General features: G+C 48.8%; 51 protein-coding genes (2 of these 51 cut by a window edge). 40 read left to right on the forward strand and 11 right to left on the reverse strand.

Features of this window, described 5'->3' with window-relative positions:
• The 20 genes from HU147_RS09610 to HU147_RS09705 all read left to right on the forward strand — a co-directional run.
• Positions 1-875 carry the 3' portion of an LLM class flavin-dependent oxidoreductase gene (locus tag HU147_RS09610; RefSeq protein ID WP_224076032.1) on the forward strand. The gene continues 106 nt to the left of window position 1, outside the view, so only the last 875 of its 981 coding nucleotides appear in the window; its start codon lies beyond the left edge, outside the window; it ends in the stop codon at positions 873-875.
• Between the two features lie 25 nt (positions 876-900).
• A complete protein-coding gene (locus HU147_RS09615) occupies positions 901-1,236 on the forward strand; it encodes a hypothetical protein (RefSeq protein ID WP_224076033.1) in 336 nt (111 codons plus the stop codon).
• 111 nt (positions 1,237-1,347) lie between these two features.
• A complete protein-coding gene (locus HU147_RS09620) occupies positions 1,348-2,817 on the forward strand; it encodes an aldehyde dehydrogenase family protein (RefSeq protein WP_224076239.1) in 1,470 nt (489 codons plus the stop codon).
• A gap of 136 nt (positions 2,818-2,953) precedes the next feature.
• Positions 2,954-3,691: an SDR family oxidoreductase gene (locus HU147_RS09625; protein WP_224076034.1), complete on the forward strand. Its 738-nt coding sequence runs from the start codon at positions 2,954-2,956 to the stop codon at positions 3,689-3,691.
• Positions 3,692-3,847: 156 nt separating this feature from the next.
• Positions 3,848-4,990: a M20 family metallopeptidase gene (locus HU147_RS09630; protein WP_317985510.1), complete on the forward strand. Its 1,143-nt coding sequence runs from the start codon at positions 3,848-3,850 to the stop codon at positions 4,988-4,990.
• A gap of 86 nt (positions 4,991-5,076) precedes the next feature.
• Complete coding sequence (locus HU147_RS09635; protein ID WP_224076035.1) at positions 5,077-5,925, forward strand: MurR/RpiR family transcriptional regulator; 849 nt, start codon at positions 5,077-5,079, stop codon at positions 5,923-5,925.
• 556 nt (positions 5,926-6,481) lie between these two features.
• On the forward strand, positions 6,482-7,366 hold the full coding sequence (murQ, locus tag HU147_RS09640) for an N-acetylmuramic acid 6-phosphate etherase (protein ID WP_224076036.1): 885 nt from the start codon (positions 6,482-6,484) through the stop codon (positions 7,364-7,366).
• Positions 7,367-7,391: 25 nt separating this feature from the next.
• Entirely contained in the window at positions 7,392-8,771 is a 1,380-nt protein-coding gene (locus HU147_RS09645) for a PTS transporter subunit EIIC (RefSeq protein WP_224076037.1), read from the forward strand.
• Positions 8,772-8,946: 175 nt separating this feature from the next.
• Positions 8,947-9,108, forward strand: coding sequence for a hypothetical protein (locus HU147_RS09650; protein ID WP_224076038.1), 162 nt, complete (start codon positions 8,947-8,949; stop codon positions 9,106-9,108).
• 218 nt (positions 9,109-9,326) lie between these two features.
• Positions 9,327-10,394 carry a DUF871 domain-containing protein gene (locus HU147_RS09655; protein WP_224076039.1) on the forward strand — a complete coding sequence of 356 codons (1,068 nt, stop codon included), beginning with the start codon at positions 9,327-9,329 and terminating at the stop codon, positions 10,392-10,394.
• A gap of 204 nt (positions 10,395-10,598) precedes the next feature.
• Positions 10,599-12,236: a serine hydrolase domain-containing protein gene (locus HU147_RS09660; protein WP_224076040.1), complete on the forward strand. Its 1,638-nt coding sequence runs from the start codon at positions 10,599-10,601 to the stop codon at positions 12,234-12,236.
• An 18-nt stretch (positions 12,237-12,254) separates the two neighbouring features.
• Entirely contained in the window at positions 12,255-14,357 is a 2,103-nt protein-coding gene (locus tag HU147_RS09665) for a glycoside hydrolase family 3 protein (protein WP_224076041.1), read from the forward strand.
• A 19-nt stretch (positions 14,358-14,376) separates the two neighbouring features.
• Entirely contained in the window at positions 14,377-15,636 is a 1,260-nt protein-coding gene (locus HU147_RS09670; protein ID WP_224076241.1) for an exo-beta-N-acetylmuramidase NamZ family protein, read from the forward strand.
• Between the two features lie 544 nt (positions 15,637-16,180).
• Positions 16,181-18,088: an N-acetylglucosamine-specific PTS transporter subunit IIBC gene (gene nagE / locus HU147_RS09675; protein ID WP_224076042.1), complete on the forward strand. Its 1,908-nt coding sequence runs from the start codon at positions 16,181-16,183 to the stop codon at positions 18,086-18,088.
• A gap of 122 nt (positions 18,089-18,210) precedes the next feature.
• Positions 18,211-19,380 (forward strand): N-acetylglucosamine-6-phosphate deacetylase, encoded by a 1,170-nt coding sequence (gene nagA / locus HU147_RS09680; protein ID WP_224076043.1) that lies wholly within the window; start codon positions 18,211-18,213, stop codon positions 19,378-19,380.
• Complete coding sequence (nagB, locus tag HU147_RS09685; RefSeq protein WP_224076044.1) at positions 19,377-20,117, forward strand: glucosamine-6-phosphate deaminase; 741 nt, start codon at positions 19,377-19,379, stop codon at positions 20,115-20,117. Before nagA ends, nagB begins: the two co-directional genes overlap by 4 nt.
• A gap of 5 nt (positions 20,118-20,122) precedes the next feature.
• Positions 20,123-20,842, forward strand: a complete 720-nt coding sequence (locus HU147_RS09690) for a GntR family transcriptional regulator (protein ID WP_224076045.1) — start codon at positions 20,123-20,125, stop codon at positions 20,840-20,842.
• 28 nt (positions 20,843-20,870) lie between these two features.
• Positions 20,871-21,137: a phosphocarrier protein HPr gene (locus tag HU147_RS09695; protein ID WP_263427806.1), complete on the forward strand. Its 267-nt coding sequence runs from the start codon at positions 20,871-20,873 to the stop codon at positions 21,135-21,137.
• 30 nt (positions 21,138-21,167) lie between these two features.
• On the forward strand, positions 21,168-21,902 hold the full coding sequence (locus HU147_RS09700; protein WP_224076046.1) for an SIS domain-containing protein: 735 nt from the start codon (positions 21,168-21,170) through the stop codon (positions 21,900-21,902).
• A 161-nt stretch (positions 21,903-22,063) separates the two neighbouring features.
• On the forward strand, positions 22,064-22,627 hold the full coding sequence (locus HU147_RS09705; RefSeq protein ID WP_224076047.1) for a GNAT family N-acetyltransferase: 564 nt from the start codon (positions 22,064-22,066) through the stop codon (positions 22,625-22,627).
• Positions 22,628-22,642: 15 nt separating this feature from the next.
• Here HU147_RS09705 and HU147_RS09710 read toward each other — a convergent pair whose 3' ends face one another.
• Positions 22,643-22,822: a CsbD family protein gene (locus tag HU147_RS09710; protein WP_036802238.1), complete on the reverse strand. Its 180-nt coding sequence runs from the start codon at positions 22,820-22,822 to the stop codon at positions 22,643-22,645.
• Positions 22,823-22,931: 109 nt separating this feature from the next.
• Between HU147_RS09710 and HU147_RS09715 the strand changes: the two genes are divergently transcribed.
• The 4 genes from HU147_RS09715 to HU147_RS09730 all read left to right on the forward strand — a co-directional run bounded on the left by HU147_RS09715 (position 22,932) and on the right by HU147_RS09730 (position 26,240).
• Positions 22,932-23,546: a 3'-5' exonuclease gene (locus tag HU147_RS09715; RefSeq protein WP_036802240.1), complete on the forward strand. Its 615-nt coding sequence runs from the start codon at positions 22,932-22,934 to the stop codon at positions 23,544-23,546.
• Positions 23,547-23,661: 115 nt separating this feature from the next.
• Positions 23,662-24,387, forward strand: a complete 726-nt coding sequence (locus tag HU147_RS09720; protein WP_224076048.1) for an ABC transporter ATP-binding protein — start codon at positions 23,662-23,664, stop codon at positions 24,385-24,387.
• Positions 24,384-25,406: an ABC transporter permease gene (locus HU147_RS09725; RefSeq protein ID WP_224076049.1), complete on the forward strand. Its 1,023-nt coding sequence runs from the start codon at positions 24,384-24,386 to the stop codon at positions 25,404-25,406. Before HU147_RS09720 ends, HU147_RS09725 begins: the two co-directional genes overlap by 4 nt.
• Positions 25,407-25,487: 81 nt before the next feature.
• A complete protein-coding gene (locus tag HU147_RS09730) occupies positions 25,488-26,240 on the forward strand; it encodes a class I SAM-dependent methyltransferase (protein WP_224076050.1) in 753 nt (250 codons plus the stop codon).
• Positions 26,241-26,337: 97 nt separating this feature from the next.
• Here HU147_RS09730 and HU147_RS09735 read toward each other — a convergent pair whose 3' ends face one another.
• Together HU147_RS09735 and HU147_RS09740 are read right to left on the reverse strand one after the other, a co-directional pair.
• Positions 26,338-26,694, reverse strand: a complete 357-nt coding sequence (locus HU147_RS09735; RefSeq protein WP_036802247.1) for a DUF1801 domain-containing protein — start codon at positions 26,692-26,694, stop codon at positions 26,338-26,340.
• 12 nt (positions 26,695-26,706) lie between these two features.
• Positions 26,707-27,228, reverse strand: a complete 522-nt coding sequence (locus HU147_RS09740) for a helix-turn-helix domain-containing protein (protein ID WP_224076051.1) — start codon at positions 27,226-27,228, stop codon at positions 26,707-26,709.
• A gap of 201 nt (positions 27,229-27,429) precedes the next feature.
• Between HU147_RS09740 and HU147_RS09745 the strand changes: the two genes are divergently transcribed.
• The 4 genes from HU147_RS09745 (at position 27,430) to HU147_RS09760 (ending at position 34,885) form a co-directional block, all read left to right on the forward strand.
• Entirely contained in the window at positions 27,430-28,734 is a 1,305-nt protein-coding gene (locus HU147_RS09745; RefSeq protein ID WP_224076052.1) for an MFS transporter, read from the forward strand.
• A 26-nt stretch (positions 28,735-28,760) separates the two neighbouring features.
• The gene (locus tag HU147_RS09750; RefSeq protein WP_224076053.1) at positions 28,761-29,744 is read left to right on the forward strand and encodes an ornithine cyclodeaminase family protein; all 984 of its coding nucleotides are present in this window, start codon (positions 28,761-28,763) and stop codon (positions 29,742-29,744) included.
• A gap of 708 nt (positions 29,745-30,452) precedes the next feature.
• Positions 30,453-33,230, forward strand: coding sequence for a sensor domain-containing phosphodiesterase (locus HU147_RS09755; RefSeq protein WP_224076054.1), 2,778 nt, complete (start codon positions 30,453-30,455; stop codon positions 33,228-33,230).
• Positions 33,231-33,247: 17 nt separating this feature from the next.
• On the forward strand, positions 33,248-34,885 hold the full coding sequence (locus HU147_RS09760) for a thiamine pyrophosphate-binding protein (protein WP_224076055.1): 1,638 nt from the start codon (positions 33,248-33,250) through the stop codon (positions 34,883-34,885).
• 90 nt (positions 34,886-34,975) lie between these two features.
• Here HU147_RS09760 and HU147_RS09765 read toward each other — a convergent pair whose 3' ends face one another.
• Positions 34,976-35,629, reverse strand: a complete 654-nt coding sequence (locus HU147_RS09765; protein WP_053166149.1) for a hypothetical protein — start codon at positions 35,627-35,629, stop codon at positions 34,976-34,978.
• A gap of 274 nt (positions 35,630-35,903) precedes the next feature.
• Here HU147_RS09765 and HU147_RS09770 point away from each other — a divergent pair, with 274 nt between their 5' ends.
• Positions 35,904-38,441, forward strand: coding sequence for a sensor domain-containing protein (locus tag HU147_RS09770; protein ID WP_224076056.1), 2,538 nt, complete (start codon positions 35,904-35,906; stop codon positions 38,439-38,441).
• Positions 38,442-38,488: 47 nt separating this feature from the next.
• On the opposite strand, the gene HU147_RS09775 is transcribed toward HU147_RS09770, so the two are convergent.
• Positions 38,489-39,643, reverse strand: a complete 1,155-nt coding sequence (locus HU147_RS09775; protein WP_053166147.1) for an endo-1,4-beta-xylanase — start codon at positions 39,641-39,643, stop codon at positions 38,489-38,491.
• 375 nt (positions 39,644-40,018) lie between these two features.
• On the opposite strand from HU147_RS09775, the gene HU147_RS09780 reads away from it, so the two are divergent.
• From HU147_RS09780 to HU147_RS09790, 3 genes are all read left to right on the forward strand, one after another.
• A complete protein-coding gene (locus HU147_RS09780; RefSeq protein ID WP_036802264.1) occupies positions 40,019-40,465 on the forward strand; it encodes a DUF4385 domain-containing protein in 447 nt (148 codons plus the stop codon).
• 144 nt (positions 40,466-40,609) lie between these two features.
• Positions 40,610-41,497: a TIGR01777 family oxidoreductase gene (locus HU147_RS09785; protein ID WP_224076057.1), complete on the forward strand. Its 888-nt coding sequence runs from the start codon at positions 40,610-40,612 to the stop codon at positions 41,495-41,497.
• A gap of 13 nt (positions 41,498-41,510) precedes the next feature.
• A complete protein-coding gene (locus HU147_RS09790) occupies positions 41,511-41,912 on the forward strand; it encodes a hypothetical protein (protein WP_220629217.1) in 402 nt (133 codons plus the stop codon).
• Between the two features lie 60 nt (positions 41,913-41,972).
• On the opposite strand, the gene HU147_RS09795 is transcribed toward HU147_RS09790, so the two are convergent.
• Positions 41,973-42,437 carry a GNAT family N-acetyltransferase gene (locus HU147_RS09795; protein WP_224076058.1) on the reverse strand — a complete coding sequence of 155 codons (465 nt, stop codon included), beginning with the start codon at positions 42,435-42,437 and terminating at the stop codon, positions 41,973-41,975.
• Between the two features lie 84 nt (positions 42,438-42,521).
• Positions 42,522-43,301 (reverse strand): DUF817 domain-containing protein, encoded by a 780-nt coding sequence (locus HU147_RS09800; protein WP_224076059.1) that lies wholly within the window; start codon positions 43,299-43,301, stop codon positions 42,522-42,524.
• 166 nt (positions 43,302-43,467) lie between these two features.
• Between HU147_RS09800 and HU147_RS09805 the strand changes: the two genes are divergently transcribed.
• Both HU147_RS09805 and HU147_RS09810 read left to right on the forward strand, forming a co-directional pair.
• On the forward strand, positions 43,468-44,244 hold the full coding sequence (locus HU147_RS09805) for an alpha/beta fold hydrolase (RefSeq protein WP_224076060.1): 777 nt from the start codon (positions 43,468-43,470) through the stop codon (positions 44,242-44,244).
• A gap of 221 nt (positions 44,245-44,465) precedes the next feature.
• Complete coding sequence (locus HU147_RS09810; RefSeq protein ID WP_224076061.1) at positions 44,466-46,832, forward strand: M14 family zinc carboxypeptidase; 2,367 nt, start codon at positions 44,466-44,468, stop codon at positions 46,830-46,832.
• A 479-nt stretch (positions 46,833-47,311) separates the two neighbouring features.
• On the opposite strand, the gene HU147_RS09815 is transcribed toward HU147_RS09810, so the two are convergent.
• Positions 47,312-49,243, reverse strand: coding sequence for a S9 family peptidase (locus HU147_RS09815; RefSeq protein ID WP_224076062.1), 1,932 nt, complete (start codon positions 49,241-49,243; stop codon positions 47,312-47,314).
• 174 nt (positions 49,244-49,417) lie between these two features.
• On the opposite strand from HU147_RS09815, the gene HU147_RS09820 reads away from it, so the two are divergent.
• A complete protein-coding gene (locus HU147_RS09820) occupies positions 49,418-50,602 on the forward strand; it encodes a CDP-glycerol glycerophosphotransferase family protein (protein ID WP_224076063.1) in 1,185 nt (394 codons plus the stop codon).
• 66 nt (positions 50,603-50,668) lie between these two features.
• On the opposite strand, the gene HU147_RS09825 is transcribed toward HU147_RS09820, so the two are convergent.
• On the reverse strand, positions 50,669-51,451 hold the full coding sequence (locus HU147_RS09825; RefSeq protein ID WP_224076064.1) for a PAS domain S-box protein: 783 nt from the start codon (positions 51,449-51,451) through the stop codon (positions 50,669-50,671).
• Between the two features lie 135 nt (positions 51,452-51,586).
• Positions 51,587-52,345, reverse strand: coding sequence for an SDR family oxidoreductase (locus tag HU147_RS09830; protein ID WP_224076065.1), 759 nt, complete (start codon positions 52,343-52,345; stop codon positions 51,587-51,589).
• A 141-nt stretch (positions 52,346-52,486) separates the two neighbouring features.
• Between HU147_RS09830 and HU147_RS09835 the strand changes: the two genes are divergently transcribed.
• Positions 52,487-53,059 carry a TetR/AcrR family transcriptional regulator gene (locus tag HU147_RS09835; RefSeq protein ID WP_224076066.1) on the forward strand — a complete coding sequence of 191 codons (573 nt, stop codon included), beginning with the start codon at positions 52,487-52,489 and terminating at the stop codon, positions 53,057-53,059.
• Positions 53,060-53,315: 256 nt separating this feature from the next.
• A complete protein-coding gene (locus tag HU147_RS09840) occupies positions 53,316-54,101 on the forward strand; it encodes a TerC family protein (RefSeq protein ID WP_036802286.1) in 786 nt (261 codons plus the stop codon).
• Between the two features lie 119 nt (positions 54,102-54,220).
• Here HU147_RS09840 and HU147_RS09845 read toward each other — a convergent pair whose 3' ends face one another.
• Positions 54,221-54,445, reverse strand: a complete 225-nt coding sequence (locus HU147_RS09845) for a hypothetical protein (RefSeq protein ID WP_036802289.1) — start codon at positions 54,443-54,445, stop codon at positions 54,221-54,223.
• Between the two features lie 342 nt (positions 54,446-54,787).
• Between HU147_RS09845 and HU147_RS09850 the strand changes: the two genes are divergently transcribed.
• The 3 genes from HU147_RS09850 to HU147_RS09860 all read left to right on the forward strand — a co-directional run.
• On the forward strand, positions 54,788-55,495 hold the full coding sequence (locus HU147_RS09850; protein ID WP_176294555.1) for a Na-translocating system protein MpsC family protein: 708 nt from the start codon (positions 54,788-54,790) through the stop codon (positions 55,493-55,495).
• A 151-nt stretch (positions 55,496-55,646) separates the two neighbouring features.
• Positions 55,647-56,669: a potassium channel family protein gene (locus tag HU147_RS09855; RefSeq protein WP_053166134.1), complete on the forward strand. Its 1,023-nt coding sequence runs from the start codon at positions 55,647-55,649 to the stop codon at positions 56,667-56,669.
• A 142-nt stretch (positions 56,670-56,811) separates the two neighbouring features.
• A protein-coding gene (locus tag HU147_RS09860) for a protein adenylyltransferase SelO (RefSeq protein WP_224076067.1) crosses the window boundary here: on the forward strand, positions 56,812-57,671 show its 5' portion. 616 nt of this gene lie beyond the right edge of the window; the window shows 860 of its 1,476 coding nt (coding positions 1-860); the start codon lies at positions 56,812-56,814; its stop codon lies beyond the right edge, outside the window.

Genomic DNA, 57,671 nt, shown 5'->3' on the forward strand with positions numbered 1-57,671 from the left:
GCTATAAACGCTTTTGGGTAGCGGAACACCATAAAGTCATGTCGGTTGCGGGAAGCACGCCGGAAATGCTGATGATGCATTTGGCGGCTTCGACTTCGTCGATCCGGATCGGCTCGGGCGGCGTGATGCTGCCGCATTACAGCGCCTACAAAGTGGCTGAAAATTTCCGGATGCTTGAAGCGATCCATCCGGACCGCATCGATCTTGGAATCGGGCGTTCGCGCAGCTATCTGAAAGTCAATCAGGCGCTGAATGGCAATAAACAAATTTCCTATGATCAGCAAATAGACGATCTACAGCACTATCTGACCGACTCGGGCGAACTGGTTGCCACGCCGGTTATTGAGACGGCACCGGAACTTTGGCTGCTCGGGACAGGCGGAGGCAGTGCAGAACTGGCGGCTGAGAAAGGCACCGCTTACGCATATGCCCATTTTGCCCGGCCTGCTGCATCCGGTGTAGAAGTGGTGAAAACGTACCGTGACAGCTTCCAGCCGTCGAAGCTTTTGGACAAGCCGAAAGTCATCCTCGCGGTGTTTGCCGTTGTCGCAGAAACCGCCGAGGAAGCGGAAGAAATCGCGAAAGCTTTTGATTTGTGGCTGCTGTTCGTGGAGTCGGACATGCCGCCTCCGTATTACCCGTCCATCGAAACGGCAAAAGCGCGCGGCTTTAGTGCGCGTGAACAGGAAAAAGTCGACAAGAACCGCCAGCGTATGATCATCGGCGATGCAGAAACTGTGAAGGCTGAAATCGAGCGTATTGCCGAACAGTTTAAGGCCGACGAAGTGACGATCATCCCGAATATTTCCGGTGCAAAAAACCGGATGAACGGCATCCGCCTGCTCGCTGAAGCTTTCGGTCTTTCCAAAAAATGAAACCTTTTCTGCCGGTTAGCGTAGTATGAATAAATTCAGTATAAGGGGAGACGGCGGATGGAGAAAAAGAGGCGGAGAAAAGACAAAAAAGATCGCTGGCGGATTTGGGATGTGGTTGAATTCTTTCTCGAGCTGCTGGATCTTATTTTGTACATTCCAAGGCTCATCATTCGGGTTGTGCGGGAGTTTTAAAAACTTCATAGAGTTGAAAAGCATTCAAAAACGGCTAGCTGTTTTTGAATGCCTTTTTATTTTTATAAATAGCGCGAGTAAACCGGCTAAAAGAAAAACGCTACTCATCCCACAATCCGCTTATAGAAAAGAACAGCAGCTTCATGCTAGAAGTTCTCCGGCGTTTTAAATTTCGGGCTTAACGGGTAGAGATAGAGACGGAATAAATGAGCAAGCAGCTTGTCTGGCAAAAACTTTGTGCTGAAAGCTGTTAAACCAAAAAGGAGTGTTAGTTAAGATGATGACAACCGACTTTTCACGGCTTTATTTTGAAGGGAAATGGCAGAACGGATCGAGCGAAAATATGATGAAAAACACGAACCCCTATTCAGGAGAAGAACTAGTGACAATTCAGGCGGCCGATAAAGATGATTTGGACCGCGCCTATAAAGCGGCGGCGGAAGCGCAAGTCGAGTGGGCGAAGGAATTGCCGCAGAACAAGCGCAAAGTCCTGGAAAAAGTGGAAGAGGTCATGATGGAAAATAAGGAATTCATTATCGACTGGCTGATCAAAGAAGCCGGCAGTACCTATATGAAAGCCGCGACGGAATTCGGGGCAGCCTTGAACGTCGTAAAAGAAGTATCGGCATTTCCATTCAAGATGGAAGGCAAGATTTTGCCTTCCCAGACGGCTGGTAAGGAAAATCGGATTTACCGCAACCCAATCGGGGTCATTGGGGTCATCAGCCCTTGGAACTTCCCGTTCCATTTGGCGATGCGTTCGATTGCGCCTGCGTTGGCAACCAGCAACGGCGTCGTGGTGAAACCGGCGACGGATACACCAGTGACCGGCGGGCTGCTCTTTGCGAGCATTTTTGAAGCGGCCGGATTGCCGAAAGGGCTATTGAATGTCATCGTCGGACGCGGTTCGGAAATCGGCGACGATATCGTCAAGCATCCGATTCCCCGCTTTATTTCGTTTACGGGGTCGACGCCGGTAGGGAAGCGCATCGGAGAATTGGCAGGCGGCAACCTGAAAAAGACGGCGCTTGAACTTGGCGGCAACAATGCGTTTATCGTACTTGATGACGCCGATATCGATTACGCGGTCAATTCAGCGCTGTTCGGCAAGTTTTACCACCAAGGCCAGATTTGTATGGCAACTAACCGGATTTTTGTTCATGAAGACCGCTACGAAGAATTCGCTGAGCTGTTTGTGGAGCGGGCGAAGAAGCTGAAATACGGCAATCCGGCGGAAAAAGATACGCACGTCGGACCGCTGATCAACCGGGATCAGGCCGACCGCATTTTGCTGGATATTAAAGAAAGCGTGGAACGCGGAGCGGAATTGCTGCTTGGCGGTGAATGCGACGGTAACGTTATGCAGCCGACGGTACTCGGTGCAGGCACGAACGATATGCCGATTGCAGAAAACGAGATCTTTGGACCGGTTGCCGTGCTGATTCCATTTAGCAGCGACGACGAAGCAGTCGAAATGGTCAATGCATTCCCTTACGGTTTGAGCGGCGCCGTCCATTCTTCCAATATCGAACGCGGCACGCAATTTGCCCATAAAATCAACACCGGCATGATCCATGTGAACGACCAATCGGTCAACGACGAGGCACATGTGCCGTTCGGCGGCGAAAAAGAATCCGGCCTGGGCCGTTTCAACGGCGACTGGATCCTGGAAGAATTCACAACGATGAAGTGGATTTCCGTTCAGCATACGCCGCGCGATTACGGACCGTTTATTGAAGAATTGAAGTAAAGCTGAAACGAATAAATGCTAAACGCAAATTTAGAGCCATCGCAAATTTCTCAAATGAGCATTTACAGTAATCTTTAACAAGTTTAAAGTGAAAAAGAAAACGAATGAGTTATATGGAAATGGAGCTGAGGTACCAATGGCAACAAGCAAAACGGCAATTATAACAGGTGCAAGCAGCGGCATCGGACAAGCGGCTGCAAAAGAGCTGGCAAGCAGAGGGTTTGCCGTCATGCTGGCAGCGCGCCGGGAAGATCGCCTCGAAGAACTGAAAAAAGAAATCGAAGAAGCGGGCGGACAGGCAGCATATAAAGTGACGGACGTTACTTCATCCGAAGAGATGAAAGCTCTGGCGGAAGCAGCCATTGAACAATTCGGCCAGATTGACGTGCTGGTCAACAACGCTGGCTTGATGCCTTTGTCTTATATGAACAAACTGAAGATCGAAGAATGGGACAAAATGGTCGATGTGAATATCAAAGGTGTGCTGTATGGCATCGCTGCCGTTCTTCCGCATATGGAAGAACGCCGGGAAGGGCATATCGTCAATATTTCGTCGGTTGCCGGACATGACATTACGCCGGGCAGCGCAGTTTACAGCGGAACGAAGTTTGCCGTCCGTGCCATTACGGAAGGCCTTCGCCAGGAACTGAGCCCAGATATGAACATCCGGGCGACGATTGTATCCCCAGGGGCCGTCGCTACGGAATTGACGGATACCATTACCGATCAGGACATCCTGGACGGTTTTGCGAGCGGCAATCCGATGAAGTTCCTGGAAGCGGAAGATATCGCCCGCGCCATCGGCTATGCAGTCGAACAGCCGGATTACGTCGACGTCAATGAAATCCTGATCCGTCCGCGGCAGCAGAAATAAAACTTTGTACATTTGAATAATCCAGCTACAAGGCCGTTCTGAAAAGTCAGGACGGCCTTTTTGCCTTTTCTGGAAATTCACTTTTGCCATTGGACAGAGCAAATGGCCTTCATGGATGATTGAAGTTTCTCTTTATGGGATAATTGGAAAAAAGGGGTGTGGAAATTGAAGGAATGGATCAATCAGCAAGAACCCAGTATGCTTGAATTAATTGAAACACTCGTCAATATTGACAGCGGCTCTTACATAAAACAAGGCATCGACAAGGTCGGAAACATATTGCGTGAAGAATATGCAAAAATCGGCTTTGAGACGGAAGTCCACGAACAGCAAAAGCTCGGCAATAACCTGCTTATCCGCCATCCGGAAGCGGTGAATCCGGAAATTTTACTGATTGCCCATATGGATACGGTATTTGGAGAAGGCACGGTGGCAGGGCGGCCGTTTTCGCGAAAAGGCGATTATGCTTACGGACCGGGCGTCATCGACATGAAAGCGAGCCATGCCACGACTTTGTATGCGTTGAAAGCATTGATGGAAAGCGGCAGCGAAGCCTTTAAAAACGTCGAATTGATTTTGAATACGGACGAGGAAATCGGTTCGATCGCTTCCCGGGAACTGATCGAACGAGTGGCAAAAACGAAGAAATACGCTTTGATTTTGGAACCTGCCCAAAATGGCCATTTGGTCAGCGAGCGAAAAGGCGGCGGCAAGTATTTTCTGAAAGTGCATGGCAAATCGGCACATGCCGGCATCGAGCCGGAAAACGGCATCAGCGCAATTGAAGAGCTGGCACGAAAAATCCTGAAACTGCATGCGTTGACCGATTGGGAAAAAGGCATCAATGTCAATGTCGGTTTGATCAGCGGCGGCACCTCCGTCAATACGATTGCACCGTTTGCGGAAGCGGCAATTGATGTGCGAATTGAAACATGGGAAGACGGCGACGCAGTGGATTCGGCAATCAAGGAAATCTGCAGCTATTCGGAAATTCCCGGAACCCGGCTGGAACTGACCGGCAATATCACGCGCCCAGCATGGAATTTAACAGCAGAAGCGGAAGCGCTGATTGCCATTATCACAGAAGAAGGACAGAAAATCGGGCTCGAGCTGTCGCATGAAAAGAGCGGCGGCGGATCGGATGCCAATCTGACCAGTTTCGCCGGGATTCCGTCAATCGACGGGCTTGGCCCAGTCGGAGCGGATGCCCACCAGGAATCGGAGTACTTGTATATTCCTTCGCTGACAGAACGGACACTGCTCCTCGCCAATGTCATCGAAAGGCTGAGCAGTAAATAAGTTCTTGATTGCGGGAAAAAACATTCTCCTATAATATTCAATAAAAGCGGCAGACATTTTAACAACAAGTAGTTGGGAGATATGCAATGAAATCGTTACTTACAAAAATTGAACTCGACCTGGAGCAATTGTCGGCAGCGGAACGGCGCATCGGCGAATACATCATCCAGCAGCCGGATGCCATTCCGCATATGACCACGAAAGAACTGTCGGAAAAAGCGGGTGTCAGCGAAGCGACCATCATCCGCTTCTGCAAATCGATCGGCATGGGAAGCTTCAAATCCTTCAAATTGGCGCTTATGAAAGACCTGACCCTGACAGATACAAATCTGACGGACTTTTCGGTGCTTCAGCAGAAAGATTCCCCTTATGATTTATTCCATAAAGTAATCCACGTCAACAAGTCGGCCATTGAATCCTGCGCAGATTCGATGGACCGGAAAGAATTGGTGAAAGCAGTCGAAGCGATAAAAGATGCAAAAAAAATCGTCTTTTTCGGCGTCGGCGGTTCTTCGACGGCGGCTGTGGATGCCCAGTACAAATTCATGCGGCTAGGCTACCAGTCCATCACTTCGCTGGATTTCCATTACATGCTGTCATTGATTCCGCATCTGACGGAAAACGATGTATTTGTCGCAATCAGCATGTCGGGGCGGACAAAGGATGTGCTGGAGTTGTCGCGTTTTGCGAAAAAAAGAGGCGCACAAGTGATTGCTATAACAAACTTGAACAAATCGCCGCTTTATAAAGAAGCGGACATCCGGCTGTGCACCCCAAACGTCGAACAGGATTTCCGGAGCGGCAGCATCGCTTCCCGGATGACCCAGCTCACCGTAATCGACACCCTTTATATGAGCGTTTTCCACCACCTAGGCGAAAAAGTGCTGCAGCAGTACTACGACGCCCGCAGTGAGATGGAGAGTTTGAGAAGGTAAAGAGAGCTGAATTAACAGACAAAAGGACATCCCGGATCCTCCGTTTCAGCCGGACGCGTTCCGCGGGCTCGCACCGAACTAACTCGGAACTGACGTCCCGAGTGGATTTCGGCACTTCGCTATCCCGCAGGAGTCGCCGGCTTTCACTCCGGATCCCTAACATGATGGCTTTTAAGAGGTGTCGCTTTTCCTCATAAAGATGTTTGTTTAAACTAAAAATTGGATTCAATTCACATTCACTCATGAATCAAAGAGAAGCTCCAACCGGTTCGGCCACGAAGACTCCTGTGGGACAGCGAAAGCTGAAGACCCCGCAGGTGCGAAGCGGCGAGGAGGCTGAAGCTGAGCCCACGGAAAGCGAAGTGGCCGGTCCGGTTGGTTCTATGCATCGCTATGCATCTCATCTAGGCTTTGTCTATAGTTTGAGAGCTGAGAAATCAGCTCTTTTTTATTTTTCTTCATGAAATTAAAATTCATAATTTAGATAATTTATATTGACATGAAATTTCTTAAGGGTACAATAAAGTCAAGAAATAACCAAATAAAGGATGAGCCGATGTTAGAGAATTTGTCTACAGAGAAAAGAAATGACGATACGATGAAGCTGGATGAAATGTCGACGCTGGAAATCCTTGAAACGATGAACCGGGAAGACCAGACGGTTCCAGGTGCGATTGCCAAGGAAATGGACCGCATTGAACAAGCGGTGCAAGCAGTGATCAAATCGTTCCAGGCTGGCGGCCGGCTGATTTATGTAGGGGCAGGCACAAGCGGGCGTCTTGGTATTTTGGATGCAGTGGAGTGTGTACCGACTTTTGGCGTCTCACCGGATGTGGTACAAGGTTTCTTGGCTGGTGGAATGGAAGCGTTCACAATGGCTCAAGAAGGTGTGGAAGACAACCCGGCTCTTGCCAAAGAAGAATTGAAGAAAATTTCCTTAACAGAAAAAGACACGGTGATCGGCATTGCAGCAAGCGGCAGAACGCCTTATGTAATAGGGGCGCTCGAGTATGCAAGTGAAGTGGGCGCGAAAACGGTAGCCATTTCCTGCAATACGGAATCGGAAATCAGCCGGTATGCGCAAATTGCGATTGAAATCGAGACAGGTCCGGAAGTCTTGACCGGTTCTACACGTTTAAAAGCGGGAACGGCCCAAAAGCTCGTATTGAACATGATTTCAACGGCTTCGATGATCGGCGTCGGCAAAGCTTACGGAAATTTGATGGTGGATGTGCAGGCGACCAACAAAAAACTGATTGAGCGTTCGAAGCGTATTATCATGGACGCTACGCAAGTGGATTATGAAACAGCGGAGCGTTTTTACGAAAAAGCCGATCGCCATGTCAAAGCGGCCATCGTCATGATTTTATTGGATTGTTCAAAAGAAGAAGCAGCGAAAAAGCTGGAAACAGCCGGCGGTTTTGTAAGAAAAGCTTTATAACACACTGGGAGAGCGGGGGGACAGTATGAAAAAAGAACAAAAAATGGCACAGGATATTCTCGGAAATGTCGGGGGAAAAGAGAATATCCAGCGGGTCGCACACTGCATGACGCGGTTGCGCTTGTCGCTGAAAGATGACAGCAAAGCAAATATCAATGACTTGAAACGAATTGACGGCGTGATGGGCGTCGTTGAAGACGATACACTTCAAATTGTGGTAGGTCCGGGAACGGTCAATAAAGTAGCTGCTGAAATGAGCAATGAAACAGGGCTTGCAATTGGGGAAGAAGCAGCTGTCAACGAAGGGGATATGGATTTCAGCGAAAAAGCACAGCTGGACCGTGAAAAGATGAAGCAAAAAAACAAAACACCGTTCAAGATGTTTTTGCGCAGAGTCGGCAATATCTTCATTCCGCTGATTCCTGGTTTGATTGCTTCGGGAATCATCAACGGCGCAGCGAACTTTGCTAAAAACGCCGGAGTGGATGAAACGGCAACGTATATGCAGATTTTATTGCTGCTGGGAAGCACAGTCTTTACATACTTGGCTATTTTAGTCGGTTGGAACACAGCGAAAGAATTTGGCGGAACGCCGGTGCTCGGTGCGATTGCCGGGGGTATTTTGTTCAATCCGTTATTGGCGGATATCACGATTTACGGGGAGCCGCTCGTTGTCGGGCGCGGCGGATTGTTTGGAGTCATATTGGCTGCTTGGCTGATGACGTTTGTTGAAAAGAAAGTGCGTTCTGTCATGCACAGTTCGATTGATATTCTTTTTACACCATTAATTACGGTTCTTGTAGTTGGATTTATTTCTTTATATGCAATTGTTCCAGTTGCCGGTGTATTGAGCGACATCATCACATCCGGTTTGATTTCAGCGCTTGATGTCGGCGGAGTGGTTGCCGGCGGCGTATTGGCCGCATTCTTCCTGCCGCTTGTTATGCTTGGGCTTCACCACGGATTGACGCCGATCCACGTGGAATTGATGAACACATTCGGCAGCACCGCGTTATTGCCGATTTTGGCAATGGCAGGTGCTGGACAAGTCGGTGGTACAATTGCCATTTACGTGAAAACGAAAAACCAGCGTTTGCGCAATATCATTAAAGGCGCATTGCCGGTTGGGATTCTTGGAATCGGAGAGCCTTTATTGTACGGTGTAACTTTGCCGCTTGGCCGTCCGTTTATCACGGCTTGTATGGGAGCAGCATTCGGCGGCGCCTTCCAGGCCGTCATGCACACTGCGGCACAAGGCATCGGCGTATCCGGCATCTCCTTGATTCCGTTGATCGCTGACAGCAAATACATCTGGTACTTCGTAGGGCTCGTTGTATCGTACGTCTTTGGATTTATCTTCACTTATTTGTTCGGATTTAAAGAGAGAATGGCAGAAGGAATCTAGAAAAGCGGAAAGAGCCGTTCAGCTTCGACTGGCATAAGACCGATTGGTGAAGCGGCATGTTTTCAGCCGCACAGCCAAGTGGGCTTATGACCCGAGAAGCTGGCTCTTGCAGCTGGACACTAGAAAAGCGCAGGCGGCCATTTAGCCCCGACAAGCGCTGGAGGGTTTGGCAGGAATGGCGTACTTGGCCATTCAGGACAAAACCGAAGCGACCTCGAGGGGCTGGCCGCCGGAGCTGGACATTAGAAAAGCGGAACCGCCTGTATCAGCTCCGACAGGCATAAGACTGATTGGTGAAGCGGCATGTTTTCAGCCGCATAGCCAAGCGGGCTTATGACCCCGAGGAGCTAGGCGGTGCAGCTGGACACTAGAAAAGCGCAGGCGGCCCTTCATAAAACACACCAAGAAAAGCATAAGAGCAGCTCTTTGCTGCTTTCACAAAGCGTAAGGGAATACTTTTGCTCCTCATCGCTTCGCTAGCTTCGTCGCAAAGGAGTCGCCCCAAATTGCTTTTGGGGCGACTCCTTTTTTAATTTATCCAAAAGGAGAGATCACATGCGCGGAATATCAGTTTATTTAGGAGAAGGCTCGCCGAAAGACCTTGAGCCTTATATTCAAAACATTCGAAAGCTTGGTTTCAACTCGATTTTCACTTCGCTGCACATTCCGGAAGAAGATCCATCGGTTTACGAAGAACGGCTGCGGGAGTTAGGAGCACTGGCGCTGGCCTACGAAATGGAATTAATGGCGGACATTTCGCCGAAATCGCTGGGCCACCTCGGGTTCACTTGGGACAATGCAGAGGGCTTAGTGGAGTGGGGCGTCACGGGGCTTCGGATCGACTATGGCGTTAATGAGGAAACTATTGCCGAGCTGTCGGGAAAAATGAAAATCGCATTGAATGCCAGTACGTTAACACAAGAAGGATTAGCCCGGTTAAAAGCAGCGGGTCTTCGGACAGAAGCGGTTGAAGCCTGGCACAATTTCTATCCGCGGCCGGAAACCGGTTTGGACACGCAAGATTTTTATGAAGTGAACGAGTGGCTGAAAAGCAAAGGCTTGACGGTCATGGCCTTTATCCCGGGAGACGGCAAGCGCCGGGGACCTTTATTCGATGGCTTGCCCACTTTGGAAGAGCATCGCAGCATTTCACCATTTGCAGCATACATGGCATTTGAGAAGAGCGGGCTGGTAGATAAAATATTGGTGGGAGACATCACTTTAAGCGAGGAAAGCTTGATGCAATTCGCCGCTTACGATCAAGGCGTAATCCAGCTGCACGCGGAGAGCCTGACAGAAAATCAGGACTTGATGGAAACGGCCGGTACCGTTCAGACCAACCGCCTGGATGCTGCAAGAGACTGCGTGCGTTCAATGGAGTCCCGGGAATACGGCTTGTTCGGCACACGGCGGCTGGCACCGGAACATACCGCTGAAAGGCCAACCGGCAGCATTACAATCGACAACGAACGCTACGGCCGCTACCAGGGCGAAATGCAAATCACGAAAAGAGCGTTGCCGGCAGATGAACGGGTCAATGTCATCGGCAGAGTTCTGCCAAAAGATTTGCCGTTGATCGAGCACATTAAATCTGGAGTGAAATTTCAGTTAATATGGGTATAAAGAAGAATTTTAATTTCGAAATTTGTTCCTCCAAAAGGCGTACTTCTGTCCGTGAACCTAAGCAAATGTAAACGGAACGAAAAATGGAAAGCGAAAAATCCATTTAAAGACAGAGCTATTGGGGCATGGGCAATAAATGAATTGTCAGATAATATTGGACAATAGAGGTAAATAAATACAAAAAAGAATAATAGGAGGAAAGAAATGAAAAAAAGAACGAAGTTCAAAGTGCTGTCGTCTGCCTTAGTCTGTTCGCTTGCTTTCACATCTGTTCTCGCTTCACCGGCAATGGCGGCTCCTGCGAATCAATGGAACCAGCCAGGGGCAATGTCGCCTGTACTCCACCCAGGTTCAGTGAAAGGGGCGGGGATGATACAGGAACCGCTGGATCGTTTTGATGCTGAAATTGAAAGCGCTTTAACAGCGAGGACGACGCCAGGGGCAGTCGCTTTTGTCGCCAGAAGCGGACATATCGTGAAGCACGATGCGTATGGCTATGCATCTCTGTACGCCGACGACCAGTTTACACCGGTGGCTAATCCGATTGAAATGAAAGAAGACACGATTTTCGACTTGGCTTCCATCAGCAAAATCTTTACGACGACTGCGGCGATGAAGCTGTACGAAGAAGGTTATTTCAAGCTGGACGACCCGGTAGCTCTGCATCTTCCGCAATTTGCGGAGAATGGCAAAGAAGCGGTCACCATTCGCCAGCTCATGACGCATACTTCCGGGTTTATCGCCTGGGTGCCGCTTTATCAGCAAGGGGAGACGCGCGAAGACCGCATCGAGTACGCGCTGCGTTATCCGCTTGCCAATCAGCCGGGCACCAATTACACATACAGCGATTTGAACTTGATCACGCTCGGGGCATTGATTGAGAAATACTCCGGCAAACGGCTTGATCAGTTTGTAAAAGAGGAAATCACGGACCCGATCGGCATGAAAGACACCATGTACAATCCGCCTGCGTCTTTGAAAAACCGCATCGCGGCGACAGAATACCAGCCGGCGCTTGGGCGCGGCATGGTGTGGGGCGAAGTCCACGATGAAAACGCCTGGTCTTTGGACGGCGTTGCCGGACATGCCGGTGTTTTCTCTACTGCATCGGATCTGGCAAAATTTGCCCATATGTTTTTGAACAATGGCAAATACGGCGGCAAACGGATTTTGGAACCGGAAACGGTCCGCTTGCTTGAAACCAACCAGATTCCGGAATTTCCGGGAGATGACCACGGGCTTGGCTGGGAACTGAATCAGGGCTGGTACATGGACGCGTTAGCAGATCCGGCGGCATTCGGTCACACCGGCTACACGGGAACAAGCATCGTCATCAACCGGAAAAACAAAACGATTGCCATCTTGTTGACGAACCGCGTGCACCCATCGAGAAGTACGATTTCCACAAACGGCATCCGCCGGGCCTTTGCCAGATCAGTCGCGGACGCCATTTCAGCTCCGGTGCCAAAACACCAGAAGGCTTGGTTCTCGGGCTACGGCGATAAATTAAACAACGAAATGCAGTTCGCTGTGCCGGTGGGGGCCAATTCCGTCTCCTTTGATACATGGCATCGCCTGGAAGCCAATTCGGATTTCGGTTTTATTGAAACGTCTTCGGACGGAGTGAACTGGACGGAAGCCACAGCTCCTCTTACGGGAGAAAGCGGTGAATGGGGACGGACTTCGATCGAATTGCCGGAAGGCACGAAGCACCTTCGCTTCCGTTACCAGACAGATAGCTCTGTTAATGGTCGCGGCTGGTATGTCGGAAATATTGAGATAGACGGCAAACGAGTCCAGCCAAAAGCGGAAAACAACAACTGGACTGTACGCAGCAATTAAGTTAGAGGGGGATGGAATATGACGAAATTTCATAAACTGCTTGTTTTGCCGCTGGTGATCGCCGCTTTGGTGGTTTCTTCACTGGCAACCGGCGCAGGAGCAGCAAAAGCACAAAACTCCGCGGCCGATTTGGTGATCCTGCAAAACGTGCCTGAAGTCGAAGTCGGCAGTGCCGAGGAACTTACATTAAAAGCCGTACATTTGTATGAAGATGGCCACTTTTTAGGGGCTTCGGAAGGATTGAAATGGAGCTCGACGAATAAAACCGTTGCTTCTGTAGACGCGGAAGGTACGGTAACGGTTCTTGGAAAACCAGGGAAAACGTTTATCACAGTAACCGACGGCAGCTACACGGATCGAATCGCCGTGCAGGTGAAGCCGGATGGGTCCGCTAAAACCGGCAAAGGCAAACCGCCGGTAAAGGTGTCGGTAATTAAAAGCGGCGGAGAGCGCTACAACTTGATCGAAAAAGCAGTAGCCGGCATGACGATGGAAGAAAAAGTCGGCCAGATGCTGATGCCGGATTTCAGAAACTGGAAAGGGCAAAACGTCACACAGCTGCTTCCGGAAATCGAACAGCTCGTGAAGCAATACCATCTGGGCGGTGTCATCTTGTTCCGTGAAAACGTCGTGACAACCGAACAAACGACAAAACTGGTCGCGGACTATCAGGAAGCGGCAGAAAAATACGGCCTCTTGATGACGATTGACCAAGAAGGCGGCATCGTGACGCGTCTGCAGTCCGGAACCGATATGCCGGGCAGCATGGCGCTGGGAGCGACGCGCTCTGCAGAAATTACGGAGAATGTGGGGAACGCAATTGGCGAAGAGCTTTCCGCTCTTGGCATTAACATGAACTTTGCCCCGTCATTTGATATCAACAACAATCCGGACAACCCGGTCATCGGCGTCCGTTCATTCGGCGAAAATCCGGAACTGGTCGCGGAACTGGGTGTAGCTTATACGAAAGGGCTGCAAGCTTCCGGAACTGCTGCAACTGCGAAGCATTTCCCGGGACACGGTGACACAGCGACCGATTCCCATATCGGCTTGCCGGAAGTGCCATATGATTTGGAACGATTGAAAGCAGTTGAATTGTACCCGTTCCAAAAAGCGATGGAAGCGGGCATTGATGCCATCATGACCGCGCACGTGACGTTCCCGAAAGTGGACGGCACGAAAGTCATTTCGAAAAAAGACGGCAGTGAAATCACGTTGCCGGCTACGCTTTCACACAAAGTACTAACAGAATTGATGCGGGATGAAATGGGCTATGAAGGTGTCATTTTCACCGATGCCTTGAATATGCAGGCGATCGCTGACCATTTCGGACCGGTTGAAGCCGTGATCCGTGCGGTCAATGCCGGAAGCGATATCGTCCTTATGCCGGTCGGGCTTGAAAGTGTCGCAAATGGCTTGTACGAAGCAGTCCGTTCAGGAGAAATTTCCGAAGACCGCATCGGGGCTTCAGCCAAGCGCATCCTGGCATTGAAATTAAAGCGCGGTATTGTGAAAGAAGAAAAACCGAAGCCGATTGAAGAAAAAGTGGCCAATGCGCTGCAGGTGGTCGGCTCGGAAGAACATCAGCAAGTGGAACGTGAAGCATCGGAAAAATCGATCACGCTTGTGAAAAATGAAGGCGTCTTGCCGCTGGCACCAAATCCGGAAGATTTGGTGGTGGTTGTCGGAAATGCCTATTCTGATGAGTTGTACGCAGGATTGAAAGCACTTCATGGCAACACCATCTGGATTCAAAAAGATAATTTATTGACCGAGCAGGAACTGGCCCAAGTCCAAGCGGCAAAAGCAGTGGTAGTCGGAACGCGTACATCCACCGTATCGCAGCGTTCGCCGAACAGCGGTCAAATGAAAATGGCCAACCAGATCATTGCCTCTACCGATGCACCGGTCATTGCAGTCGGCATCCAAAATCCATACGACATTATGGCTTATCCGGAAGTGGACGCGTATTTGACGCAATACAGCTTCCGAACAGCAAGCTACGAAGCGATGGCTTCAACGATTCTAGGGCAATTGTCGCCAACCGGAAAATTGCCGGTAACCATTCCGGATCTCGCAGGCGGCACATTGTATGAATACGGACACGGACTGACATACTAAACGATAGGGAGAGATGACTTTGAAAAAATGGATCGTAATGCTGCTCACCGCCATGCTCGTGTTATCTACACTTTCGATCGCATTCGCCAATCATGACAACGGCAACGGCAAATCGAAAGACCGCGGCAAAGGCAAGAAAGACCAATTTGCCATTGGAATCGAAGTGCTGCTGAAAGACCAGAAACAGTTGATCGAAGGGAAAAACGTCGGGCTGATCACCAACCCGACAGGCGTGGATAAAGACTTGAACAGCATCGTGGACCTTTTACACAATGATCCCGATGTGAACTTAACGGCGCTGTACGGGCCGGAACACGGCGTGCGCGGGGATGCGCAGGCTGGGCAATACGTGGAATTCTACAACGATGAAGTGACCGGCCTTCCGGTTTACAGCCTATACGGCTCTACCAGAAAACCGACACAGGAAATGCTTGAAGGCGTTGATGTGCTGCTGTTTGATATCCAGGACGTCGGCACTCGTTTCTATACGTACATCTATACCATGGCTCTGGCGATGGAAGCGGCCAAAGAAAAAGGCATTCCGTTTATCGTGCTTGACCGTCCAAATCCACAAGGCGGCGTTAAAGTGGAAGGGCCGGTGCTTGACCCGGAATTCGCTTCATTTGTCGGCCAATACGCGATTCCGCTTCGCCACGGCATGACGGTCGGTGAACTGGCTGGACTGTTCAATGAAGAATTCGGCATCGGTGCCGATTTGACCGTCGTCAAAATGAAGGGCTGGAAGCGAAATATGTTCTACGATGAAACCGGTCTGGAATTTGTCGCACCTTCACCGAATATGCCGACACTTGAAACGGCACTTGCTTATCCAGGCACTGCTTTAATTGAAGGTACGAACTTATCGGAAGGCAGAGGCACGACCAAGCCGTTCGAATACATCGGAGCGCCGTTCATCAACAGTACTGAACTGGCGAAAGAATTGAACGCCTTGGACTTGCGAGGCGTCACTTTCCGCGCAGCATCATTCACACCGGCATTCTCGAAACACTCCGGCAAACTGTCGCACGGGATCCAAGTCCATATCACGGACCGGGACGCCTACTTGCCGGTTGAAACAGGACTCCATATCGTCAAAACGATCTATGATCTGTATCCGGGCGAAGCTTCATTGACTGCATTCTTCAACAACTTGATCGGCAACGACTGGATTGCCCAAGGCATCAAAGACGGCATGACCGTTGAAGAAATGAAAAAACAATGGAAGCCGGAACTGAAAGAGTTCGAGAAAGTCAGAAAGAATTATTTGCTGTATAAATAGGAAGAAAAGAGCTGTAGACTTTAGGGCCTGCAGCTCTTTACTTTTTAGAAGAGCTATTCTTAAGGAGATATTACAATGAGTCTCTATAGACGTTGAGCTTAGGATTTATATATGCCGATATTCCGCAAAACAGCTGCGAAGCTATCGACGAAGCATATGAGACCAATAGCTTTGTGACGAGCTTGCGCAGTAGCAGCAGGCTTTTCTCCGCTGTTTTGCTCCATATCTTAGATAGCACAGTAGAAATGGATGGAGTTTCTTGTTCTCGAAGAGCTTACCTAGCGCCGGCGCGTCCAGGGGCTAAGCGAAGCGAGAAGACGAGTGTTCTTCTCGGCTTATCGCGGGAGCTATGCCCAAAGCGACCGAAGCGGTGTATTAAAAAATATTTACTGGTTTTGTGTGGAAAGATGTTAATTCGATTTTTTAAATAAGAACTAAAAGAAAACGCATACATTTTTTACTCAAATCGCTAAATTGGTATAGACATCTATACATATTAACTCTATAGTAAAAATTAAGACTAAGAAAAAAGAGGTGGATTCACTTGTTCAGTTTTCTGCAGAAAATAGGGAAATCATTGATGTTCCCGATTGCAACATTGCCGGCAGCGGCTTTGCTTTTGCGGTTTGGCCAGGATGACTTGCTCGGCATTCCGTTCTTATCGGCTGCCGGTGCGGGAATCATCGACAACCTTGCCATCATTTTTGCCATCGGCATCGCTTTCGGGCTTGCCCATGACAGCAACGGCGGGGCGGCGCTTGCGGGTGCCATTGCTTATCTCGTATTGACTTCAGCGATTGTCACAATCAATGAATCGATCAATATGGGCGTATTTGCGGGAATCCTTTCCGGGATTGTCGGCGGGCTATTATACAATAAATTCTATAACGTGAAATTCCCGGCCTGGCTCGCGTTCTTTGGAGGCCGGCGCTTTGTTCCAATCATAACCGCCGCTACCATGACGGTGCTGGCAGGGCTGCTTGGCTACGCATGGCCGCCGATCCAGGATTTGATTGACGGCGCAGGCGACTGGATTTTAAATGCAGGGATGTTCGGAGTAGGGGCTTATGGTTTCTTCAACCGTTTGCTGTTGCCAACCGGATTGCACCATGTTATCAACACAATTGTCTGGTTTGATTTTGGTACATTCACGGACGCGACTGGAGAAGTCGTACGCGGTGAGATCAACCGTTTCCTAAAAGGGGACCCGACAGCGGGGCCATTCCTTTCCGGTTTCTTCCCAATCATGATGTTCGGGCTTCCGGCAGCATGTTTGGCTATGTATGCGGCAGCTAAAAAAGAACGCAAAGCGATTGTTGGCGGGATGCTGTTCAGTATCGGTTTCACGTCATTCCTTACAGGGATCACTGAACCAATCGAATTCTCATTCATGTTCTTATCGCCATTGTTGTATGTTGTCCATGCTTTATTGACAGGTGTATCGATGATGATCGCTTATGCCCTGGATGTCCATCACGGCTTCGGGTTCTCGGCAGGCGCCATCGACTTTGTCCTGAATTACGGGCTGGCACAGAATCCGCTGGTGCTATTGGTTATGGGACTCGGAACCGGTGTCATCTACTTTGCCATTTTCTACTTGCTGATTGTCAAATTGGATCTGAAAACGCCTGGGCGTGAAGATGAAGATGCAGAAGACGGCAACGCAGATACAGGCAATAAAGGAATCGACATCCGCGCGTACCATACGATTGAAGCATTGGGCGGCGCGGATAACATCGCAGCAGTCGATTATTGCACAACGCGCCTTCGCATGTCTGTGAAAGATGCAGACCGCGTAAATGAAAAAGAATTGAAGCGCCACGGTGCAATGGGCGTTATGAAAGTGAATAAAACAAACGTCCAAGTGGTCATCGGAACAGCGGTGGAATTCCTGGCAGATGCCATGAAGAAACGTTTGGCCAATGGCAACCCGGCACCTGAAAGCTTGAACGTACCGGAAGAAGAAATGTCTACAGAACCTGAAATGGTGAAAGCAATCCGTGCAGAAGACTTTGCAATGCCGATTGATGGAGACATCATTCCATTGTCCGAAGTGCCGGATGAAGTATTCGCCAAAGCGATGATGGGGCCAGGATTCGGAATCGTGCCATCAGGAAATACGCTTCATTCACCGGTTGATGGCCGTGTGGTTACCGTTTTCCCGACGAAGCACGCCATCGGCATTGAAACGGATACCGGCATCGAAATCCTGATCCATGTAGGGCTCGATACGGTAAAACTGAACGGCGAAGGTTTTGAAACCCTAGTGGAACAAGGCCAGTTGGTTCAGCGCGGAGATGCATTGCTGAAGATGGATCTAACTTACCTTGGAGCCAACGCACCTTCAGTTGTTACGCCGGTTATTTTCACCAACTTAACGGGCCAGGAACTTGAAATGCTGAAAAAAGGTTCTCAAAAACAAGGCACCGTTTCCATCCTAAGAATTCAATAAACGAAAAAAACAGTGGAGCTCACCCCTCCACTGTTTGCAGTTAAAGCAATTACTAAGGAGACAAAACGAAACCAGGAAACTCATTCGTGATGTTCCTAGTTTTTCGTAAGGAGAGGCAAAAAATGAAGAAAACCATTTTGATTTCATCTATTCATATTGCGGATGCAAAAAACGAACCGTTTCTAGGGGATGTCTACTTGGAGGACGGAAAAATTGCTGCACTTGCTCCGTCGCTGGTAAAAGAAGCGGATCTCTATATTGATGCAGCCGGAAAAGACTGGACGCTCGTTCCTGGATTTATTGATGTCCACATTCACGGTGCGGCAGGTTTTGATACAATGGACGCGACGCCGGAAGCGCTGAGCGGCATGGCGAGCGCCTTGCCAAAAGAAGGCACCACTAGCTTTTTGGCGACGACAATGACGCAATCCGATGAGGCTGTGTCTCAAGCGCTTCAAAATGCAAGCGGATTTGAATCAGCTGAAGGCCAGGCCGAAATGGTGGGCATCCACCTGGAAGGTCCATTCATTTCGAAAAAGCAGCCGGGTGCACAGCCGGTGGAACACATCATTCCGCCATCGCTCGAACTGTTTCAGAAATGGCAAAGCCTGAGCGGCGACCGCATCAAGCTCGTGACGATGGCGCCGGAAACAGAAGGCGGCTACAGGTTTGTCGACGAAGTGACGTCAACCGGTGTGATTGCTTCCATTGGCCATTCAGACGGCACCTGGGAAGAAATGCAGCACGCCATTTCGGTTGGCGCAAGCCACGTGACGCATCTCTACAACCAGATGAGTGCATTCCATCACCGGGAACCGGGCGTCGTAGGAACGGCTTTTGTCGACAAACGCTTGTCCGTAGAAATCATTGCGGATTTTATTCACAGCCATCCGAAGTCGGTAGAGCTGGCGTTCCGCCAAATCGGGGCTGATCGCCTCGTCCTGATCACCGACGCTATGCGGGCAAAAGGGCTTAAGCAGGGTACGTATGATTTGGGCGGACAAGATGTGTTCGTTACCGAAAACGGCGCGCGGCTGGAAAGCGGCGCTCTCGCCGGGAGCATTCTGACGATGGATGAAGCGATGAAAAATGTGCAGAACTGCACAGGCTGTTCGATTTCGGAACTGGTTGCCATCACTTCTTACAACGCAGCAAAAAAACTGGGCTTATCCCATAAAGGCAGCATCGAAAGAGGCAAAGATGCGGATCTGGTCATTCTCGATGAACATTTGGATGTGCAGCTGACAATCTGCCGCGGCACCATTGCGCATAAGAAGGAGGGGCTGGCATGAATGTGATTGTGGTGGAAAACTACGATGAAATGAGCCTGCGCGCTTCAGAAATCGTGGAGCAGCAAGTTTTGAAAAATGCAAAATCGATTCTCGGACTAGCTACCGGTTCCACTCCGCTTGGCCTTTATGGCAAAATGATTGAGGGGTTTAAAAACCGGGGTGTTTCCTATGAGCAGATCAAGACCATCAACCTCGACGAATACCAAGGGCTGAATCGCAACCATCCAAACAGCTACCACAGTTTCATGTACGAAAATTTGTTCCAACACATTGATATCCAGATGCGCAATACCTATCTTCCGGACGGACAAGCCCGTTCCGTGGAAGAGGAATGCGAGCGCTACGAGGCGTTGATTGACCGGCTCGGACCGGTTCATCTGCAGATTCTCGGCATGGGGACGAACGGCCACATCGGATTCAATGAACCCGGTACACCTGAAGACAGTTTGACGCATTGCGTGGAACTGGATGAATCCACGCGTAAAAACAATGCCCGCTTTTTTGAATCGCCGGATGCAGTGCCGACGCATGCGATCACGATGGGAATCGCTTCGATTTTAAAAAGCGACCGCATTCTTTTGCTCGCTTCAGGGAAGAAAAAAGCCCCGGCCGTCAAAAAGCTGATGGAGCAGCAAGTAAGCGAAGATTTTCCGGCTTCGTTTTTATGGAACCATGATGATGTGACACTTATTGCAGACCGGGATGCCTATCAATTGGTGGAACCAGAAAGGCAGTGATCACGGTGCTCGATAAACAATCACATATCCCGATGTATGTCCAAATCGAAGAAGAGCTGAAGCGCCGGATCAAAGACGGCGAAGTGGCGGTGGGGACAGCGATCCCGTCAGAACGGGAATTGACCGAGCAGTTTGGTGTCAGCCGCATGACCGTCCGCCAGTCCATCACCAATCTGGTGAACGAAGGCTTGTTGTACCGGGAAAAAGGGCGCGGCACCTTTGTTTCTTCCCTGAAAGTCGAACAGCCGCTGAATGGTTTGACGAGCTTTACCGAGGACATGAAAGCCCGTGGGCTCACGCCAAGCAACAAAGTCATCCGATTTGAAAAAATGCTGCCGGAACAAGATATATCCGCAGAGCTTCAGCTTGAGCCTGGAGAAGAAGTGTTCACGGTGGAACGAATCCGCTACGCTAATGAAAAGCCGATGGCGCTCGAACGGACGTATTTGCCGGCCAGACTTTTCCCGGCTCTTGACGAACAGGCATTGGACGGTTCGCTGTATTCGCTCATTGAGTCCGGCCAGCAGTCCATCAGCCACGCCTCTCAGCGCATGGAAGCGGCACTGGTCCGGAAAGAAGAAGCGGAACTGCTTCAAATCGCCATGCCGGCAGCCATTCTAATTATTGAACGGGTCTCTTATTTAACAAACGGCATGCCGTTTGAAGTGGTCCGCAGCATTTACCGCGCCGACCGGTACAAATTTGTCACCGAAATTCAACGCTAAAACCAAAACCAAAGGAGAACTGAACAACATGATTGAAAAAAACTATACCATTACAAGCGACGAGGGCCTTCACGCACGCCCGGCTTCACGCCTTGTGCAGACCGTAACACCATTCTCAGCTGACGTGAAATTGGAGTTTAAAGACAAGCAAGTGAATATGAAATCCATCATGGGCGTCATGTCGCTTGGCATTTCCAAAGGCAAGGAAATCAAAATCATTGCAGACGGCAAAGACGAAGAAAAATTGATGGCTGCAGTCGACGAACTCATCGTAGGCGAAGGCCTTGGTGCCTAAGCATTCATTAAAGACAGGAGTGGATGCTACATGCTGACGGCATACTTTGAAAAAGCACGCGAACGGCTGCGGCTTGTCGAAGAACAGGAAGCTGAAGCGATGGCCGAAGCGGCAAGAAAAGTGGCAATAGCTATCCAAAACGGAGGCATTATCCAGCTTTTCGGCTGCGGCCATTCCCACATTCTCACCGAGGAAGTTTTCTACCGGGCAGGCGGGCTCGTTCCGGTCAAGCCGATTTTCATTGAAGCGCTGATGCTTCATGAAGGCGCAGTCCGTTCTTCGCAGCTTGAGCGGCGAAACGACTACGCCGAAGAAGTACTGGCGGAGCAGGATTTTCGTCCGGAAGACGTGGTGTTTGTATTGTCCACATCCGGACGCAATCCCGTGCCAATCGATTTCGCTTTGGCAGCCAGCGAAGCCGGTGCATTCACCATTGCACTGACGTCGCTGGAATACGCCAACAGCCAAACATCGCGGCACCGGAGCGGCAAACACCTGCACGATGCCGTGGATCTTGCCATCAACAACCATTCCGTAGTGGGTGATGCCGTACTCCAAACAGAAAACGTCCAAGTGCCTTTTGGTCCGACTTCGACCGTAGTTGGCGCCACCATCCTGAACGCCATATTCGCTGAAGCAATCCAGCAAATGGCCGACAACAGTTTCGAGCCGCCGGTTTTCCTCAGCGGCAATATCGACGGCGCCGACGACCACAACAACCGCCTGATTGAAAAATACAAAGAGCGCATTGCGGCGTTGGCATGAGAAGCAGCAGATTCCAAGCAACTACTTGGAATCTGTTTTTTTTGCTTTTCAAGTGAAAACGGAGCAGCGCGAATAAATCCTCAGCAACGCGAGCAAATTTTCACAAGCACGAATAAACCCGGTTGTGCTACTATATAAAGTAAATCTAAGGGGGAAATGGCATGTTTATACATAAAATTGACGATGAGTTGGCGTTGAAACTTCCGGAACTGAAAGACGCAGAGCGGATTTTCGAATTGACGGACAGCTCGCGCGAGTATTTGAAAGAATGGCTTCCGTGGGTGGATTTCACTGCGAAAGTAGAAGACACGCAGGATTTTATTAAAGCAGGCAGAAGCAATTTCGCAGAAGGCAAAACCTTGAACGCCGCTATTTTGTTTGAAGGGGAAATCGTGGGGATGGGCGGTTTCAACAGCATCAGCCAGGCGAACAAAGCGGCTTCGATCGGCTATTGGCTTGCGCCGCAATATCAGGGCCATGGCATCATGACGCGCGTCGTAAAAGCATTTACCGAATATGCATTTGACGAGTTGAAGCTGAACAGAGTGGAAATCCGCGCCGCTGTCGGCAACCAGAAAAGCCGCAGCATCCCAGAGCGCCTTGGCTATGTAGAGGAAGGCACCATCCGCCAGGCAGAATGGCTGTACGACCATTACGTTGACCACGTCGTTTACGGCATGCTGGCCGAAGAGTGGCACAATCGAATAAAAAACACCCAGCAATAAGCTGGATGTTGGAAGTTAAGAACCGCGTTTCAGTTTTCCGATGGTCTTTTGGAATTTGCCTTTGGTCTTGTCGAACTTTCCTTCATTCTGCAGGCGCGGATTGTCTGTAGCATTGCCGACTTGATCTTTGACCTCACCTTTTGTCCGGCTGACGACGCTTTTCAGTTTGTCTGAGAACCCTTTGTCACGGGCCATTTTAGACGCCTCCTATTGAAGTTTCTTACTCTTTGTATAGCACCAGAACGGAAATTTTAAACTTTTTCCGGTACAATGGAGAGAAAGTTTAATTGGAAGGAGGGACGGCATGGAAAAACGAGACCCGAGACAGATTCTGGAACAGAAAATGCGGGAAACCCGCCCAAAATGGACGCGGAACCAGGCGCCGAGCCCGAAGAAATACAAACCGAGCATGGAACTGGTGGAAAATTACGTCGTCCTGGATTTTGAAACAACCGGCCTGCGGGCAGGAAGCGATAAAATCATCCAGATTGGGGCAGTGAAATACATCGGCCACAACCGGGAAGACACGATGTACTTGCTGATCAATCCGGAACAATACATTTCTCCGACCATTACGCGCATCACCGGCATTAAAAACCAAGACGTCCAGGATGCGCCGACAATTGACGAAGTGGCGCACGACTTGATCGAGTTTATCGAAGGGCTGCCGCTCGTGGCGCACAACGCACCGTTTGATATGGGCTTTTTGTATGCCCTCGATAAAATCACGCCGATTCCGGAGTACACGGTCATCGATACAGTGAAGCTGGCGCGGAAAGTCATCCGCGAAACACCGAACCATAAGCTGGGAACTTTAGCGCAATACCTGCAGCTTGAGCACAATGCCCACGATGCATTAGGCGATTGCCTGGTGACAGCGGAAATCTACCAGTATTGCATCAGCCGAATGAAACGATAAGAGCAATCTCCTTAGTGGAGATTGTTTTTTTATTGCCTAAGCGGCTGTGAATCAGAGCGGAAAAGAGTAAAATACAGAGTAATCACGCATTCGTTTTTGAAATGGGGGCTTGTCCATGAACGCCAGCATTGAGTTGAAAAACGTCAGCAAAAGCTTCGGCAAGAAAACCGTGTTGCAGGAAATCAATTTGTCGATTGCGGAAGGCCGGATTTACGGATTGATCGGACCATCGGGATCGGGAAAGACCACTTTGGTGAAAATGATCGTCGGCATTGATGCACCGGATTCAGGTACGGTCCGGGTGCTCGATGTGAAAGTCCCGGATCTGGAATTGCTGAATGAGATTGGCTATATGGCGCAGTCTGATGCCTTGTATCCCGAGCTCACCGGCAAGGAAAACCTGGACTTTTTTGCATCGCTGTATCCGATGAAAAAATTCCATATGAAAAAACGCATTGCCTATGCGGCGGACCTGGTCAAACTGTCTGGTGACCTTGGAAAGAAAGTATCGGCTTATTCAGGCGGCATGAAGCGCAGGCTGTCGCTCGCGATTGCATTGGTGCACGATCCGAAAATCCTGATTCTTGATGAACCGACAGTGGGGATTGATCCGGAACTGCGCGTAGCCATCTGGAACGAATTGTTTCATTTGAAAAGCGAACAGCAAAAAACCATCCTCATCACGACGCATGTCATGGACGAAGCGGAAAAATGCGACCAGGTGGCAATGGTGCGGGACGGTGCCATTTTGGCGAGCGGCACACCAGCTGAATTGAAGCGCCATTACGGCGTCGATCAATTAGAAGAAGCCTTCCTAAAAGCGGGGAGGGAGCAGCGATGAGAATTGCCGCGTTGGTGCGCCGGATTATCAAACAAATGCTGCGGGACAAGCGGACCTTGGCGTTGCTGTTTCTTGCGCCGTTATTTGTCCTGACGCTCATGTACTTCTTTTTCAACGGCAACACGGTTCAGCCGGAACTTGGGACAGTGGATGTTCCGGAATCGTTGGCTATGGCTCTGGAAGAAAGAGGGATGATCATCACCTCTTACGGCCAAGCGACGGAAGAAACGGTGATAGAAGAAGATTTGGACGGCTTGCTGGCATTGGAAAGCGGCAGGATGACTTTAACCTTGCTGAATGACGATCCGTCGCTGGCGAAAAATTTGCTGGCGCATGTCAGCCAGACGGTTTTGCTGGCTTCTGGACAAACTCAGCCCATACCGCTCGAAACCGCGTATATTTACGGCAGCAGCGACACGGAATTTTTCGATGTGCTGTCGCCGGTATTAATCGGCTTTTTTGTGTTCTTTTTCGTCTTTTTGATTTCCGGGATCGGCTTGTTAAAGGAACGGGTATCCGGTACGCTGGAGCGTTTGATGGCGACGCCCATCCGCAAAGGAGAGCTGATTGCGGCCTATTTAATCGGATTTGGCATTTTCGCGGTCATTCAGACGGTCATTGTGGTGGCGTTTTCGATTACGGTGCTGGATGTGGTCTTGGTCGGCTCGGTGTGGCATGTGCTTCTCATCAATTTACTGCTGGCATTAGTGGCATTATCGCTCGGTATTTTATTGTCGACCTTTGCATCTTCTGAATTCCAGATGGTCCAATTCATCCCGATTGTGGTCGTGCCGCAAATCTTTTTTGCCGGCATTTTCCCGGTCGAAGGGCTGGCAGACTGGCTGCAGGCAATCGGCCGCATCATGCCGATCTACTATGCGGCGGACGCCTTGAAAGCGGTCATGTACAAAGGGCAGGGCTTCCATGAAATCAGCGGCGACCTGCTGGCATTGGTGATTTTTGCGTCCGTCTTTATTGTGCTGAATCTTGTGGTATTGAGAAGACATCGGAAATTGTAACGGCTTGATTGGACTTTCTGTATTTTGGAAGTTAGGAAGAACCCTTCCAAAAGGAGGGGAAGAACAAGGGAGACATGCACATTGCTGAATTACTACAGTAAATTATCGACAGAAGTATACGACCTGGACAAACCGGTCGGCAGTTCGTTCGGCGATATCGAGTATTATCTGGAGCGGCTGAAAGGAACAGCTGGGCGGATTTTGGAACCGGCGGTTGGCACCGGTCGCATGATGATTCCGCTGCTCCAAGCCGGATTTGAAGTGGACGGCTTTGATGTATCGCCGGAAATGCTTGCGAAGTGCCGGGACAATTGCCGTATAAGAGGGCTCCATCCTGAACTGTTTGAAGAACGGATGGAGTCGTTTACAGCTGGCCGGAAATACGGGGCGATCATTCTTCCGACCGGCACGTTTCTGCTGCTGCATGAACGGGAGCAATCGCTGCAAGCTTTACACAACTTCCATCATCACCTGGAAAACGGCGGCCGGTTCATCGTTGATTTGTATTTGCCGGGGAATATCGAGCTGGAGAAAAGTTCGACGCGCACGTGGAGCCTCGAAAATGGGGACATCATGACGCTGGAAAGCAAAAAAGTTGAAGTGGATTGGGTCAACCAATACACCATTTCACACAACCGCTACGAAAAGTGGCGGGACGGCAAGCTGATCGAAACTGAACTGGAGCGCTTTCCGATGCGCTGGTACGGTGTAGCGGAATTTAAGCTGCTGCTGGAACAGATCGGATTTACGGCTATCACGCTTTCAACCGATTACCGGTACAGGGAGTCTCCGACTGGAGCGGGGCAGTGCATCACGTTTGAAGCGATGAAATAAAACGGTGATTCGGAGCGTAAGGAGATAAATGTTAGGTGTAATCAACCCGAACATGGGGATAACCAACAAAAAAGGATGGCCCCGGGAGCCATCCTTTTTAGCGCTGATTAAAATCAATCGCTTCCCAAATTAAGTTTTTGAACGGTCCCGGCTGGATGTCGGCAAGCTTCCGGACGCGGATATGGCGCATCTTCGTGCCGTCGCCTTCAAGCAGGCCTTCCCGGTCATCCAGTTGGGCGCCTTGGTAAAAGCCGAAATTGATATGGCTTTTAGCGGTTTGCAAGTAGCATACCAAGCCGTCGCGTGAATAAGAAGGTTTGCCCCATTTGATTTCTTCGGTCATGCTCTCGGAAACTTCGAAAATCAAGCCTCGCAATTCCATTGCCAGTTGCTGGACATGCTCTGGAAGTTCTTCGATGTATTGGTCGACTGCTGGATTAAGCTGTACGTTCATCGGACACTCTCCTCATTTCGTTTTGGATGAAACCACCAGAAAGCGCACGTCGCGGTCGGTCAGATTGAACCAGTAATGCGTTTGGCGCGCATCGAACATCGTCGATTGCTGTTCGCCGAGTTCATATTGCCGGCCGTCCACTTCGACAGTCAATACACCTTCCACGACGAAAATAAATTCATAGCCGTGATGGGAAAACGCATTGCCTTCGTTTTCCCCGGGATGCAACGTGACAAGAATCGGAGAAAAGTCCGCTTCTTCCACGCCATTCGATAAGTCCTTATAATAAAACCGTTCCAGCCGCATTGCCAGCTCATCCCGTTCAGTATCGCCTTCAGCAAAGAATGCACTGGGATCCACATTCAAAGCATCGGAAATCTTCCGCAGCGATTCCAGCGTGACGCTTGATTTTCCCCGTTCCACTTGAGACAGGAAACTGATGGACACACCGGTTTCATCAGCCAATTCTTTTAATGTCATTTTTCGCTTTTTGCGAAGATCTTTCAGCGTAAAGCCAATTGAACTCGTTGGCATAACCATTCCCCGCCTTACTCTAATCGTTCTATCCTTTTCATCAGTCTGCTTTCAAACTGAAGTTCCCTTTATCATAACGTACTTGCTAAAAGCCCACCACTGAAAAAAGTCGTTGACAGAAAATTTGGAACTGAATAAGATAGGAACATGGGAGAAATTGAAGTGCTACTTCAATTCGAATAAACACAAGGGGGAGTCAGTTTGGACAAGAAGCAAACACGGCGGGTATTGACGGCAAGTTTAGTGGGAAGTTCGATTGAATGGTTTGATTATTTTTTATATGGAACAATGGCAGCACTTGTATTTAACCAATTATTTTTCGTCAACGAGGACCCGACAGTCGGGCTGATGCTCGCTTACGCCTCATTTGCATTATCGTTCTTCATCCGTCCGTTTGGCGGCATCATCTTCAGCCATATCGGCGACCGCATTGGGCGCAAGAAAACCTTGGTCATTACGCTAAGCTTGATGGGGCTTGCCACATTTGGCATGGGTCTGCTGCCGACCTATCAGGCAATCGGCATTTGGGCACCCATCCTATTGATCACGCTGCGTTTGGTGCAAGGCCTTGGAATCGGCGGCGAATGGGGAGGGGCGCTGTTGCTTGCGACGGAATACGCACCGCCTGAAAGACGCGGATTTTTCGGCAGCATTCCGCAAATGGGCGTTACGATCGGGATGGTCATGGGAACGCTGGCGCTTTGGATCATGACGTTGCTGCCGAACGGGGCATTCATGACATGGGGCTGGCGCGTGCCGTTCATCTTGAGCGCATTCCTGGTTATTTTCGGTTTATGGATCCGTAAAGGCATCGATGAAACACCGGAATTCAAAGCTGTACAGGCATCGGGCGAAATTCCGAAACTGCCGATTGTTGATACGCTGAAATACCACTGGCGCGAAGTGCTGATTGCAATTGGAGCGAAAGTGGTGGAAACCGCCCCATTCTATATTTTCGGGACGTTCGTAGTATCGTACGCCACCACGAATCTTGGCTTTTCGCAAACTGCGACTTTGGGTTCGGTAATGATTGCGACAGTCATCACGACGATTTTGATTCCGATTATGGGCTCGCTGTCCGATAAAATTGGACGCAAGAAAATGTATATTGCCGGAGCAGTGGCGATGGCTCTTTACGCGTTCCCGTATTTCTGGATGCTGCACCAAGGCTCCGTCCTGTTGCTGGTCGTAGCAACCATTATCGGCCTGGGCATTATCTGGGCACCGATTACTGCCGTTCTCGGCACCATGTTTTCGGAAATTTTTGACGCCAAAGTCCGCTACACAGGTGTTACACTCGGCTACCAGATTGGTGCAGCTCTGGCAGGCGGAACAGCACCGCTCGTCGCGACGGCATTGCTTGCAAACTTTGATAATTCATATGTGCCAGTTGCGATTTACATCATCTTCACTGCACTGATCTCACTTGTCTCAATCTGGGCAGTGAAAGATTTGAGCGGCAAACAGCCAGCACCGAAAGTGGCGGCGAAAGAAAGCCGCGTATAAGCCGCTTTCTTCAAGGGAGGACAACCATGCTCATCATCAATGAACAACAGATTCAGAAATTGTATAACATGGCAGATGCCATCCAAGACATCACGGCCATTTTGACGGCAAAACAGCAAGGCAAAATCAACAATCCACACCGTACCGTTTTGGATTTCCCGGAACGCCAGGCATCATCCTTGTATATGCCGAGTGCCGATTTAGTGGGCGACATCGCCGGCGTGAAAGTGGTCACCATCTTTCCGGAAAACCCGGCGCAAGGAAAACCGACGACACAAGGCATGATCCTATTGTCGGATGCAACGAACGGTGAACACGTGGCACTCATGACGGCGTCTTACCTGACGCGCTTGCGGACAGGTGCACTAAGCGCCATTGCAACAGAGCGCCTGGCGAGAACGGATAGCCGCGTCCTGACTGTCATCGGCACAGGGGCGATGGCGTTTGAGCAAGTGCTTGGCGTGCTGGAAGTCCGGGCAATAGAACGCATCATCCTGGTGAACCGAACGCCTGAAAAAGCGGAGGCTTTCGGCGGAAAACTGAAAGCATTCGGCGTTGAAATTCCTTACGAAGTCGAAACGGATGTTCAGAAGGCCGTCAAACAAGCAGACATCCTCTGCTGTGCCACGCGTTCCGATAACCCCGTATTTGATGGAAGGGATTTAAAGCCCGGCACCCATATTAACGGCGTCGGCTCTTATTTGCCAAGCATGCGCGAAGTGGACGAACTCACCGTAGAGCGGGCTGATAAAATCATTGCCGATGATTTAGTTGGCGTAAAAGACGAAGCCGGTGAACTGATCCATTGTGCAGAAAGCGGGGATTGGTCGTTCGACAATATGTATGCCGAACTTGGCGACCTGGCAGTCGGCGAAAAAGCCGGACGCCAGTCAGCTGAAGAAATCACGTTCTTTAAATCGGTCGGAGCCGCCTATTTTGATCTCGCTGTCGCAAAAGGGGTTTTTGCAAAAGCGAAAGCATCGGATTCCGGAATAGAAGTAGAAATGTAAGAGGCTGTCCGCAAAGTATAAATTAAATGAATAGAAATACATAAAACCAACCGGACCGGCCACTTCGCTTTCCGTGGGCTCAGCTTCAGCCTCCTCGCCGCTTCGCACCTCCGGGGTCTTCAGCTTTCGCTGTCCCACAGGAGTCTTCGTGGCCGAACCGGTTGGGGCGGCTCTCTTTGATATGAAAGTGAACGATAATCCGATTGAAGCCCAACCGTTTAGTTGGAGAAGAAAAGTGGCAACTCTGGATAGCCTTTACGCTGATTATCCAAAGTGGAAGCCGGCGACTCCTGCGGGATAGCGAAGTGCCGAAATCCACTCGGGACGCACGTTCCGAGTTAGTTCGGCGCGAGCCCGCAGAACGCGTCCGGCTGAAACGGAGGATCCGAGATGCCCTGTTGTATGTTCATTCATTTCTTATGCGTAAAAATTCTTTTGTCTACAAACTCAGGCTGTCCGCAAATGCGGACAGCCTTTCGTATTTGCAGGATAATTACTTTTTTATATAGACAAAATGAAATAATCAGTACATTAGGAGGATGTAATTTTCAGCCAAAATAACTATATTCAATGGTAGTATGTGTTAAAAACTTTACAATAAAACAGTAGATTCGTTGCATAAAAGTGTTAAAATAAAGAGATAAAATACATTTATTGGAACGGATTCTGAAATCGAACCGATTAATCATAGAACTGGGGAGCGTATGGATGCGAAAAGAACAGACACGATATTCTCGGCTGGCTCAAATCACCAAATTAATCAATACAAAACTTGAATTGAGAGAAGTGCTTGAACACGTCATCACTGCGATTTCCGAAGAAATTGTGCAGTGTGATTCGGTCGGCATTTACTTGCCTGAAGAGAATGGGGATTTCCGCGGCTTTGTCGGCAAACCGGAAATCATAAATGGCATGACCCTGGATATGCATTTCATCGATACGGAATATGATTTGTTGGCAAAAGAAGTGATCGAAACAAAGAAAACGATTTACATTCCGGATACCTCCAAAGATGATCGGCCGGATCATCGGGCGGTTGCAGGTTTCCAAATTAAATCGTTGCTTGGATTGCCCATCACATATGAAGATGAATTGTTTGGTCTGGTGTTTTTATTTGACTACGGAATCCCGATGAATTTAAAAGAAGATGAAATCCAGACAGTGGAAGCTTACGTCAATATGGCAGGCGTTGCCATCCGCAATGCCACCAACTTGACCCGCAAGGAAAACCTGCTGGCTGAAAAACAGGTGCTGCTGGACTTTACGCGGGAATTGTCGATGTGTTCGACAATGCCGCAAGCGCTGGACAAATGCTTTTCCTACGTCGGCGATGTGCTGAACAACTACAATGTGGGCGTGCATCTTCTGGAGCCTTTAGCTGAAAAGAAAATTGAACCGACCACGCTAAGCAAAGACAGCGACTGGTCCGAAGAAGACTGGCTGGCGACGCACACGAAAGCGCCGCTTGATCCCGCCAATGACGCAGTATTCCAGGAAGTGATCCGCACGAAAAAGCCTTTGCTCATTCCGAATGTGTTCGAAGACGACCGGCCAAACCATGAAGTCTGCGCCAATTTCGGCATCAAGGGCATGTTCATGATGCCGTTGATTGCCATGGGGGAAGTGTTAGGGGCACTGGCGGTTCCGGAATTGGAAAAAGAAGAACTTTCATTTGCGGAAGCGGACATGCAGCTGGCCCAGTCTTTGGCAGATGCCACCGCGGCGACCTTATCGAATCTGCTGTATATGGAAAAGCAGGAAGTCATCATTGAAGAACGGACTTCGGAAATTCGGATCAAGAACAATGAATTGGAACGGGTAGTAGCCGAACTGGGAAATTTGAGCCGCGAACGGGAGTTGATTTTGAACTCCGCAGGAGACGGATTATTCGGTTTGGATTTGGAAGGGAAAATCACCTTCTGCAATCCTGCCAGCGAATCGATGCTTGGCTACGAATCCGGCGAACTGATCGGCAAAAGCTCCGACATCATTTTCGGCAAGAAAAAGCCGGCGATTTCCGAAACGGCTCTTTTTGAACCGAATCAGCAGTTTTTCAAAAAAGACAAATCAAGCTTTTCCGTTGAATACGTCATTTCTTCTATTAAAGACGGGAGCCGAGTGCTGGGCGAAGTTGTGTCGTTCAAAGACATCTCCGAACGGATGAAACTAGAAGAAGAAATCAAATACTTGGCTTATTATGACAGCTTGACCGATTTGCCGAACCGGGTGCTGCTGAATGACCGTTTGAAACAAATGCTGGATAAATCCAAGGCGAGAGGCAAAAAACTGGCAGTTCTTTATTTGGACCTGGACCGCTTTAAACTGATCAATGATAGCCTGGGGCACAGTTACGGCGACATTTTGCTGCGTGAATCCGCTGAACGCCTGCGGAGAAGCATTCCAAAAAACGCCATTGTATCACGCCAGGGAGGCGATGAGTTTACCATCATTTTGCCGGAAATAAACTGCAAAAAAGATGTGTTGCCGCTCCTCGAGCAAGTCATGGATTCTTTTTCGAAGCCTTACTCGCTGAAAGGCACCGAAGTTTACATCAAAACAAGCATCGGCATCAGCATGTATCCGCAAGACGGCGATACGGCTGAAGTCCTCATTAAAAACGCGGATGCAGCCATGTATAAATCGAAAGAAAAATCTGGGACCTATTATCACTTTTTTGAAAGCGAAATGAGCAACCGGAACCTTGAAAGCATCAAATTGGAAAATGCGCTGTACAAAGCCTTGGACAATGAGGAGCTCGAGATTTACTACCAGCCTCAAATCGACAGCAAAACGAACACCTTGATCGGTGCCGAAGCGCTGCTCCGTTGGATTCATCCGACAGAAGGCATGGTTTCTCCGGTGAACTTCATCCCGCTGGCGGAAGAAACCGGACTAATCATTCCAATCGGCAAATGGGTGCTGGAAAATGCGTGCCGGCAATTGATGAAATGGCATGCCGAGGGACATACCGAGTTGAGCATTTCGGTGAATTTATCCGGACGCCAATTTGAAGAAGACAATTTGGTCTCCATGGTCGAGGCAATCATCAAAGAGCAGAAAATCGATCCGGAATGCCTTCATATCGAACTGACCGAAAATCAATTGATCCGCAATACCGGCGTGACGATCAAAAAAATGAAGGAATTAAAGAAGCTCGGCGTGAAAATTGCCATTGATGATTTTGGCACCGGCTATTCATCGTTGGGGTATTTGAAAAACTTCCCGATCGATGCACTCAAAATCGACCGGTCCTTTGTCCAGGATATCGAACATGACAGCGACAATGCGGCCATTACCGACACCATTATTACATTGGCACAAAATTTGAAACTGAATGTTATCGCAGAAGGGGTGGAGACTCAGGAGCAATTGGATTTCCTGATGTCCAAAGACTGCTATATCATGCAAGGGTTTTTCTTCAGCAAACCGGTCAAAGCATCAGATTTTGCCGAGAAATATTTTATCAACAACAGTACATTACATTAAACCAGGGGGCTTTAAAAATGAAAGCAGTTCGCTCAGTATTGGAGTATTTGCAAGGCATGGGAGTTAAACACGTATTCGGTATTCCAGCAGGTTCCGTCAATGGATTTTTCAATGAGCTTTACGATATGCCAGAAATTACACCAGTTGTCACAAAACACGAAGGCGCTGCCGGCTACATGGCTGCTTCTTATGCCAAATACAGCAATCAATTGAGCGTCTGCATCGGCAGCAGCGGACCAGGAGGCACAAACCTCGTCACGGGCGCGGCAAATGCCATGCGTGAGCATTTGCCCGTTCTGTTTTTAACAGGCGCCGTCCCGGTGAGTACAATGGGCTTGAATGCGTCGCAGGAATTGGATGCAGATCCGGTATTCAAATCGGTCACCAAATACAGCGTGACGGTTACAGACAGCAAAGACTTGCTGGCTGAAATCGTCAAGGCAGTTGAAATTGCGATTTCCGGCGTACCGGGTCCAGTCCATGTGGCCATGCCAATCGACATCCAGCACAGCCCGGTAGGAGAAGTGAAGATTCCGGCTCCAATAAAGCGGGAAAGCATGACACCGGATCTCGAAGCGATTAAAAAAGCTGCAAAGGAAATGGCAGAACGTAAGAGCGGCTATATTTTTGCAGGGCAAGGCGCTCGAAATTCTACGGAAGCATTGATTGAACTGGCAGAATTGCTCGGCTGGCCGATCATGGTTTCGCCGCAGGCAAAAGGGATCATCCGCCACGACCATCCATTGTTTGCCGGGATTTTCGGGTTTGCCGGAAGCGAGAGTGCCTCAACCTTGATGAACGAAGGCGATGCCAACACCCTTCTTGTGGTTGGTTCAAGCCTCGGAGAGACAGCGACAAACAACTACAACGCCAATATGGCGCAAGACCGCTTCCTTGTTCAACTCGATTTTGATGCATCGGTCTTTAACCGCAAATACGAAGTGGATGTGCCGGTTTTAGGGGACATTCAATTAAGCCTGGTATTTTTGATTGAAGAATTGAAGGCGCTTGGGCTAACAGCGAAGCCGCTGAAGCCGCTTGAATTGGCGGAAAAAGAAGAAGAGCTTGAAGAATACAGCACGAAAAACGTTTTGCTGAAGCTTCAGGAATACTTGCCGGCTTCAACGCGCTACACCATCGACATCGGCGAATTTATGGCGTACGTCATCCACCATATGAAAGTGCTCGATGAAGGCACATTTGACATCAATGTCCATTTCGGAGCTATGGGAAGCGGGCTTAGCGCCGCCATCGGCTCGAAGTTCGCAGAACCGGAGCGCCCGACTGTCGCGATTACGGGAGACGGCTGTTTCTTTATGCACGGCATGGAGATTTTGACGGCAAAAGAATACAATTTGCCGATCCTGTTTGTGGTCATGAACAACGCCCGCCTCGGTATGGTCTACCACGGACACGCCTTGCAGTTCAAACGGGTCCATGCTTCGTTCGAGCAGGAGCCGATCGATATTTCAGCAATGGCAAAAGCGATGAACATCCCGAGCTACCGCGTGGACGGCATGGGCGACTTGAATCCGGAAATTCTCGAAAACCTGATGAACATGAACGGCCCGGCAGTCCTGGAAGTGGCGCTTGTCGACAACAACACGCCGCCAATGGGCGACCGCGTAAAATTCTTGTCTTCGTTCGGAAAATAAAAGACACACCAATCAGCGGGCAGTTCTGCCTTTGGTTGTTAAATCGAGATAAAATAAATCCCCTTTTCAAAAATTGAAAAGGGGATTTTTCTATAACTCGGTATAAGATGCCTGGATGGTCTGATGGATGGCGCCCATGGTTTGGCGCTTGAATTGGTCTGGCACGGATTGGCCGCTTGGATTGGCGTAATAATAGGCGCCAATTTTTTCGTCATAAGTGAAGCCCAAATTGTCCAATGCTTGTTGGAGTTCTTCCGGCAGCTGCTTCTTGCCGGTTTTTTCGATGAAATAAGGAGTCGGAATCACTTTTACATCGATGTCGTTTTTTCCAGTATGGACGATAAACAAGTCTTTCTGGTTTTGTACAATCCATTGGTCTTTGGAATAAAGTGAAATTCGCCGTTCATGCAATTGGGAAATGCCTTCAAGGTTGGTGCCGAATATATGGTTCAATACGGCGCGGACTTCTGCTCCTGTTGACGGTTTGCGGTTTTCTGCTATGTACAGATCCACCGCAGCTGCAGAAAGATCGCTTGCACCTGGAAACGCGACGGCTACACGCTCGGCAAAGTTTTTATCCAGCAAAGGGGCTTTGGACAAATCCAAGCCGTATACTTCGCGGATGACAGCACAAATTGCTGGTCCATCAATTTGTTCAGTGGATACAATGCGCTGGTCCATCAACTCAACCTTTGTTAATGCTTTTGCATCTTTTGGAGATGATTCGGATGACAACTCTCTCATGTTTTATTCCTCCCTGTAAAAAAGAATGGATGCAGTTTCCTATTCATTCCATTATAGCGCAAACGTCCCAGTAAAAATATTCCTCTTTTCAAATACTGAAGGATAGGCTAATGTAATCTGAAAAGGATATGATTTAAACAGTGGAACTGCAAAAATGAGCCGAACTTACCCGTAACTTTCACAAAAACCCAGAGACAGTAGATGTAAAATGAAAGCTAGGGAAATGATTTATCCGAATGGTCTCTTTAGTAAAAGAAAAGCGAGCTGAAACTAAATGGTAAACGACAATCACAATCTGCCGGTTCACACCATCATCAATGCCAGTCCCCATATTATTGTGTTGAAAGATCCCGAAAGCCGCTGGTTGGAAGCCAGTAGGAAAACGATGGAGATCTTTGGGCTGGATAAAGAGTGGGTGATCGGCAAAACGGACATAGAATTAGGGGAGATGTATCCGCATTATAAAGACGCCGTCTCCTACTTTTTTGATTCCGACCAACGGGCATGGCAGGCGAAAAATCAGATTCAAATTGTGGAAACCGTTGTTGTTGATGGCGTGCAACGCATGTATGACGTCGTCAAAATTCCGATATACGATTCCGAAGGCATGCCGGAATCGCTTGTCGTAATGGGCCGCGATATTACGGAAATGCTGGAAAGTGAACAGATGTATCAATCCTTTTTCACTGACCATCCAGACGGCGTGTACTCTCTTGATAAAGAAGGACATATTCTGGATTTAAATAAAGAATCTGAAAAGATCAGCGGCTACAGCAAAGAAGAATTGATTGGCCGCGATTTCCGGATGGTGATTGCGCCTGAAGTGCTTGAAGAAGTAAACCGCCGTTTTGAAGAAGTGCTGCAGGGATTGCCACAATGGTACGAATCCAAAATTCGCAGCAAGGACGGAAAAACGCTGGATGTTCAGATCACCACACTTCCGGCAACACTAAAAGGAAAAATCATCGGTATCCATGGCATGCTGAAAGACGTGACTGAGAAGAATCAGCTGGAGCAATTGCGAAATGAGCAAACGGTGATTTTGTCCAAAATTGCCGCAGGAGAATCACTGGAAGAAATTATGGGCTATCTTACGGTGGCGGTAGAAAAAGTTACTAATGTCATTTGTTCAGTCATGTTTTATGAAAAAGAACATCATTGGCTCCGTTTCGCATATGGCCCGAACCTGCCTGAAGTGTTCGCTAAAACAATTGATCAATTTCCAGTCGGCCCAAACTTCGCTTCATGCGGACATGCCTCGCATACGAAGAAGCTGACAATTGCTGCAGATATTGAGGCAGATCCATCCTGGAAGCCATGGAGCAAAGAGGCTGTCTCTTACGGGCTCCGCGCCTGCTGGTCGATGCCCATCCTCTCCACTGACGGAACTTTACTTGGGACGTTCGGCGTTTACAGCGGGGAAGCACGGGAACCGCAGGCGATTGAAGTGGATATGTTGACGACATTCAGTTATTTATCAGGACTAGCCATTGAACGCAGCCGGCACGAAGAGAAAATCCAGTTTTTAGCCAACCATGATGCGTTAACGAATTTGCCGAACTTGCGTTATTTTAAGGAAGTTTTCTCGACTGTACGGGAGCAAACAGACGAGATAGCGGTCATGTTTATGGACCTCGACCAGTTCAAATCGCTGAACGATACGTTCGGCCATAATTTCGGGGATATTTTGCTTCAGGAAATCGCCAGGCGGATTGAAAAAACAATTGGTGAAACCAATATGGTCGCGCGCATGGGCGGCGATGAATTCATCTTGCTGATCCGGACGATCACAGACGCGCGGCAGGCGAAAGAAATGGCACAGCAGATTTTAAAGGCGACAGAACAGCCGCTGATGATCCAAGGCCAGGAGTTTCAAGTGACGGCAAGCATCGGCATCAGTTTATTCGGCCGGCACGGCACCAACATCGGCCAGCTGATGAAAAATGCGGACGTGGCGATGTACAATGCCAAAGGGACAGGCGGGAACGCCTGCAAAGTCTACGAAACGACAATGGACGATAAAGCCTATGAACTGTATATGCTCAGAGGCGAATTCCGGAAAGCCTTGGAACAACAGCAGTTTGAGCTTCATTATCAGCCGAAAATCAGTTTGACTACCGGACGCATTACGGGAATGGAGGCGCTCGCCCGCTGGCGCCATCCGGAAAAAGGGAATATAAGCCCGGCTGTCTTTATTCCGTTGGCAGAAGAAAGCGGCTTTATCCAGGAACTCGGAAATTGGGTCATCCAGACGGCTTGCCGGCAAGTGAAGGAATGGCGGGAAACAGAAGGGGGCGAGATCAAAGTCGCTGTGAATGTTTCTGTGAAACAGTTTATCAAACAGGATGTAGCAGCTTTTGTGAAGGCCACATTGGAAGAAATGGAGCTGCCGCCGGATTGCCTGGAAATTGAAATCACGGAAAGCGTCCTAAGCAGCCATGAATCCGTCATTCAGCAAGCGGTGAACAATCTGCAGAAGCTGGGCATCAAAGTATTGATTGATGATTTTGGAACAGGGTATGCTTCCATGACTTATTTAAAGCAGTTCCGGGCGGATGCCATCAAAATCGATCAGTCGTTCATCCGGCATTTGCCGAACAACCAGGACGATGCCGCAATCGTTTCGGCGTTGATCACTTTGGCGCAGGCATTGGATATTTGCATTGTCGCAGAAGGCGTCGAAACGAAAGCACAGTTGGATTTCCTGCGGGAAAAGAAATGCTGCGAAGTCCAGGGCTATTATTTCAGCAAGCCGCTGCCAGCAGCGCAAATGTCCAAACTATTAAACCGGCAATTTTCATTTGAACAATAAAAGAGCAGAACCTGTCCGGATTTCCGGCCAGGTTCTGCTTTTCTGTTTTAATCGATGATGGCCCAGTAAGCCGGTTTTACGTTGTAGTACGGGTCAAAGACGAACGGTGCATCTTTTCCGACGCCGTCATTGTATTCTTCCGCACGGTCATCCAGCCACGTGTGGTTGTCTGTGATTCCCCAGAACGTGACGTTGCTGATCTTGTCATCCAATTCTTCGTACAGTTTGAACAATGCATCGTAGCGTTCCGCTTGTGCCTGGAACACTTCATCCGGAATTTCTTCGTAAGATTTGAACGCGGGACGCGGCGGCCATCCGTATAGGCTGACATCCAGTTCTGTGATTTGGTTGTCTAAGCCAAGGCTTGCGAACATATTGATGGAATCTCTTGTTTCCTGAAGAGACGGCCAGCCAAGCTGGATATGCCCCTGGTGGCCTACGCCGTCAATCGGTACGCCTTGTTCCAGCAATTCTTTTACTAAGTTGTACAAGTGAGTCCGTTTAGGTTCCACTTCAGTGTTGTAGTCATTGATGTAAAGCTTCGCGTCTTTTCCGGCAAATCGTCTTGCCGTTTCAAATGCGACAGCGATGTAGTCGGTGCCGGTAATCTGGTACCAAGGAGATTCGCGCAGCCCTTTATCATTCGGAGCGTACTCGTCGATGACTTCGTTGACGACATCCCATGAATCCACATCATTTTTATAGCGTTTTACAATCGTCTTCACATGCGTTTCCACACGCTTCAGCAATAGTTTTTTGTTTTTCTCACGCTGTTTTGGATCGGTTTCATCGACCATTTTCTTGCCTTCTTTATCAAGGAAGAACCATTCCGGCACTTGGCTGTGCCAAATAAGCGTATGGAAGCGAAGGTCCATATCGTTTTCTTTTGCAAACTTTACAATTTTATCGGCTTCTTTAAAGTTGAATTTGCCTTCTTCAGGCTGGATGTTGATCGGCTTCATGATGTTCTCGGCGACAAGGCTGTTGTAATGCTTTTTCAGCATCTCGCCGTCTTTCCCTTCCAGCTGCGAAGTTTCAACCGCAGCACCGATGGTAAAGGATTTTTCATAGCGCTCATCCAGCTCGGCAACATCAAGGGCACTGACAGGGTCCGTAACAGAAGCGGCTCCAGCCATGCCTGACGGAAGCAATAGCGCAACAGCTAAACCGGATAAAAGGGGTTTACGTAGAACTTTTAGCATTTTTCGGTCTCCTTTGAACTTAAGTATTTTGTAAAAAAGGCCAATCTAAAAATTGCTATCCAAACCTCCTTTTTCAAAATTTTAGCTGAATGAGAAACGAGTAAGCGTTTTCATTTCGATTCAAAAAATAAAAAACTTACTTCATGTCTCGAAATATATTATAACCACAAAAAGTTAATTCAGTCACTATACAAACAAAGAATATTTCGTATTTTTAGAAAAATGGTTAAAAAGACATGTTTTACCAATGTGGTAAAATGAAATAACAGATGCAGTCCCGGCTTATGGTGGGAAAAGGAATGTCAAAAAGAGTTGGATGTTCGGCTGCATTTTCTTTTGCAAAAAGGGTATAAAAAGCCAAAGGAGTGAATGTCCATGGCTTTTGATTACGACCTTGACTATGAAAATTTGGATCTCAGAAAACATCCCGAGCTGTACCGAGTGGGCAAAGGCGAGCAGGGCGTGCTGTTGGTGGAACCATATAAAGGCGAGATTTTGCCGCATTGGCGCTTCAAGACGCCCGAGATTGCGCAGGAATCCTGCGACAAAATTTACGAGATGTTTGAGGAGTACCGCAAACAAGATGATTTTGTCGGCATGGACATGGCGCGGAAGTTCATCCAGATGGGCTATACACGTGCCCGCCGCTACACCAATTACAAAGGCGGACGCAAATACAACGAAGACAGAACGATTAAAGAACGCCAAATCGATCCGGTCAAAGCGGAGTCGGCGGCCATTTTCAAAAAGAAATGGGACGAAATCCGGGAAGACGAAGATTATTTGCGGCGCAAAAAAGAGCACCAGAAAAAGTATGGATAAAGGCTGCAGGATCAGCCTTTTTTCTATGCCCGGCACTCAGCAATTCCAGGCGGAGTTTATTTTCCAAAGTCCCGGTTTTCGGGAATCTTGTTGGCGGCTTCTGCGTCCTTTTAACTAATAACAAAGAAGAAATGGGGAGACAATTTGAAAAAGAAAGTGGTACTCGCAGGGGGCACCGGATTTATCGGCCAATACTTAGAAAAGCAGTTCCAGGAACAAGGCTACGAAGTACTGATTATTTCCCGCCAGTCAAACCAGATTTTATGGAATGACCACAGGGGAATTGTCTCCGCTTTGGAAGGGGCGGAAATGGTCATTAACCTGGCCGGCAAGTCGGTCAACTGCCGTTATACCGACAAAAATAAAAAAGAAATTATGGAATCCCGTACTGAAACAACGCGCCTACTCGGCAATGCGGTCCTGGACTGCGAAAATCCGCCGCCGCTATGGATCAATGCCAGCACAGCAACGCTGTACCGCCATGCAGAAGACCGGCCGATGACAGAAGAAAAAGGGGAAATCGGCAGCGGCTTTTCCGTGGAAGTCGGCCAAGCATGGGAACAGGCCTTTTTTGCTTTCCAGCTGCCGAAAACCCGCCAGGCAGCGCTTCGCCTAGCCATTGTACTGGGAGACGAAGGCGCTATGGGGCCGTATAAAAACATGGCGCGTTTTGGTCTCGGCGGCAAGCAGGGGAATGGCAAGCAGATGTTCAGCTGGATTCACGTGGAAGACGTCTACCGCATCATTCTTTTCTTGCAGCAACATGAAGAGTTAAGCGGCGTTTTCAATGCCTCAGCGCCCAATCCGGTTACCAACAAGGAATTCATGGAATCGGTGCGCAAAGTGATGAACCGAAAAATTGGGCTGCCGGCGGCAAAGTGGATGCTATCGGTGGGTGCAGTGGCCATCGGCACAGAAACCGAGCTGATCTTGAAAAGCCGCTGGGTGCTGCCGGAACGCTTGGAACGGGCCGGGTTTGAGTTTAAATACAAAATGCCGGAGCCGGCACTCCGTGAGATCTTGAAAAAATAAAAGGAGCGCGGTGATGATACGGAAAAAGAAGGTTTTCAAATTGTTCCTTATTTGGTGCCTTGCCTTAATCCTTTTCTTGGTGTTCCTAAAACCGGAGACAATCTTCAAAGGTTCCAGCCCTGTTGCTGATAAACCGTATAGCGTAGAAGTGGTACAGTACGGAACCGGGGTACTCGACAAAAAAATCGTCTTTGTCCACTTTAAAATAGATGGGAAAAAAGTGGCTTCAAGAAACTTGGCTTTTTTTGAGAACGCCAACCATACGATGGATCTCGTTTGGGATTTGGATGTGGAAGATGAAACTTGGTGGAGAGACAAATACGTATTACTGAATATGACTTATTCGACCGGTAGTTGGTTAGAGCCCGAAATACAAACTAAGTCAGTGGGATTCGATTTCGGTTCAGGAAAATAGAGAAAAAATAAGCCTTTCATCCGCTGTTATGGATGAAAGGCTTATTTGTGCAATCCATTCTTACTCTAACTGCAGTTTCAGCCCTTCATGCGTCGCTTCAAAGCCGAGCTGGCCATAAAAGCGCAAGGCATCTTCCCGCTGCTTGTCCGAAGTAAGTTGGACCATCCGGCAGCCGCGCTCTTTCGCCCGTTCGATTGCCCAAGAAATCATCTGGCGCCCGATTCCTTTGCCGCGGACAGAAGCTGCGGTCCGCACGCCTTCAATGGTCGCCCGCCAACTGCCCTGCCTTGCGATATAAGGCGTAAACGTAATTTGCTGGACGCCGACAATCTCGCCGTCCAAGCAGGCAACAATCAGTTCATTGTTTGGATCAGCTTCGATTGCTTCAAAAGCTTGGATATAAAAATTCGGCAGCGGCTGCTCAAAGCGTTCCCGTTCTTTTCCAAGTACATCGTCTGCGAGCATTTCCACAATGCGGTCGAGGTCTTCGCGTACAGCGTTTCTGAACTCTACAGCAGTTTCCATCATCCCACTCCTTTTTCTTCCATCGTACCTTACCTATCTCTATTCGTGAATTCGAAATTAAAGAAGCAAATACATAAGCTTTTCTTATGGCTCATTGATGGAGGGCTGGTCTTTTACCCGATACTTCAATGAACTTTTCACCCGCTTTAATTGGGCGACAATGATGACCAATAAAAACCACGAGCTGATTTTGCCGATATGGACGAGCGACCAGGCAGCTTGCTGGTTGGGGTATTGCCAGGCGCCAAGAAACGTTGTGAGGTTTTCGGCTATCCAGATAAAGAAACCAATCAGCAGGAACGACAGGATCAGCGGCATTTTGTAGGTGCTTTGATGGATCCGGAACGTCACAGCGGTCCGGAAGAAAATCACGAACAGCAGCCCTTTTAAAATCCAGCGGAAATCGTAGGTGAAATGATGGGTGAAGAAATTGGCGTAAATCAAAACGGAAATGGCGACGGTGAAGAATGGTTTGGGCCAATCGTAAATTTGGAGGTCCATCCGCCGCCACGCCTGGCAAATATAACTGGCGACACTGGCATACATAAAACCGCTATAGAGCGGGACGCCGAAAAACTTGGAGTAGGCTTCTTCGGGATAACTCCATGAACCCCTATGCACTTTGTACAGTTCAAGCCCGAGGCCGATGACGTGGAACACACAGATTACTTTAAATTCATCAAGGGTTTCCAGTTTCGAGGCCAGCATGAATACTTGCGCCGCGATGCAGATGAGCAATATGAAGTCGTAGCGGGGAACGAGCGGAATGTCTACAAACTTTGATAAAGCGAGTGCGGCAAAAATGATGACTGGAAAAAGACAGGACAGTGCTTGAAGATAGCCAAAGCGCAAAAAGTTTCGCATGTGAATGCTCCTTTCCGTTTCTGGAAGAAAGATTTTACATTGAGACGAACGGGCTTCGCTTCATGTTTCCCAGGTTCTCAAAAAAAGAGGCTTGTTTCACAGAAAGCGGGTATAGAACAAAAAGATGTACAGTGATTATTACAATTTGCAAAAAGGAGGAAATAGCATGCCAGAATTTAATTCAAACGGCGTCCGCTTGTATTACGAGGAAACAGGGGACGGCGAACCGCTGCTTTTGCTGCATGGGTTAGGCTCAAGCCATTTTATGTTCAAGGAAGAGATGGAGCATTTCAAAAACGGCTACCGCACCGTTGCTATCGATTGCCGCGGGCACGGCCAATCCGATCGGCCGGCCAAGTTCACGCTTAATGACCACATTGAAGATGCCGTAGCACTGCTTGACCATTTAGGCATCGAAAAAGCCCACGTGATGGGCGTGTCGATGGGCAGCTATATTGCCCAGGGCTTAGCGCTTTCGCATCCGGACCGAGTTGGAAAACTCATCTTGGTCGTTTCAAAAGCCCACGGGAAAACTTCGTCCACACAGGAAATGCTCGTCCGCTATGCAGATGAGCTAGAAGGGATCCCTGAACAAAAGCAAATGGAACACTTGTACAAATATGTCTTTCATAACTTGCCGGCAATTCAAAAATGGCAGGAAGAAATGCTGAAACTTGAACCGGAATTGTCGGTTGCAGAAATGGCAGCGGCAAACAAAGCCATGGAAGGGTTTGATTTTCGGGCAGCACTGCCAACTGTAGCTGCTGAAACTTTAGTAATCAGCGGGTCCCACGATGGCTTGAATCCGCCGGTTAGAGGGAAAGAACTGGCGTCGCTCATTCCAAATGCGGAATTTGTTGAATTCGAACAGTCGGGCCATGCCCCAAATGTCGAAGAACCAGAGAAATTCAAAGAAACCATTTCAAATTTTTTAAGACGATAGACTTAAAGCTTAGAGTGAAATCTCTAAGCTTTTTTATTTTATGTAATAAATTTAGTTGGAAAAGAAAATAAGTATTAAAAAAAGAAGGGGAAATAGATGAATTTAATCCTTTAAAAATCTAAATTATTAGTTAATTGTGATTATGGAGTGGACAGGTGCATTCGATTATTATTAGAGTTAGTTAATATTTATACAACTATTATCCGACTGGGGGAACATGAATGAAGAAAACGGTTAGCGGGTTACTGGCAGTCAGTTTACTGGCTTCAGCACCATGGTCTTCAGTGCTGGCAGAAGCGCCACAGACTACATACGTAAATGCACTGGAAGAAAAAGACGGCAGTTTGTTCAACAGCGAAAGTTATGACTTCCTGAAATTCTCGAAGGTGGGGGCGGAACTTGAGCGGATCGCCAAGTCTTCGAACCGTGTGAAAGTGGAAGTGGGCGGCACATCGGCTGACGGGCATCCGCTCTATGTCGTGACCATTGCCGACCCTAAGTCAGGCGGCAAATTCGGACAGAACAAAGCACTGCGCAACCAGATGTTTAAAAATCCCGGCAAAGCACAAGACTGGGTGAAGAAAAATCCGGACTTTAAAGTGCCAATCATGATCAACGGTTCCATCCACGGCACGGAGTTTGTCGGAAGCGATGCGGTCATTCAATTGATTGAACGTTTTGCGACCCAAAACGATTCCCAGACCCAAAAAATCCTGGGCAGCAATATCCTTATCTTCAATGTCGTGGCCAACCCGGACGGCCGTGTGGATGCGACGCGCTTTAACAGCGAAGGCATCGATTTGAACCGCGATTTCATCACACAGTCGCAGCCGGAAACCCAACACACGGTCGATTTGATCACGGAATGGAATCCGATGGTGTTCCTGGATACGCATGGCTACGTGAAGAATTATGCACAAAACAAACAAGGTTTGATTGAACCGTGTACGCCGCCGCACAACCCGAACTACGAATACGATTTGTATAATAAGTGGGCACTTGGACAAGCGGCAGCGATGGAAAGTGAAATCATGAAAAACAAAGCCGGTTACACAGGAACCATTTATAAAAACATGGTCGGCACCTATGTTCCGCAGCGCGATGATAAAGACGGATGGGACGATTATCCGCCAATCTTCACGCCGATGTATGCAATGTACCACGGGGCATACGGCCATACCTTGGAAGCGCCGACCAACGATAAAGACGGCGTGAAGTGGATGTACGATGCGGTGATGGGGGCGCTTCAATACGCAACCGATAATAAAGATGCGATGATCACCGACCAGATTGAGATGTTCAAGCGCGGCATCAACTTCGACCACCCGTTCCATGCAGACGGCTTCTTCCCGGAAGCGTATGTGCTGCCGGTCGATGAAAAAGATCCGACGGTAACGGAAAAAGCGGTCAACCACTTGATCCAAAACGGCATTGAAGTGGTGAAAGCTTCAAAAGCCTTTACTGTCGAAGGGAAAACTTATGCCAAAGGTTCGTATATCGTCGACATGGCACAGGCAAAAGCGGGACTTGCGAACACGATGCTGTGGGACGGTGAAGACATCACCAACGACACGGCAGCAATGTATGATATTTCAGCTTGGAGCCTGCCGGAACTTTGGGGCTTCGAAGCAGATCCGGTCCAGACAAAAGTCGCGGTCACCGCAGCGAAAGTCAATGAAGTAAAAGGCCAAGGGTCAGTTACTGGCAAAGGGCCGTTCGTGATTCCGAATTCTTCGGTAAAAGCAGTGGAACTGGTGAATACGCTTCTTCAGCAAGGCGTTGCCGTTAAACGCAGCGAACAAGGCGATTTCTATGTGGAAGCTCCGGCGAACGCGATTTCGGCTGCTGTGAAAGCATCCGGAATCCAAGTGAAGAGCGGAACAGTGCCGGCAGGAACGGAAAAAATCTCTTCTATAAAAGTGGCGCTCCTTGAAGACGGCGGCATAGGCAAAGTGCAGTCGCATTCCGGGATGAACCTGGCGCTTGAACGCCTTGGGTTCGATGTGACGGAACTGTCTCCTGTTGAAGTGGCAGAAGCAGGGCTTAGCGGCTTTGACGCATTCATCTACAACGGTACGGAAAGCTTGATTTCCACAAACTTAAGCGGGGCGAACAAAGAATTCGGCTTCCAAAATGCCGGGCAATTGGATCAATTTAAAGCCAACATCAATGCATTCATCGCTGATGGCGGCAAGTACATCGCAGCTGGAGCCGGGGCGTCGCGCGCAACGAAAACGCTCGGTTTGACGACAGCGACTGTCACTACTGGCGGCGGCAACAGCAACGGCATCGTGTCGGTGGATTACGACGGCACTGGCATCACAGCAGGGTACGGCCAGGACGACTATGGCTTCGTATACCGCCCAGCCTGGTACACAGACGTTGACGCGGATGAAGTGCAAGCGGCATTCGACGACAGCGACTTCTTCCTGGCAGGCCACTGGAAAGGCAACGAAGCGGCATCAGGCAAACCGGTCATCGTCCGTGAAAGCGATAAAGACGTTACTTTGATCGGACTTGAGCCAGGCTTCCGCGACCATACGGATTACCTGTTCCGCTTGATTTCCAACGCGCTTTATACAAAATAACAGACAGAAAAAGGAGCAGCTGAATTTTCAGCTGCTCCTTTCAAGTGCATAATCATTTCTCCACTCAATCGTGTGACAAGCGAAATAGGTTGACACGTTTAACCAATTGCTTTACTGTTAGAGACGCGATGAGCTCGTTTGCGTAAGACGACCAGCAATCCTTTGTTGGAACACGTTGTGGAGCGTGGCTAGGACGCCGCAAATTTATCGAGACCACTTTGCCTTCGGGCGAAGTGGTTTTTTAGTTGATTTATTTAAGGGAGCGGCTATGTCAATAAACAGCATGGTCGAACGTGGCGAAACAGGTTTTCCGGATGCAAAAATAAAATACGCTCAGCGATGGCGGAAATACGCACAGCAAACGATAAAATACGCACAGCAAGTGAAGAAATACGCTCAACAACGCTTAAAATACGATTCCAGCAGAACATACATAGAAGAAAACGGAGCGGCCCAAATTTCTTGGGCGCTCCGTTTTTTTATGGCCTTAAGTTTTCAATCGGTACCGGTTCGATGGCATCGGCCGGTTCAAAGCCGAAAATTTGGCTATAGAAATACAGTTCGGCTTCAATCGAACGCTTGATATTCTCTGCGATGCGGAAGCCGTGGCCTTCGCCTTCAAATGCCAAATAAGCGACCGGCAACCCTTTTTTCCTTAACGCATCAACCATCAGCTCTGCCTGATTCGGCGGAACGATTTTATCTTCGAGCCCTTGCAGGAAAATGATCGGGCAGGACAGCTGATCCGTGAAATTGATGGGCGAGCGGTCGTAATACACTTGTTTCGCTTCCGGGAACGGCCCGATCAAGCCGTCTGCATAGCGGGATTCGAATTTATGTGTTTCGGTGGTGAATACTTCGAGTTCACTGATGCCGAAATAGCTGGCGCCTGCGCGGTAGACGTCCGTGAAGACGAGCGAGGCAAGAGTCGTATAGCCGCCGGCGCTGCCGCCGACAATAACGGCGCGGTTGCCGTCGACTTCACCTTGTTTCACCAAGTACTTTACGGCATTCGCCGAATCTTCCACATCGACAATGCCCCAATTGCCTTTTAGGCGTTCCCGGTATTCCCGGCCGTAGCCGGTCGATCCGCCGTAATTGACATCGATTATCGCAAATCCGCGGCTTGTCCAATACTGGAATTCCAAATTCAAGGCGGAAGTGGCAGCACTTGTCGGCCCGCCGTGGACCGTTACGATGAGCGGCGGCTTTTCGCTTGTTGGCGCGGTGTAATCCGGATTTTTTGGACGGTAATAAATGCCGTGAGCCGTCTTGCCGTGCGCTGTCGGAAATTCAATCGCTTGCGGAATCGATAAATAGTTTGGATCCAATTCCAAATCTGAAGACACTTTCACGTCCTCCATACGGCCGTTTGCATCCATCTGTATAATGCGAAGCGGATCCGTGGGCGAGGCAGCAAGAAAGGCGGCTTCGCTGCCATTGCCATGGATGGAAGAGAACACGGTGAAGCGGCTGTCGACCGGAGCCGATTCACCGGTTTCAAGGTCGATCTTCGCCAGTCGCCGGTTGCCGTTTTGTGAATAAGAAGCAAGCACCGTCGTGCCGTTCAAAAAATCATAATCCGACCGGCCAAAAATCCAGCTCGGCCCGCCAAATTCTGCTTCCATAGGGCACACGGCTTCCACTTCGCTGCCGTTCCAGCGCATGAGGTTCCACCAATTGCTTCGGTCGGACAGGAAATAAAGTACGCCGTCAGGAGACCAGACCGGCTGCAGAATGGAATCAGCCGGTCCGCCGGCCACCATGCGGGCATTGCTTAGTGAACCATCGTCATTTAAATCAGCAAGCCATAACTGGGTTTCATCCCACGGCATATTGGGGTGGTTCCACGTCAAATACGCCAATTGTTTTGCATCCGGACTGACCCGTGGATTGGAATAGAAATCATTGCCGGAAGCGACAATCCGCTCATTGCTGCCGTCGAGGCCCATCGCGACGATGGCCGTTTCTGCGGAAATGGCGGACTGGCTATGGTCTTCGCGTATCCAGTACAAGCGTCCGCGTGAAGCATCAACTGCCGCATCGGCGTAGCGCAGATCCAGCTCCGAGGTGAGTGCGTGAAATTGCTTTTCCCCTTTTCGGACATACAGCAAATTATCATCGAAATTCGAGAAGTACAAATGGGATTGATGGACGACAAACGGCGCGCCGCCGTATTCGTGGACGCGGGTGCGCACATTGAAAGGAAGAGGCGTCAGTTCTGTCGTCGATCCGTCGGGTGTTCTTTTCATGACCGTATTGCGTCCACCTTCCAAGGGACGCTGTTCTAGCCAGTAAAGGTCCGGCCCATCCCAAGCGATGCTTAAAAAACCGACCGTGTCTTGGGTGATTAAATCAGGGGTAATCGGTGATTTCCAGCTGCCGTACGGCAAAGTTGCAGGATGTCTCATATCATTTTTCCTCCTCGGCGAGTAAACTTAGTTAAATGGTATTTCTTTATTTTACCAGTCAATCTGTCAGAATTGGCGGAAAACTTATAGTAAATATCTGCCTTTTTCCATAGACAGAAAGCGGGAAGTGTGGAAGAATAGAGCCACAATCCCGATAGAGAAAAGAGGGGGCTTATGGAGCTGAAGGGGTACGGAAAAGGCAACTGGATATTGGAATATTTTAAAGTTATTCTGGCGTTTATCGCGGCTAAATTGTTTCCGAATACAAGCGGCAAAAAAACTGTGCTGGTCGGCGGCAATCTGGGCGAAAAATACGAAGACAATGCTGCCGTGCTGCACCGGTATTTAATCAATCATTACGCGGATGAAATGAGCATTTACTGGCTTTATGACCCGAATACGGCATATGTAAAAGAGCAGAACATCCCAAATGCCATTGCGCTCGGCAGCTGGGAAAACTATGTGCTGTTTTTCCAGGCGGATTATTCGTTCCACGGCCATTCGATTCTGTATGACCTTGCGCCTTTTGCGCCCCATTTTCTGCTTTTGAACGACAAAACAGTCATGACCCACGTCAGCCACGGCATTGAAGGCTTTAAAAAAATTCTGATCCAGAAAGAAGACCTGCCGCAATTAGAGCGGACGGATTTTTTCAATTGCGCCTCGCAATTCGAACGGCGGATCAAACGGAACGAATGGGGAATCCCGGAAGAAAAGCTGATTGTGACCGGCTTTCCGCGTTTTGACCGGTATCCGGCAGATCAGCCGGCCGAACGCGTCAAACGGGTGCTGGTGATGATGACGTGGCGTGAATGGCTGCTTGAATCAGGCACCAAAGAATTCGAACAAAGCGATTACTACCTCAATACGTACGGGCTCCTGCAGCATGAAGGCATCCAAAAACTGCTGGAAGAACAGGACATGGAAGTGACCGTTGCGCTCCATCCGTTCATGCAGCGTTTTGAAAAGCATTTCGAAGAAATTTCAAGCGGCCGGATCCGTTTTGTGGCTTTTGAGGAACTGTCCATTTCCAAAGCCATTGAAGAAAACGACATGCTGCTGACCGATATCACGAGCGTCTCCTGGGACTTCCTTTATTTGAACAAACCGATTATCTTTTATTTGTTCGACCAGGAAGACTGGGAAACGAAGCGGGGAATCTACCTGGATTTGAACAAAGACTTGTACGGCTACAAAGCAAAGACGGCAGAAGATGTTTACGGATTCTTGAAAGAGATCACCGGAGGCGTCAATTTCAACAAATGGTACAGCATGGCACCGCAGTTTATCGACTTTTTTGATCAGGACAACTGCAAGCGGCTAACCGATCGAGTGTTTGGAACAAAACGTACAGAATAAAAAAAGCCTCCAGGCGGATGCATTCTGCAAATGCATCCACCTGGAAGCTTATTTTATTGGATAGAATCAACGGATTCCGTTTTGTGAAAATGCCATGGCTTGCTGAATCGATGAAAAAGTCAGCAGCGGGCGGCGCTGGTCCTGGAGCGTACCCAATTCGCGCGCCGCTTTTGGGGAAATGCCGGTGACATACAGATGTGTGCCCATCAGTTTCAGGACATCGCGTATGCTCAACAAGCCTTCCAGTGGAAAGCCTTCTTCCCAATAAAGTCCGGTGACATCAATCATAACGTGTTCGATCCGTTCTTTTTGAACGTATAAGCTCAGTTTGGAAATCAAAAGGTCAAAGCGGTGATGGGTCATGTTGCCGATTAAAGCGACAGCCGCCACATGGTCCTGCAAAGACAGGATTGGCAGCATGATCTGTTCAATTTCCAATTCTTTTTCGGTCAATTCCTGGCGTTGATTATGTTCCAGTGTAACATCGGTTTGGGTGCCGATAAAATAAAGGGCGCCCATGACTTCCACGGGTTCAATGTGCAGGCGGTTCCAGAAGAGGGATCCGTCCTTGCGGTAATTCTGCAGCGTGACCGTTACGCTTTCTCTAGCTTCGATTGCCGTTCTGATTTTCTGGCGCTCCTTGGGATCTGTTTCTTTTCGCTGGAGGAAACGGCAGTTCCGGCCCAACACTTCAGACTGCTGGTAACCGGTCATTTTTTCAAAAGTTCGGTTTGTATAGATGATCGGGTTGTCTTCCTGTGAAGGATCGGTTACGATAGTGGCCACATTGCTGCCATCCACCATAGCCTCAAGAAGCGTAAGTTGTTCTTCAAAAGCCAAAGTTTTCATCTGAATTACCTCCACCAAGTCTTGCCTTGTTTAATCGCTTATTTATCGTAGCATAACAGCCAGAAAAAACCAAAAACCTGCTTGAACGAGAAAATATCTCTGTTCAAGCAGGTTTTTTAGTTATGCCCATTTCAATCAATAAGAAGTCCAGCCGCCGTCGATTGTCACAACTTGGCCGTTCACAAAGCTTGCTTCATCGGAACCAAGGAATATCGCTAAATTCGCGATTTCTTCGGGCTGGCCGATGCGCGGGTTCAATGCCATGCCCAGCTGCTGGCGGCCCATGCCGACTTGGCTGATGTTGCTCATGCTGCTGCCGATATTGGTCGCAACTGCTCCAGGTGCAATGCCGTTCGTGCGGATGTTTTTATCGCCGTACATGAATGCCGTGTTTTTCGTCAAACCAACGACTGCATGCTTAGAAGCTGTGTAAGCGGCTCCTGCACGCCCTCCGTAAAGGCCGCCGGCAGAAATGTTGTTGACGATGGCGCCGTGCCCTTGTTCAAGGAACATCGGGATTGCCAAGCGCATCGTGTGCATAACTGCTGTTGTGTTGACCGCAAAGATGCGATCCCAGCGATCGTTTGAAATTTCGCCTACCGGTTCCATGCCGTCCATGATGCCGGCGTTGTTTACCAGGATATCCAGTTTGCCGAATGCCTGTTTCGTTTCTTCGAACAACTGGTTGATGTCTTCTTCCGAAGTAACGTTTGTTTTCACAGCAATTGCTTCAGCCCCTGTTTCTTTAAGCGCATCGGCTACTGCAGTGGCCCCTTCAAGATTCAAATCGGAAACGACGACTTTTGCGCCTTCTTTTGCATAAGCTTCCGCAATCGCTTTTCCCATTCCTGAAGCCGCACCGGTTACAATTGCAACTTTGCCTTCTAATCTCATCGTAAAAACCTCCTGATTTTTTATTGAACATTTGTCTAATAAAAAGTATAGTAGAGAAAATGAATAGCTTCAATAATCAAATAAATTTATAATGTTCATTAAACAACAGATTTTTAAATTTTGTTTAGTAAGGGGTTGGAAATGCTGAAAAGTGATTTGCGGATAACAAAAACTAAACAGGCATTGGAAGAGGCACTGCTGACTTTATTGCAGGAAAAGCCGTTGAAGTCCATTTCCATTACCGAGATCTGCCGGCTGGCCAAGATTAACCGCGGTACCTTTTATCTGCATTACGGCCAGATTGAAGACCTGTTTGAGGAATATTACAAAGAAATCATGAAAGACTTAACCGATTCGTACCAGGAGCCTTACCGGCATGCCGACATTTTAAATACGAAAGAGTTAAATCCATCAACTATCCGGATTTTCCACCATATTGAAGCATACAAGAACTTTTACCGCATCGTCTTTTCACGGACCGTGCCAATGTCTTACTATTATCTCCTGTTCAATCAAGTCCAGGATTTGCTGAAGCGGGATATGGAGCTCAAGTTGAAGTCTTCAGTCGATCCGGCGATGCTCAGCGCTTATCAGGCAAACGCCATACTTGGCCTCATTATTGAATGGGGGCGGAACGATTTTCAGCAACCAGCAGAAGATATGAACCTGCTGCTGGTCCGCATTTTGAACATCCAAACGGAAAGCCGTAGGTAAGCGGATCTGCGAGAGTTTTGGATTTCGACATATATTCATTTTCAATAGGCTTAAAAGATGGTATAGTAAAGGTACAACTCAATAGACTTTGACTTTATGTCAAGGGGGAGTAGCTGTAGGGAAACCTATTTCACAGTCGTCATTACATGGTTCGTAGCCATCGGTTGTGATAGCAATCAATTTTGCTTAGCGAGACCTTTGCCTTTTATTAGGCAGGGGTCTTTTTTGTTGGCAAAAAACACAAGGAGGATGAAAGATGGAAGCAATTTTATTGGAGTACGCTTGGGTATTACTGGTTTTGATTGGATTGGAAGGGCTCTTGGCAGCCGATAACGCCGTCGTGATGGCGGTTATGGTCAAGCACTTGCCGAAAGAGCAGCAGAAAAAAGCATTATTTTACGGGTTAGCAGGGGCATTTATCTTCCGTTTTGCCGCTTTGTTCATGATCACATTGTTGGTGAACATCTGGCAGATTCAGGCACTCGGGGCCGCGTATCTATTATTCATCTCGATTAAACACATTTACGATCAGCGAAAAAGTGAAACTGGCCATGCCATTGATGTGGAACCAGAACCGAAAAAAGGTTCCGGCTTCTGGATGACCGTGTTGAAAATTGAAATGGCGGATATCGCGTTTGCGATTGACTCGATGCTCGCAGCAGTAGCACTTGCTGTTACATTGCCGCATTTGAATGTATTCGGAATGAGCGATATCGGAGGCATCAACTCCGGGCAGTTCTTCGTCATGCTTGCCGGTGGATTGATCGGGGTCATCATCATGCGATTCGCTGCACACAAATTCGTTAAGCTTTTGGAAACGTATCCGCAGCTGGAAACAGCCGCATTCGTCATTGTCGGATGGGTAGGGGTCAAACTTCTTGTGATGACGTTGTCACACGAAAAGCTGGGCATCTTGCCGCATGACTTCCCGCACTCGACGCCATGGACGATTACGTTCTGGGTTGTATTGGTCGGCATCGTCGTTGTCGGAGCATTGCTTGGGGTTAAAAAGAAAAAAGAAGAAGAAGCTGAAGCAAAATAAGCAAGAAAATCAAGAGCCTGCTTGGATACCCAAGCAGGCTCTTTCATTTTGTGGTTTTTATCCACTACGGTGAACATGCCGATAGAAGAGGAAGAAAATTGGGTGGAACCGAAGGGCAGCTAATGCGCCGAATTGATGTAACTTTCCTCATGATGCACCATCAATTGTACAGACGTGCAGTGTGGGCAAACACTATACCCTTTTTGAATTTGGAGTGACTCGATATAAACAGGGCAGTCCTCAAACTCGCGTTTTTCAATCGGTGTCGTTATAAATCCGCACCGGTCTCCGGCATAGACGCGTTGGTGAATCGTTTTTGTTGCATGATCAATTAAATATTTCATTTCCCACACTCCTTTCTACAAGAAAAGGCAAGTATTCTATGGGTGTCTTATCCTTAGCTTACAGAAGTGCTAAAAAGAAGGGTAGTGCCGAAAAGTCTATTTTTATCTGAAAAATCAGATTTTATTTTATAGAAAGGAAATAAATATGGATTTTCTTAAGTCCTTTTGCCTATTCTGTGAGCACATCAAAAGTCCGTTGAGGAGAAACCGTCAATTCAGTGCCGAGTTTTCCCTTTCTTCATGCTGAAGCAAGCCGAATAAAATCCGTATCTAGTCGAAGCCGATTCCTATATAATAGAGCTAAATTAGAAGAACGTTTTCTGAAAGTAAGGGGGCTTTAGAATGGCAAAAGAAAAATCGCTTGAATCGGAAATCGGCAGCTATTTTTCAAACTTGCTGCGGACAAATTTTGGCAAAGGGCCGACGTCGGTTTACGTCACAATTGCTGAACCTTTTATCACGGTTCATTTTCGCGGTTTTATTTCGCCGATGGAGCGGGTGCTGATCAACCAAAAAGAACATCAGCGGATTCTGGAAACCCGGGATTTAATGATGGATGAGTTGAAACCGGACATTATGCTTGAACTAAGCAAGCATTTGAACAACGACGTACAAGAATTGTATGCGGACTGGAACCTTGAAAAAGAAACCGGCATGATTATCAGTGTATTGAACGGGGATGATTCCGAAGGCTCCATGCCAGTTCCGGAGGATATAGATCTGGAAGCTTTCCGTGGAAAAATCATCGAAGCGAGCAACAAGGCGCAAAAAGCTCCAGGCAGTACCACCATTTATTGGCTGAGTGACCGGACGATTGTCGTGCGGCGCACAGAAATTTTGGTGGAGATTGAAAAGGCACTGATCAAGAATGGATTTGAAGAACAATTGAAATTGGCTAAACGCCCGCTCGAGCATCAAATGCTGCTGGAAGTAGGGATAGAGTCCGTTTTGAACCGCTCGATAGCCGAAACTTTTTTAGATTGGAATTTTGAAAAAGACTTAGGCTTTACCATTTTTTTATTGGAACCCCCGAAAGCGAATGAAACCTGAAAGGGGTCAATGATTGCCGGCATGCAGAACCTCTTGCATGCCGGCAATTTTTTATGCAAAAATCTTCGGATATTGTTAGTAATTCCAAAAGAAAAGGTATAACACTAATACACCAGGCTTAAAAGCGAACGGCCTATTAGGAGGGTAAGATATGTTCGAGCTGATGAAGAGGGCCGTCAAAATAAATACAGCCAAGTTATTGATTTTTACAGCAATCTTTTATGTGCTTTCTGCGTTTATCATCCATTACCTTGAACCGGAGGAATTTCCAACGCCCTTTATCGGGTTCTGGTGGGTCATGACGACCGTCACGACCATCGGCTATGGCGATTATGCGCCGCGCACCGTTCCGGGGATGCTGTATGGCATGTTCCTGTATTTGTTCGGCATTGGATTGATCGGGGTCATTCTTGGAAAAATTGTGGATGCCTATTCTTATTTTAGGAGGATGAAAATGCGGGGGAAATTGGATTACAAAGGCAACAATCATTTTCTGCTGATTGGCTGGTCCAAAAGCGTCCAGAAGACAGTGGAAGAAATACTGGCGAATAAAGACATCGACAACGATGTCGTGCTGATCGATCATTTAAAGGAATCACCGTTCGTACACGAACGGTTCCATTACATCCGCGGCAATCCGACCGATATGGACATACTCCAAAAAGCGAATATTGACCAAGCCAATTCCGTATCGGTGTTTGCTTCTGAAAACGAAGACGAAGTGACGACCGACGGGAAAACGCTGTTGGTCGCTCTGGCAATCGAGGAATACGCAGAAGCCCGGAATATTGAAATTTATACCATCGCGGAAATTGTCCACGAAGCCCATATCCGGATGTTTCAGTACGCCAAGGTTGATGAATTCGTGCTGTCCACGGAATCGTTTCCGCATTTGATGACTAAGGCATTGCTGCATCACGGTTCCAGCCGGCTATTTATGAACTTGATCAGCCATGCCCACGGTGAACATATGTGGGAAATCAAACCGGACCCTTCCTGGAAAACGTACGAAGATGCTTTCGAATCCTTGCGGCGCCAAGGGGCCAATTTAATCGCGGACGGCAATGACTTAAGTATCATCCGCCGCATGCACGATGCCATTCCTTCTGACTCCCGCCTGTATGTTATCTGCGATGAAGAAACTTACCGGAAACTGGAGCTGGCACCGCTTTGAGCAAGGAAAAGGCATCTTTGCATCCTAAAAGGGTATAGTAAAAAGAGAAAAGGCGCATCTTAACGGATGCCTTTTGATAGAGTAAATTCCTCAGGTATGTGATGCACAATAATAGTACGAAAAAAGAAAGAAGGGACATCCTATGACACAGCGACCAGAAAAAACGGAAACCGGGTGGAAGCTTGAAAACAGCTACGCCCGCCTCCCGCAAGTGTTTTTTACCCGTCTCCGGCCGGATCCGGTGCAGTCCCCAAAGCTTGTGGCATTCAATGAACCGCTCGCAGAAATGCTCGGGCTCGATATAGAAGATCTGAAAAGCGACAGCGGCACAGCCATTCTGGCAGGCAATGAAATTCCGGAAGGTGCATTTCCATTGGCTCAGGCCTATGCCGGCCATCAATTCGGTTTTTTGACGATGCTTGGCGACGGCCGTGCAGTACTGCTCGGCGAACAGATCACCCCGGGCGGCGAACGGTTTGACATCCAGCTGAAAGGTGCCGGGCGCACTCCTTACTCGCGAGGCGGAGACGGACGTGCAGCCCTTGGGCCGATGCTCCGCGAATACATCATCAGTGAAGCGATGCACGGCCTCGGAATTCCAACGACACGCAGCTTGGCAGTAGTCGCAACAGGAGAAGAAATCCGGCGCGAAACCAGCCTGCCGGGAGCTGTGCTGACCCGCGTGGCAGCCAGCCATCTGCGTTTTGGCACATTCCAGTATGCTGCCGGAGTTGGCGATTTGGACAAGATCCGGGCGCTTGCGGACTATGCAATTGAGCGCCATTATGCGGACGTGGACCTTGGCGAAAACCGCTACCTTGGCTTTTTCAAAGAAGTGGCAAAGCGCCATGCCTCGCTCGTTGCGAAATGGCAGCTTGTCGGCTTTATCCACGGCGTCATGAATACCGACAACATGACAATCAGCGGCGAAACCATTGACTACGGCCCCTGTGCCTTTATGGACATGTACGATCCGGCAACAGTGTTCAGTTCCATTGACCA

The organism is Planococcus chinensis (assembly GCF_020071995.1).
Lineage (GTDB): Bacteria > Bacillota > Bacilli > Bacillales_A > Planococcaceae > Planococcus > Planococcus chinensis_A.

Bases quoted from the DNA above. Each gene is read 5' to 3' on its own strand.
- HU147_RS09615 (WP_224076033.1), top strand. From the start codon at position 901: ATGAATAAATTCAGTATAAGGGGAGACGGCGGATGGAGAAAAAGAGGC.
- HU147_RS09620 (WP_224076239.1), top strand. From the start codon at position 1,348: ATGACAACCGACTTTTCACGGCTTTATTTTGAAGGGAAATGGCAGAAC.
- HU147_RS09625 (WP_224076034.1), top strand. From the start codon at position 2,954: ATGGCAACAAGCAAAACGGCAATTATAACAGGTGCAAGCAGCGGCATC.
- HU147_RS09635 (WP_224076035.1), top strand. From the start codon at position 5,077: ATGAAATCGTTACTTACAAAAATTGAACTCGACCTGGAGCAATTGTCG.
- murQ (WP_224076036.1), top strand. From the start codon at position 6,482: ATGTTAGAGAATTTGTCTACAGAGAAAAGAAATGACGATACGATGAAG.
- HU147_RS09645 (WP_224076037.1), top strand. From the start codon at position 7,392: ATGAAAAAAGAACAAAAAATGGCACAGGATATTCTCGGAAATGTCGGG.
- HU147_RS09650 (WP_224076038.1), top strand. From the start codon at position 8,947: ATGGCGTACTTGGCCATTCAGGACAAAACCGAAGCGACCTCGAGGGGC.
- HU147_RS09655 (WP_224076039.1), top strand. From the start codon at position 9,327: ATGCGCGGAATATCAGTTTATTTAGGAGAAGGCTCGCCGAAAGACCTT.
- HU147_RS09660 (WP_224076040.1), top strand. From the start codon at position 10,599: ATGAAAAAAAGAACGAAGTTCAAAGTGCTGTCGTCTGCCTTAGTCTGT.
- HU147_RS09665 (WP_224076041.1), top strand. From the start codon at position 12,255: ATGACGAAATTTCATAAACTGCTTGTTTTGCCGCTGGTGATCGCCGCT.
- nagA (WP_224076043.1), top strand. From the start codon at position 18,211: ATGAAGAAAACCATTTTGATTTCATCTATTCATATTGCGGATGCAAAA.
- nagB (WP_224076044.1), top strand. From the start codon at position 19,377: ATGAATGTGATTGTGGTGGAAAACTACGATGAAATGAGCCTGCGCGCT.
- HU147_RS09695 (WP_263427806.1), top strand. From the start codon at position 20,871: ATGATTGAAAAAAACTATACCATTACAAGCGACGAGGGCCTTCACGCA.
- HU147_RS09700 (WP_224076046.1), top strand. From the start codon at position 21,168: ATGCTGACGGCATACTTTGAAAAAGCACGCGAACGGCTGCGGCTTGTC.
- HU147_RS09705 (WP_224076047.1), top strand. From the start codon at position 22,064: ATGTTTATACATAAAATTGACGATGAGTTGGCGTTGAAACTTCCGGAA.
- HU147_RS09710 (WP_036802238.1), bottom strand. From the start codon at position 22,822: ATGGCCCGTGACAAAGGGTTCTCAGACAAACTGAAAAGCGTCGTCAGC.
- HU147_RS09715 (WP_036802240.1), top strand. From the start codon at position 22,932: ATGGAAAAACGAGACCCGAGACAGATTCTGGAACAGAAAATGCGGGAA.
- HU147_RS09720 (WP_224076048.1), top strand. From the start codon at position 23,662: ATGAACGCCAGCATTGAGTTGAAAAACGTCAGCAAAAGCTTCGGCAAG.
- HU147_RS09725 (WP_224076049.1), top strand. From the start codon at position 24,384: ATGAGAATTGCCGCGTTGGTGCGCCGGATTATCAAACAAATGCTGCGG.
- HU147_RS09735 (WP_036802247.1), bottom strand. From the start codon at position 26,694: ATGAACGTACAGCTTAATCCAGCAGTCGACCAATACATCGAAGAACTT.
- HU147_RS09740 (WP_224076051.1), bottom strand. From the start codon at position 27,228: ATGCCAACGAGTTCAATTGGCTTTACGCTGAAAGATCTTCGCAAAAAG.
- HU147_RS09750 (WP_224076053.1), top strand. From the start codon at position 28,761: ATGCTCATCATCAATGAACAACAGATTCAGAAATTGTATAACATGGCA.
- HU147_RS09755 (WP_224076054.1), top strand. From the start codon at position 30,453: ATGCGAAAAGAACAGACACGATATTCTCGGCTGGCTCAAATCACCAAA.
- HU147_RS09760 (WP_224076055.1), top strand. From the start codon at position 33,248: ATGAAAGCAGTTCGCTCAGTATTGGAGTATTTGCAAGGCATGGGAGTT.
- HU147_RS09765 (WP_053166149.1), bottom strand. From the start codon at position 35,629: ATGAGAGAGTTGTCATCCGAATCATCTCCAAAAGATGCAAAAGCATTA.
- HU147_RS09770 (WP_224076056.1), top strand. From the start codon at position 35,904: ATGGTAAACGACAATCACAATCTGCCGGTTCACACCATCATCAATGCC.
- HU147_RS09775 (WP_053166147.1), bottom strand. From the start codon at position 39,643: ATGCTAAAAGTTCTACGTAAACCCCTTTTATCCGGTTTAGCTGTTGCG.
- HU147_RS09780 (WP_036802264.1), top strand. From the start codon at position 40,019: ATGGCTTTTGATTACGACCTTGACTATGAAAATTTGGATCTCAGAAAA.
- HU147_RS09790 (WP_220629217.1), top strand. From the start codon at position 41,511: ATGATACGGAAAAAGAAGGTTTTCAAATTGTTCCTTATTTGGTGCCTT.
- HU147_RS09795 (WP_224076058.1), bottom strand. From the start codon at position 42,437: ATGGAAACTGCTGTAGAGTTCAGAAACGCTGTACGCGAAGACCTCGAC.
- HU147_RS09800 (WP_224076059.1), bottom strand. From the start codon at position 43,301: ATGCGAAACTTTTTGCGCTTTGGCTATCTTCAAGCACTGTCCTGTCTT.
- HU147_RS09805 (WP_224076060.1), top strand. From the start codon at position 43,468: ATGCCAGAATTTAATTCAAACGGCGTCCGCTTGTATTACGAGGAAACA.
- HU147_RS09810 (WP_224076061.1), top strand. From the start codon at position 44,466: ATGAAGAAAACGGTTAGCGGGTTACTGGCAGTCAGTTTACTGGCTTCA.
- HU147_RS09815 (WP_224076062.1), bottom strand. From the start codon at position 49,243: ATGAGACATCCTGCAACTTTGCCGTACGGCAGCTGGAAATCACCGATT.
- HU147_RS09820 (WP_224076063.1), top strand. From the start codon at position 49,418: ATGGAGCTGAAGGGGTACGGAAAAGGCAACTGGATATTGGAATATTTT.
- HU147_RS09825 (WP_224076064.1), bottom strand. From the start codon at position 51,451: ATGAAAACTTTGGCTTTTGAAGAACAACTTACGCTTCTTGAGGCTATG.
- HU147_RS09830 (WP_224076065.1), bottom strand. From the start codon at position 52,345: ATGAGATTAGAAGGCAAAGTTGCAATTGTAACCGGTGCGGCTTCAGGA.
- HU147_RS09835 (WP_224076066.1), top strand. From the start codon at position 52,487: ATGCTGAAAAGTGATTTGCGGATAACAAAAACTAAACAGGCATTGGAA.
- HU147_RS09840 (WP_036802286.1), top strand. From the start codon at position 53,316: ATGGAAGCAATTTTATTGGAGTACGCTTGGGTATTACTGGTTTTGATT.
- HU147_RS09845 (WP_036802289.1), bottom strand. From the start codon at position 54,445: ATGAAATATTTAATTGATCATGCAACAAAAACGATTCACCAACGCGTC.
- HU147_RS09850 (WP_176294555.1), top strand. From the start codon at position 54,788: ATGGCAAAAGAAAAATCGCTTGAATCGGAAATCGGCAGCTATTTTTCA.
- HU147_RS09855 (WP_053166134.1), top strand. From the start codon at position 55,647: ATGTTCGAGCTGATGAAGAGGGCCGTCAAAATAAATACAGCCAAGTTA.